Here is a 43,890-nt window from a genome sequence, read left to right as displayed (position 1 = left end):
AAGGTGTCCCTTCAAGGCATCAAGAACTGGGGACGTTCATCCGTACGCGGGTGGGGACGTTCACGTGTACGCCGACAATCTGCTTAAGGAAAGCCGGCTGGCCGCTATCGTCCTGGACTTCTCCAAGACCGACGTGCGTCTCATCGAATCCGACTTCCGGTCGCGCTACTTGGAGCACCGATTGCCGGAGGAGCTCAAGACCGTTCCCGCTGAGACCACCGAACGCACGATTCCGGGCATCAACCGAGTGGTGAAGACCGAAGTTCCGCAGGTCGCAGCTGCCCGAGCTTTTACGGACACTCTTCTGCGGGCCAAGGCGGTTGCTCGGGCAGTGGACACTGTTCCAGCCGCCCAGGTCCAGCAGGCTGGAGCCGTCTATGAGCAGGCGAAGCGGGCCATCGAAGACGCGTTGGAGCCGGCGGGCAAGGACGCCCGGGTACGCAAGCGGAAGCAGGCTGCCCCTGACCGCCTCAATGACGCCTGTCAGGACATCGAGCAGTGCATCACGGATATGGCACTGGCCAGGGCATCGCGCAGCCTTGATGAGGAGACGTTCGATGAGGCGGTCCTCAAGCTGAAAGCGACCATGGACAAGCTCGCCCGCGAGGCCGCGCGCAGCATCAGCGTGCCCGGTGACGGTGTTGCTTGGCTGCTTGACGCCGTACGTCAGGAGGAAGCGTGACCGAGACCGCAGAACCGTCCCTGCGGATCGCCTTCGATGTGTCGCGGACCAAGGCCGTGCTGCGTGTGGCCGAGCCGTACCGGAGTGATCTGACCCGACTGGCTGCCCGCTTTCCCGCGGGTGGCCAGCGTGGTCCGCTCACTATGGAACTGACTCTTGACGATTTCCTCGTCGGCATTGATGTACTCGCAGACTGGCCTCATGCGGACTCCGTGGAGTGGGAAGAGGAACTAGCGACGCTGGTCGGAGGAGTCCTCGATGATGCCGACCAGGCCGAGCAGCAGATTCAGCAGGGCTCCGGTACCTCGCCCGCGGTAAACGAAGACTCGGTCGAAGTGGCGCTGGGCAGCGGATGGGCCGCAGATCTCACCAGCTTTCAGCGGAGGGACATTGCGCAGTTGCTGTCGATGCAGCACGGCGCCAACTTCAGTGTTCCTGGTGCGGGGAAGACGCGTGTCGGCCTTGCGGTGTACGCGGCGATGCGCGAGCGCGGCGTGGTCCGCCGACTGCTTGTCGTCAGCCCGAAGTCGGCCTATGAGTCCTGGTTGTTCGAGAGTGAGCTGTGCTTCAAGAATCCGCCAGTCACCACAGTCATGGAGAAGAGCCCTGATCCCAGGGCCGAGATTCTGATCGTCAACTACGAGCGGCTGGACAAGTCGCTTGGGGCGCTTGCTTCCTGGCTGCGCGCTGCCCCATCCATGGTCATCCTTGACGAGGCTCACCGGATGAAGCTCGGGGCGCAGGGGATCTACGGAGGCGCTTGTATGGCCCTCGGGCCGCTCAGCCGCCGTCGGCTCATCCTCACGGGGACGCCGGCGCCGAACGGCGCGCGGGATCTGGAGAACCTGCTGTCGTTCGTATGGCCGGGCCACGGCCGTCGGGTGGTGACGCAAGCTGTTGCGGGCGGAGATCTCGCGTATGCCAGCTCGGTACTCCGCCCGCTCTTCACCCGCACGACCAAGAGTGAGCTGGGTCTGCCACCGTTCCAGACGCGTATCAGGTACCTCGCGATGCCGGATCTGCACCGCGAGGTTTACGACGCCTTGGTGGGGCGTTTCACGGCTCGTGCGGAGGCCTCGCGCGCAGACTTCGATGCCCTGGGCAAGGCGATGCTCCGCCTGTTGATGGCGGCCACGAGTCCTGCACTGCTTGCCGAGGGCGGCAGTCGCTATGAACCCCTGACGTACCGGGTACCACCTCTGGAAGTTCCCGAGAACGAATCGCTGTACTCGTTGATGAGGAGTCTTCCGCAGCATGAGCTCTCCCCGAAGTACAAGGAAGCACTGAACATCGTCGCGGAGAATGCTGCGGTCGGCCGCAAGACGCTGGTCTGGACGACCTTCGTCCGTAGCCTCACCACCATGGAGAGCATGTTTGCGGGCTACCAGCCCGCTGTTGTCCACGGTGGTACGCCTGATCGTGATGAGCAGATCCGGCGCTTCCGTACGGACCCCGACTGCCACGTTCTGCTGTCCAACCCGGCCACCCTCGGTGAGGGAATCAGCCTCCACCAGGTCTGCCATGACGCGGTATATGTGGACCGCGATTTCATGGCCGGCCGCTTTCTCCAGAGTCTGGACCGTATTCACCGGCTGGGTCTCGCTCCCGGAACGGAGACCAGGGTCACGGTGCTCGCTGTGGAGGGCACCATCGACGAGGTGGTGGCAATGCGTCTCGAAGAGAAGTTGGAGTTCATGGGGCGGATTCTGGACGACCCTTCGGTTCAGCAGCTGGCTGACCTTGAGGAAGAGCCGTCCGCTGCGGCGGGCATGGATATGGCGGATGTCCGTGCACTGCTGAGGCACGTCGATGCCGTCGCTCACCGGTGAAGGCACCCGCCAGGCGGCGCTGCGTTGGCTGACGCAGCTCCGCGTGGCGGATGTTCCCCGTACGCGAGCGCTCTTTACTCACCATCACAGGTACGCAGATCTGACGCCGGCCCAGTACGCCGAGGGCCTTGCCTGGTTGAGACGGTCGGGCATGCTTACGGTGGCTGGCTGTCCGGTTGTTGAGATCAACGAAAGTGAACTGCGCGACGCGGACGCGGCTTCCACCGTCCCCCAGGTGCTCTGGAGCCGTGCTGGAGAGGAGATGCGCCGACAAGTCGGAGCTGCGGGTGAGCATGCACTCCTTGAGCTGTTGCGGTGCGGCGGGGTCACGGCGGTGAGGCATGTAGCCGCGATCTCGGATGCATACGGATACGACATCGAAGCATCAGCGTCGGCCAGTGAGTGCGCGCACCTTGAGGTCAAGTCGACGACCGACCCGACTCGGCTGCAGGTTCACCTCACGCGTCACGAGTACGAGACCATGCGGGCAGATCCGCAATGGACAATGGCGGCCATCCTGGTCGGTGCGGATGGCAGTGCATTGAACGTGGCGACGGTCAGTCGGCCGTGGCTGCATTCGGCTGTGCCCAAAGACCAGATCGAGAATGGCCGATGGGAGTCTGTACGCCTTACGGTCCCGGCTCACGTCATCACGCCGGGGCTGGAGGTGGGTTGCGGCCGACGGCCCTTGTCGGGCGTTTCCCTTCCGACTAGATCTGTCTGGGGACTGCAGCCCTGGATGACGCTTTCTGCCTGACACAGCGCGGCGCGGATGCTCTGGCCGACAGCCTCGGCTACCGGTGGTGGAAATGCGTTGCCTACCTGCCGATAAGCCGAAGTCTTCCGGCCGACGAATACCCATTCCGCGGGGAAACCCTGGAGCAGTGCCATCTGGGCCACGGTGAGCTTCACGGGGAGTGTGCAGCCGGGCAGAGGAGGCGCGTCGGCGACGCTGGAGCCGTTCACGCCGAGTTCAGCCCACGCCCGGCGGGCGCGGGAGGGGCCCAGATCAGGACCTCCATGCTTGCGTGAGCCGCCGCACAGAGTAGGCGCGATGCGCAGGGCGCCATCCGCCCATTCGCGGGCGAGTTCCCAGCCCCGTGAGGCCATCGACTCGTATAGGACCCGGCCGACGAAGGGAGCTGTCGCCGGGCAGGCCGTTGGCTCCGGCCAGCTGAAGTGAGTGAACGCGACGCGGCGTAGGGCGATGAGAACTGCCCGAGGCCGCAGCTGCGGAACGCCATAGTCACAGGCCCGCAAGAGACGCCACGAGGTGGAGTAGCCGAGCCTTTCCAGCTCTTGGACCACGGCCGCGCGGTACGCAACGAACTTGGTCTGCATGATGCCCTTGACGTTCTCAATCATGACAGCGCTCGGCTGGAGGGCTGCGGCGATGTTCAGCACGGCTGGGAAGAGGTCCCGCTCATCGCCCCCGCCGAGCTGTTTCCCGGCGAGCGAGAACGGCGGACATGGAACGCCTGCGGCGAGCAGCGCGGTTTCAGCAGCCGGGGCGAGGGCTCGTGGTGAGACTCTCAAGACGTCCTCTTGCAGGACGTTCCAGCCCGGGCGGTTCGCGCGCAGCGTGTGTGCAGCGTCCGGATCTACTTCAACGAGCGCGGTGTGAGTGAATCCGGCGCGCTCCAGTCCGAGGGCCTGGCCTCCGCCACCTGCGCAGATTTCGATGCATGTAGGCGCTGATTGATGAGGGGATGCTGACGGACCCTGTTGCATGAGTTCCTCCTAGGTGCTGACCTCTCGCTCTGCACAGCTTGCCGTCACTTGCCGCGGCAGGTGACGGCAAGCTACTGTTACTGCCCGAAAGACTTAGGTGTGGCTCGTTTGTTCGAATGGGGAATCGATGGCCGACTCTGACCTGGACTGGCGCAACGCCAGCCTCGGTACGCGCGTGCGCGTGGCGCTATGGCTGCGGGATGAGGTTGGCGTCGGCGGAACCTTTTCCAAGGCGCGGCTTCGGGCGGCGATCAGCGGGGCGGAGCAGGTCGACCGGCGGATGCGTGATCTGCGTCCTGCGGGATGGATCATCAAGACGAATCGGGACAAGCCGAGCTTGCAGCCAGATCAGCTCTATCTGGAGGAAATCGGCCTTCCCGTTTGGGAGACCGGGCACCGAGCTGCTGGCTTGCGGCAGATCAGTGCGAAGACCCGCCGCTTTGTGTACGAGCGAGACGGTCACATGTGCAGACGTTGCGGTATCGCCGCGGCCGAGGCCTACCCGGATGAGCCGGGCTCACATGCGCGGCTAACCCTGGGGCATGTCAACCCTCACAAGTCAGGCAGTGGGGCCAGCTCCGAAGACCTGATCACTGAGTGCGCTCGCTGTAACGAGACGGTAAGACACCTCACCGGCAGGCAGATGAGCCGTGAGCAGGTCTGGGACCGAGTGAAGGAGCTGCCCACCCGGCACAAAAGGGAGCTGCTGGCCTGGATGACCGGTGACGTCAGGCCTTTGAGTCCTGCCGAGCAGGCTTGGGGCATGTACCGGCAGCTTCCGGCCGCAGTGCGGGACGAGATGAAGGGTGAGCTGCGCAAGCTGCTGGAGAGCTGACTGTCCTCTGTTGGGATGGGGCAAGCATCGTGAGTTCTGTCGGTGGTAGATGCGACACTTGCGTGTCTGCATCAGCCACACCAGGAGGAGTCGATGAGCGCCAGCGATGACACGCTGACCTCGATTGAGATTTGCGCGGGAGCCGGCGGGCAGGCTATCGGCCTCCACGCCGCCGGGTTCCGGCACCTCGCCCTCGTCGAGATCGACGCACATGCGGCGGCCACCCTTGAACGCAACATCGAGGAGCGGCCTGGGTGGCAATGGGAGAATGAGCACTGCGATGTCCACCTGATGGATGTCAAGCAGTTCAATCCAGTAATTCACCTAAAAAAATACGAAACGGCTGCGGGCCGCAAGGTGAAAGTAGATGGAGAAGGGGAGGTGGAGCTGGATCTCCTTGCTGGAGGAGTTCCGTGCCCGCCCTTTTCTCATGCCGGCAAGCAACTCGGTCGTGATGATGAGAGGGATCTTTTCCCTGCGATGCTCGATCTTGTCGAACGCCTGAGCCCCAAGGCGGTCATGATTGAGAATGTTCGCGGAATTCTCGAACCTGACCACAAGTTCCTCTACTACCGCAATCACATCAAAAATCGCCTACGGAAGGCTGGTTATGTGATTTGTGGGTGGAATGTGCTGCAGGCGCAAGACTATGGTGTGCCGCAGCTTCGCCCGCGAGCCATCCTGGTGGCGATCCGTGAGGATCAATACCGCGGTTTCACCTGGCCGGAGCCCCAGAATTCCGTGACTACTGTTGCGAGGGCTCTTGGTCCGTCCATGGAGGCCCGCTTCGGCGCTGACGTAGACGGCTTCAAACGATGGGAAGAGAAGGCGAGCCGGGGGGTGGCCCCTACCCTTGTCGGCGGCTCTAAGAAACACGGTGGAGCTGACCTCGGACCGACGCGCGCGAAGAAAGCGTGGCAGCTGCTCGGCGTTGACGGGATGGGCGTCGCTAACGATCCCGACAGGATGGTCGACAAAGACCGGGATCTAGGGAATCTCACACGAGGTCCCAAGCTCACGGTCGGGCAGGCGGCGATTATTCAGGGATTCCCGGAGGACTGGGAGTTTGTGGGCGGCAAGACGGCTCGCTATCGGCAGGTCGGGAACGCGTTCCCGCCACCCGTGGCTGCGGCGGTCGGGGAGAAAATCAAGGAAGCGCTGCTGCGGACTGGGCCGCTGGCGAAAAACCCTAGCCCCGAATTCGAGGACGAAGACGACCGGTCACTGTTCGCCCCCGAGCTCCCTGGGCTGGATAGCTCCCTTCCTGCTTCGGACAATGCGGAGGATGGAGTCGGCGCACTCGTCAGCTGACTCGTGTTCCCAGAAGCGGAGGACGGTCCAGTCAGCTTCGATGAGGCGGCGGTCGGTGTCGCGGTCGCGGGCCATGTTCCGGGCGACCTTGTCTGACCAGTAGCCAGGGTTCGTCCTCGGCGGGACGTAGTGCTCCGGACAGCCGTGCCAGTAGCAGCCGTCGATGAAGACAGCAACCTTCGCCTGACGGAAGACCATGTCGGCCGTCCGGCGAAGGCCCGGCAACGGCTGTGCCGCTACGCGGTATCGCAGCCCCTGGGCGTGAACCAGCCTGCGAATGATCCATTCCGGCTTTGTGTCCCGGCTTCGGATGGCCTGCATGTTCCTGCGCCTGGCGGCCGAAGAGGCCCAGGACCCTTCAGGGCGCTCCCATTCGTCACTCATTTTGCCTCGTCTCGTCCTCAGTGAGCGAGTCATGCTGAGCTGATGACAAATGCCCCTTATTTTCTTTCTTGCGGATCTTGATCTCTGCTGCGATATCCCCTTCAGGCCATGGCTGCCATGTGCTGGCGCGGTAGTAGGTGAGGGACCGGCCGGTGAGCGGGTTGGTGCGGCGTCTGGTGGAGATCGTCCAGTCAAGCACTCGAAGCTCCCGCAAGCGTCTTTGCCAGTCCTCTTGATACTGCTTCATTGACGCGACAGCGCCGAGAAGGTCGGAAGCAACCCAGTCGCCGTGGAACGCCTTGAGCAGTTCGCCGATGCGCCGATGAGGTTCATCGTAATTCGCGGCAGCGCGGATTTCATGGGCGTACTGGTCGTACGTTGCGTAGTAGTCCTTCTTGCCGGAGTTGCACTCCTCGCAGAGCGGCTGCAGATTGCTGAGATCATCGGTGCCGCCCCACTCCACGGGGATTTTATGATCAACAACCAGCACCACATGGTGGTCGAGGGGTGTTCTGCCGCACTGCGCGCACCGCTTGGGCGCCAGGACTTGTGCCTTCAGGCGGCTGCCGAGCGACTTACGGAGGCCGGCAGGTCCGGATGTCCTCCATCCGGAGAGCAGGTAGCGGTGATCGCGCCCATCCCGAACTGTGGGGATGTTGAACAGGCCACGAAGATCTCGTACCCGCCGGTCAGTCTGGGCCGGCGCTTCTCCCTGCGCGCCAGCTACGTGGGCGCGGATCTCGCGCATGGTGGGAGGGCGTGAGCGCCGCTCATAAAGATAGGTGTAGAGCCGCTCGTAATGAGCCGCCAGTTGCAACGACTTGAGCTCTGTAGAACCAGGGGCCGGCAGAGGCCGGTCGTCCTGGCTTCTGAGCCCGTGCGTGTCTCGGCCGCTTGTCACAGATCCTCCCTCTCTTCCTGGAAGCCCACGATAGGAGACTCTGCTCTTGCGGAGTCGATCGTGCGGAAGCGGACGAACGGTACCGGCTGGAGCGTCGGGTCGGTGGCAGGGATGAAGGCGGCAGCCAGGACCAGCTTTGCGGCATCCACATGGCCGCCGGCAGCGAGTCCGGCGAGCGTCCCGAGGCCTGGGTCTGCCACTGGGTAGAGGAGGAGCGCGCCACGTCGGGGCCGGTGGAACTGAGTGGCGAACGGGTCGTCCTCGCTCAGAGGGATGAGGCCAGCGATACGTTCCGCAGACTGGCGGTGCGCCATGCCGGAGATGCGGTTGAAGACGCCCCGGGAATTGCGCCTTCGCTGGACGAGCGTAAGTGGTTCCGATCCGAGGATGCTGGCCGCGACGCTAGTCGGGCCTGAAGTCTGGGGAGCGATCACCACCCAGTCATCGGTGGCGCAGCCGGCGTCACTCGCGTCCTTCAGGTACTCCAGGTGGGGGGCGAAAAGGTCAGGCCGTGCCCAGGTGAGGCTACTCATCGTGGCAAGCAGCTGGGCGTGGCTGATGACAGCCGTCTTTGCTGGATAGCGTGTGTAGTTGCCGCGGTCGTCGTCCGCGAGAGAGACGAAGACAGCCGGGTCGGGGCTCAGCGACTCCAGTACCGGCCGCCAGGTTTCCGTGTTGTGGCGGAGGTCCGATGGTTCGGTCGGATAGGCCGTCGGCTCCACCCACTGGCCCGGGGAGCGGATTTCCACCAGCTCCGCGTTGAACATCTTGTTGCGGCCGCTCGGCTTGATCCACGGCAGGTGCTGGGAGACCAGGGGCGGGATCTGGGCCGGTGTCACCTGGGGCTTGCCGTCGACCAGTTCGGCATAGCGGGAGAGCTGGGCGCGGAAGGTTTCCTCGTCGCGGCAGATGGCCTCGAAGGCTTCGTACAGGTCGACCGTCTTGGTCTTGGTGAGCTGTTCCTCACGGCCTATGTAGAGGCGCACCAGATCGCGGTAGCCCGGCCGGAAGCCGAACCAGCGGCCCATCTGCATGAGGGTGTCGGCCTGCTGGGTGGTGCGGCGGTAGTACGTGATCGTGAGACCTTCGACCGTGAAGCCGCGGGACAGCTTGGTGCCGCCGACCAGGATCTTCCAGACGTTCGGCGTGCGGTCGAAGTCCAGGTCGATCTGCGAGAAGTAGGTATCGGTGTCACCGTTCACGACGACGACCGGGTTGCCGCCCTGGTTGATGAGCTGGCGGGCACGGGAGACGTACGGCTTGAGGTCGGCGTACGAGACGGGGACCGGGAGGTCCGCCGCGTACCGCTGGAAGTCCGTGGTGAGCAGGGCCTCCAGGCGGCCGTGGCCATCCGGGCCGGTGTGGCGGGAGTTGTGCCACAGGGTGTTGATGCGCAGCGCCAGCTCCGCGTGGTCGTTCACCTTCACCGACTCGTGGGCGAGCATGGTGTGGTGCCGGAAAGGGCCGTCGGGAACTCCGTGGTCGGCGCGGTAGAGCTTGAGGGCGCCGGTGAGGAGGAAGGCGTCCAGTGCCTCCTGGAGGCGGTCGCCGGTCTCCTCGTAGATCCCGCGCACATGGGTCTCCTCGGCGGACGTGCCCTCGGAGTCCAGGTCGTGGAAGTCCTGTACGCCCATGTAACCGGTCGGGCGTGGCAGGGAGATCAGGAAGTCCCGCGGGAAGATGTCCTCGCCGTCGCTGGGGTCGATGAAGACGTTCGCGAACGGGGTGGCGGTGTAACCGACGTACTGGGCGCGGGGGAGAAGCGTCAGGAGCTGGGAGATGAGGCCGTTGATCGCGGTACGGGAGGGTCGCCCGGACTCCCACTTCTTGGGGTCCGAGGTGTTCACCGAGGCCTGGTCCGACTCGTCGTCGATGATCAGGGTCGGGATCTCGCGAAGGATCGGCCCGATCTTCTTCAGGTCCTTGACCAGGTTCTCCAGTACGGACTTGTTCTTCTTCACGACCATGACGCGCGCCGCGGCCCGGTGCAGGTTCTCCGGGTCGTAGAGAGGGAGATGCGGCTCGCGCTTCTCGATCTCCAGGGCGCGGATGCCCTGGAGGAGGCTCCGGTAGTCGTTGTCCCGAGTGGTGAGGCGTTCGATGTTGAACGGACGGGGGCCGTGGGAGACGAACTTGCCCGGCCAGTCCTCGTCGTCCTGGTAGTCGATGCCGACGAGGGCATCCACATCGTCGGGGTCGGCACCGCGCAGGATGTTCTCCTGCCCGATGAGTTCCATGTCGAGCCGGCGCTGCGTCTGCCCGCGCAGCAGATTGAGGGTTCCGCCGAGGACGATGACCAGGCGGTAGCCGGCATCGATGGCCTTGGCCGCGACTCCGGTGAAGTTGGCTGTCTTGCCCGACTGTACGTAGCCGACGACCAGGCCGCGGGCACCGTACGCCTCCGCACGTGTCGGGTCGGAGAGACGCTCCACGACGCTGTGGCTCGCCTCGTCCAGGGAGGAGACGGCTGCGTCGCTCCAGCCCTTGTGGCGCAGCAGCCGCTCGTACGAGTCCCAGTAGAAGGCGCGGTTGGCCGCACTTCCACGCGTGTACCAGGACTGGAATTCCTTGCTGATGACCACCGCGCCCGGCTCCTTGAAGACCGGCACGGCGTTGTCGAGAGCCTTGCGCAGATCGGCGCCGAAGCCGAGCCGGTCGTACGTATCGGTCCTTCGTTCGTCGGTACGTGCCGGGGCGGCGGACCAGTCGGCCTGCTCCGCGAGGTCCCACGCCGTGAGCTTGCTGTGCCACAGGGCGGTGAGTTCGTCGCCGGGGCTGGCCGCGACAAGGCGGTCCCGGAAGTGACCGAGGGTGGTGTCGGCCGGCTCGTCCGACTCGGAGAGAACGAAGGCGAGTTTGGCGAAATGCTTCGGCCCGCGGCGCATCGCCGCCAGGACGTCACCGTGCAGGTCGATGAGGTGGTCCGTCGTCATGGTGTCTTCCTTCAGCGGGCGAGTTCGCAGCGGGCAGCGGAGAGCAGAACGCTGTTCCACAGCGCCATCTCGTCGTCGCGCTGGGCGCTGGAGCGGCCCAGTCGGAAGTTCTTCTCCAGCATGAGATAGAGCAGGCTTTTGAGGGCGGGAGCGTCGTTGAGGCCGCTCTTGCCGCCGTTGAACACGGTCCGGTAGTCCTGGTTGAGGCGGACCGTGCGCTCGTCGCGGTCGATCTCGAAGAAGACCCCGTCCGGGAGAGCGGACCAGCGGAAATCGATCGGGTCCTCGTGAGGCTCCTGGGGAAGCTCCTCACGGAGTGTCCGGCGCAGGCCGGGCTCGAAGCCCTTGCCCGGCGGCACGACGGACGGGCGCTTGGGTTCGCTGCGCCTGGCCGCGTCGCGGTACGTGTTCTCCGCGTCCCGCAGGTAATCCGCGAACGTACGGCCCTGGTCGTCGGCCGCCTTCTCCAGACCGCGCTTGAAGGCCGGGCCCGCTTCCACCCCGTCCTTCTTGACGGTCAGCTTGAAGACGTCGTCATCGGCGGGCAGGTCGACGGCTATGCGGGCGAGGTTGTGGTGGCTTTCCGGCAGCCGGTACCCGTTCCACCCACCGGGCTGTACGAGACGGTTGTTGCGGTAGAAGTAGAAGCCCTGCCGGTCGGCGAGAGCGCCGATGCCGCGGTATCCAACCAGCGGAGACTTGGCGGGCCAGATGTGCGTGGTGATCCGCAGGTCGCCGGTGCCCTCGATCGGTGCGGTGAAGACGCGGGGAAATCCGGCCTTGCCCGGAACGCGATAGCCGAAGGGATCGATGGGCAGCACACCGCGGTGGTCCAGCTCCTCCCGGGTGCGGACGTCCTCGACCACGATGTCGATGTGGAAGTCGTCCCGCGCGAGGAAGCGGTGCAGGTAAAGGCCCAGTTGCGTCTCCAGCTTCTCGATCGCCTCGTTGAGGAAGCGATCGGTCTGCCGGCTCTCGATCGTTTCGAAGGCGCGGACCTTGTCCCAGCGGACGATGGTCCCGTGCCAGCCGATCACGCCGTCGTAGCGGTCGACGAGATCCTGGCAGTACGACGCCTCGACGATGTCGCAGCGGTGATCATCACGGGCGTGGGCGGTGAGCCACCGGCGTCCGGCGGAGGGGCTCCGCTTGGTCCGGCTGATTACGGTCAGCGCGTCCGCGTGGGACATGGATGCGGCCTTGAGGCCCGTACCGAACTTCCCGAGCGCGTCAGCGGCGTAATGCTGCTGGCCGCCGACCGTCATGGCTGTGTCGAGTCCGGACTCGTCCATACCGCGTCCGTCGTCGACGATCAGCAGGCTGACGAGACGGTCCTCGTCCCGCAGCAAGCTGATGACGACCTTGGTCGCACCGGCGTCGATGGAATTGTCGACGAGGTCCGCAACTGCCGCTTCGAAGCTGTAGCCCTGATGAGTGAGGGCTTCGACGTAGCGGGAGTGGGGTGGCAGCCGCTTGCTGCCACTGGTCGGGACGTCGAACTGCCAGTCAGCACCGGGCTCGTAGGGCATCGGCTTCCTCACACGCACACGACTGGAACCTGTGTGGGGGAGCGCGGCAACCAGTCAAACCATCAAGTATTAATTGTGAAGATACTGTAGGCATCCTGGCGACGGCAGAGGGGGTGCGGGGTCAGGACGAAGCTGTCCCCGGGGCCGCGCCGTGGCAGTCCTTGTAGGGGGTTTGCGAGCCGCACCAGCATGTTGTGTTCCGGGCCGGGGGCCAGGGGGTGGCCTTGCCTCGGGCTGCCAGGGTGGTCGCGTACTCCGCCAGGAGCGTGGTCGATTCCGGGGACGTCTTCTCCGAGGCCGCGAAGGCTTCGTACGACGGGACCGAACCCGTCACGATGCCCAGGTTCGGGGTGCCCGAGGCCGCCAGTTCGCGGAGGGCCGTTTCGATCCGGGTCAGGTGGGTCTCGTGGGAGGGGTACTCCGTGGTCAGGGCCGGGTATGCCGTCACCAGTTCGGTGAGTTCCTGGGCCGGCCAGTGCAGGACCGCCACGGGGAACGGGCGGGACAGGGCCGCGCGGCGGTCGCCCAACTCCGCCCGCAGGCGGGCGATTTCCGCGCGGAGTTCGGCCGGGTTGTCCGAGCCCAGGGCCCAGACGCGCTTGGGGTCGTGGAGCTCGTCCAGCGGGATCGGGCCCGAGTGGTGGGTGTCCGCGACCATGTCCCACTCGTCGTGCGGGGTTCCGGCGAGGCGGCGGACGCGGTGGCGGCCGGTGAGGAGCGCGTGGGCCGCGTACGAGATCGGCTCGTCGGGCTGGATCAGGAGGCGCGCGCCCTCGGTGAAGCAGTCGGCGGCGGCCTGGAGCTCGTCGTGGGCCTCAAGGGTTTCCGCGATGATCTCCCAGGGCGCGGCGTCGCGCGGGGCCGCGGCGCGGATGCCGTCGATCAGGGCGCGGGCCTCCGCCTCGTGTCCGTACTCCCAGAGGTTCGCGGCCTGGCGTGCCTTGACGCGGTAGGGGTCCGCGGGGCCGGCGGCGAGCAGGCGGTCGTAGATGGCCGACGCCCGTGCGCGCTCGTCCGCAAGCTCGAGGTGGGCGGCGGCTTGGAGGAGCAGCTGCTCGTTGTCCGCGGGATACCGCTCGGCGGTCCGCAGCAGGCGCTCGGCTTCGGCGATGTGATCGGCAGGAGTGTCGGGGCGCATGATGCACACCGTACTGCTGTGCGGGGGTGTGGGGAGGGGTTCCCCGGGCGCCCCGCGCTGTCGGTGGCCTGGAGAGTTGCCGGGTCAGGCCTTATCGTGCGGGCCGGCGGAGGGAGGGCCGGTGCGCGAGCGGATACCGGTGGTCGTACGGGGTGCGGGGCGCAGGCGGGCGGTCCTGGCGCGCGGGCTGTGGGCCGGGGGCGAGATGGCGGTGACCCTGGGGGTGGTGCTGCTGCTTCTGGTCGTCCACCAGCTGTGGTGGACCAACCGGGAGGCGCGGCAGGGGGCCGAGCAGCAGGTCCGGGCGCTGGAGCGGGCCTGGGACCGGCCCGCGGCCGAGGGGGAGGAGGCGGCGGCGGATGTGCCCCGGGAGGAGCCCGGGGAGGACGCGCCTGCTGAGGACGTGCCCCGGGAGCTGGTGCCCGTGCCCGATGCCGGGGAGAGCGAGCGGCCCGTCGCGCGGCAGAAGCCGCGGGCGCCGCGGTGGGATCAGGCGTATGCCGTGCTCAGGATTCCGCGGCTCGGCGTGGCCGCGCCGGTCGCGCAGGGGGTCGGGAAGCGGGGTGTCCTCGACAAGGGGTACGTCGGGCACTATCCGCAGACCGCCCAGCCCGGGCAGGCCGGGAACTTTGCGGTGGCCGGGCATCGTAATACTCACGGGGAGCCGTTCCGCTACATCAACCGGCTGAGGGCGGGGGACGAGGTGCGGGTGGAAACGCGGGTGGGGAGGTTCACGTATGTCGTCGACCGGACGCTGGCGCAGACGACCGCGCGGGACACGGGCGTGATCGCGCCGGTTCCGCGGAGCGTGGTGCAGCCGGAGTACGGCTACGGGCGGCTGGGGTACTACATCACGCTCACCACGTGCACGCCCGAGTTCTCCTCCGCGTACCGGCTGGTGGTGTGGGGGAAGCTCAAGTCCGTCGAGCGCCGCTAGAGCAGGACAGGCCCCGGGCCCTGGGCCCGTTTTCACCGTACGAAGGAGCAGAGCATGTCCTACCCGGAGGCCCGCTACCTGGGCGACAAAGGCGAGATCAGCGCCGTGTTCAGATCGGCCGACCGCGAGCCGGAACTGAGCTCGCCCCACGGTAACCGCACCCACTACCTGGCCACCCACGCTTCCACCGGGGGCGAGTTCGGCCTGTACAAGGTGGACCTGGGGCCGAATTCCCCGGGGCCGAGCACGCACTTCCACAAGTCGATCTCGGAGTCCTTCTTCATCCTGTCCGGGAAGGTGGAGCTGTTCGACGGGGACCACTGGACCACCGCAGGTGCGGGGGACTTCCTGTACGTGCCGGTGGGCGGTCTGCACGCCTTCAGGAACAGCTCCGACGAACCGTCGTCCATGCTGATGCTGTTCTCGCCGGGTGCGCCCCGTGAGGAGTACTTCGAGCGGGTCGCGGAGATGGCACAGCGCGGCGGCGAGGAGTTCGCCGAGTTCCTGGTGCGCCACGACAGCTTCTTCGTTCCACCGCCGGGTGGTGAGCCGGCGTGACCGCGCTGCGGACGCAACTGAGCCTGCTGCTCTTCCTTGTCGTCGCGCTGCTCGTCAGCCAGAGCGGCCTGGCGGGCGCGGTCGCGCTCGCCGCCACCGCCGCCGCCGGAGCCGCGCTGCTCGCCTGCGCGGTGATCGCCGCCCGCTGTGCGGCGCCCGTCCCGCCGACGCGCGTACGGACCGCGATACGCGACCGGGAGCGGCGTACCGCCTTCCTGCCGCAGCGCGATCCCGACGCCTCGGGCCGCCCGCGCCCCAGGGCGCCCGGCCGTCTCGTCCCGACGGCCGCGTAGGGGCGCGCACTTCACGTACGGCGACGTCTACGACCGCTGGTGTGCGGTTCGTTCCCTTCGTGGCTCGTCATTCCGGAATGCACCTTTCTTGGCACTTCGGTTCGATGAGACCCCTCGGAGGGCTTTCCATGTCCATTTTCGCCACTCTCGTCGCCCAGTTGGCGGCGCTGCTCAATCCGGTCTTCGCGGCGTCCGCCACCGCCGCTGCGATCGTGCTCTTCACGATGCTCGTACGGGTCGCCATGCACCCGCTCACCAGGGCGGCCGTCCGCGGCGAGAAGGCGCGGGCGGCGCTCGCGCCGCAGCTGGCCGCGCTGCGGGCCAAGTACGGCCGGCCCAAGGACGCGGACCGGCTGCAGAAGGCCGTGCTCGACCTGCACGCGGAGGCGAAGGTGCCGCCGCTGGCCGGCTGCCTGCCGATGCTCGTGCAGCTGCCCGTGTTCTTCGTGATGTACCAGGTCTTCTCGTCCTCGCGGATCGGCGGTGAGGTCAACGAGCTCCTCGGGCACAGGCTGGGCGCCGCGCCGCTCGGCGCCCGCTGGTTCGACGCACTCGGCGAGGGCGGGGCGCTCGGGGCGCAGGGGCTGGTATTCCTGGGGCTGTTCGCGGCGATAGCGGCGATGGCGACCTGGACCTTCCTGCGGGCCCGGCGCCTGAGTGCCGACACCGTGGCGGCGATACCGGCCGCCCCCGGCATGCAGGGGCTGACCCGCGTCCTTCCGCTGCTCACCTTCGGGACCCTCGTCACCGCGGCCGTCGTACCGCTCGCCGCCGGCCTCTATCTGCTGACGACCACCGCCTGGACCGCGGCCGAGCGGGCCTGGCTGTACCGCGACCGGGCCGCGGCTACCGCCGAGTAAAGGTCCAGTACGTGAACAGGGTATTGCGGTCTGGAATGATTCCTTGGAGGATCAGCCAAATCCTCCGATGGCCGCAACCCATCGGCCGGTCTCCGGGGGCATCCCCGGGCCGACCCTCGACCACGGGAGAATGCCCATGAAGCTGCTGCGTGTCGGCACGGTGGGGGCCGAGCGCCCCGCACTGCTCGACCAGGACGGAACCCTTCGCGACCTCTCGGGACTTGTCCCGGACATCGACGGCGCGCTGCTCGCCGACGCGTCCGCGCTCGCCCGGGTACGGGACGCGGCGGCGTCCGGCGAGCTGCCGGTGCTCGACGCCGAGGCCCTGCGGACCGGGCCTCCGCTGGGCCGGATCGGCAAGATCGTGTGCATCGGGCTGAACTACCACGACCACGCAGCCGAGACGGGTGCGCAGATACCCGTCGAGCCCATCGTCTTCTTCAAGGCGCCGGACACCGTCGTCGGCCCGGACGACACCGTGCTGGTGCCGCGCGGCAGCGTGAAGACGGACTGGGAGGTGGAGCTCGCGGTCGTGATCGGACGTACCGCCCGCTACCTCGGCTCGGCCGAGGAAGGCCTCGCCCACGTCGGTGGCTACGCGGTCGCGCACGACGTCTCGGAGCGTGAGTTCCAGATCGAGCGCGGCGGCACCTGGGACAAGGGCAAGAACTGCGAGACGTTCAACCCGCTCGGCCCCTGGCTGGTCACCGCCGACGAGGTGCCGGACCCGCAGGCCCTGGGCCTGAAGCTCTGGGTCAACGGCGAGCTGAAGCAGAGCGGCACGACCGCCGACCAGATCTTCCCGGTCGGTGAAGTGGTCCGTTACGTCAGCCAGTTCATGACGCTCTACCCGGGCGACATCATCAACACCGGCACTCCGGCGGGTGTGGCGATGGGTCAGCCCGAGCCCAAGCCGTACCTGCGCTCGGGCGATGTCGTGGAGCTGGAGGTCGAGGGACTCGGCCGCCAGCGGCAGGAGCTGAAGGACGCGTAGTCCGCCGTCCGGGCGCGGGGCGCTTTGAGCGCTCCGCGCCCGCTAGGGGGTGTCCGGTCGATCAGGCCGGATCAGCGAGCGGCGTCTGGTGCACTGCACTCGCTTCGCTCGCTCCGTCTCGGCTCTTTGATTCATCCTCCGGATGCCGAGCGCAGCTGCAAGGCGGCCGGATTCGCCCATAGCGGAGCTATGGGTGGATGTGGCCAACGCGGCAGATGTGCGTGCCTGGGGGCACCTCCCAGCGGTAGCTGGGGGAGACGGGAGCCCGGCATGATCGACCGGACACCCCCTGGGTTCTCCGAGCGCTTCTGGGCGCCTGAGCACCCCGGACGTCCGGGTTCTCGTGACCGGCCGGCAGGCGCGCCGCCGTACCGCGCGGCGCCGGCCGGTCGCGGTGGAACGTCAGCGGGCCATGAAGCGCTCCAGCGCCTCCACCACCATGGCGTGGTCCTCGGACTGCGGGAGGCCGGAGACCGTGACCGTGCCGATGACGCCCGTGCCGGCCACCGTGATCGGGAACGAACCGCCGTGCGCGGCGAAGCGGTCCGGGTCGAGCCGCGAGGAGTCCTCGAACGTCGTGCCCTTGGCGCGGAAGCGCGTACCGACGAGGTAGGAGCTCTCGGAGTACCGCTCGACGACCCGGCGCTTGCGGTCGGCCCAGGCATCGTTGTCAGCGGTGCTGCCCGGCAGCGCCGCGTGGAACAGCTGCTGCCGGCCCCGCCGGATGTCGATCGCGACCGGCGCCGAGCGGTCGAGCGCCAGCTCCACCAGCATGCGGCCCAGCCGCCAGGCGTCCTCATATGTGAACCGGGGCAGGACCAGGAGGCGTTCCTGCTCCTCAAGGGTCTCGATGTCCGCGCTGGTGCTCGCGGTCAGTTCTGTGCTGATCTCCACGCTCGTGTCCACACTCACTGCGTGCTCCTTTCCGCGCTCACGTGCCTGCTCGTTCAGGCGCTCAGGCGTTCAGGCGCCCATGCCGCCGGGTTCTGCCTTCGGGTCCTGCCTTCGGGTCCAGCTCGACCGCGATGCCCTCGTGCGCCGAGCGCCGCGCGGCCTTCAGTACGTCCAGCGCCGCCGCCGCCTCATGCGCGGTGACGGGCGGTGTTCCGCCGTCACGTACCGCCGCCGCGACCGCCGCGTAGTACGCCGGGTAGTCGCCCGGCAGCGTCGGTACGGGGCTCCCGCCACCGGTCAGCGGCGACTCACCGGAGCCGACATGCCCGTACGCCGCCTCCGGCTCCTCACCCCACGGGCTGCCGTCGGACGGCCGCCGGCCCTCGCGCAGCGCCGCCTCCTGGGGGTCCAGGCCGTACTTCACGAACCCGGCCTCCGAGCCCAGGACCCGGAAGCGCGGACCGAGCTGGGCGGTCGTGGCGCTGACGTAGAGGTGGGAGCGGACCCCGCCGGCGTGGGTGAGCGCGATGAACGTGTCGTCGTCGGCCTCGGCGCCGGGACGGCGCACATCGGCCTCGGCGTACACGCGTACCGCGGGCCCGAAGAGCACCAGCGCCTGGTCCACGACGTGGCTGCCGAGATCGAACAGCAGGCCGCCGATCTCCGCCGGGTCGCCCGACTCGCGCCAGCCGCCCTTCGGCTGCGGCCGCCAGCGCTCGAAGCGGGACTCGAAGCGCAGCACCTCGCCCAGCTCGCCGTCGGCGATCAGCTTCCGGAGGGTGAGGAAATCGTTGTCCCAGCGGCGGTTCTGGAAGACGGACAGCAGCAGCCCGCGCTCCTCCGCGAAGGCGGCGAGCTCGCGCGCCTCGGCGGCGGTGCTGGCGATCGGCTTGTCCACGACGACCGGCAGACCGGCCTTCAGCGCGGCTTTGGCGATCGCGACATGCGTCTTGTTGGGGGAGGCGATGACGATCAGGTCGAGCTCGTCCGCGCGTGCCCACAGCTCGTCCGGCGACGCCGCGAGACGGACACCGGGGATCGCGGTGCGGGCCTGCTCCTGCCGCTCCGGGTTCGAGGTGACGACCGTGTCCAGGACGAGGTCCTCGGTGGACGCGATCAGCGGGGCGTGGAAGACGGAGCCCGCCAGGCCGTAACCCACGAGTCCCACGCGCAGCGGCGCCACGCGCGGGGAGGTGCTGGTGCCAGTCATGTTTTCCACTTAAGCAACGCTGTTGCCAAAGTGCAAGCGGAGGGGAGAATGGCTCACGTGAACAGGGGAAACAGCGGGACCAGCGCAAACAGCGGGAACAGCGGGAACAGCGGGAACAGCGGGAACGGCGGGAACTCAGGGGGCAGGGCGGCCGGGACGGCCGGAGTCAATCTGCCGTTGCTGCGCAGCCACAACGCCGCGCTGGTGCTCGACCTGCTGCGTACGGCGGGTACGGACGGCATCAGCCGGCTCGAACTCGCCGAGCGGACGGGGCTGACCCCGCAGGCCGTCAGCAAGATCACCACGCGGCTGCGGGCGGGCGGGCTGGTGGCCGAGGCGGGCCGCCGCGCATCCACCGGTGGCAAGCCGCGCACGCTCCTGCGCCTGGTTCCGGGGGCGGGCCACGCGGTCGGGCTCCATCTGGACCGCGACGAGGTGACCACCATCCTCGCCGACCTGTCCGGCAGGCCCCTCGCCGCGCGCACGGCCCCGCTGGACTTCGGCGCGGGTGCGGAGCGGGTGGTCGAGGCGGCGGCCCGCGAGGTGGAGGCGCTGCTCGCGCAGGCGGCGGAGCGGGGCGCCGGGGAGCCGGGCGCGGCGGAGCCGGGTGAGGTGCGTACGGCGGATCCGGGTGAGGTGCGGGGTGTGCTGGGGGTGGGGGTTGCCGTGCCCGGGCCTCTCGATCATGCGGCCGGCGTGCTGCACCGGGTCACCGGCTTCCCGCAGTGGGACGGGTTTCCGCTGCGCGACGCACTCGCGCGCCGGCTCGGACTGCCCGTCGTCCTCGACAAGGACACCAACGCCGCCGCTCTCGGGCCGGCCCTCGGCGGGGCGGCCGGGGACTCCTTCGCGTATCTCCATCTCGGTACGGGTGTCGGTGCCGGCCTGGTCCTCGGCGGGGCCCTCTATCGCGGGGCCCGCACCGAGGCGGGGGAGTTCGGCCACCAGGTGATCCAGCTGGACGGCCCGCCGTGCAGCTGCGGAAACCGCGGGTGCATCGAGGCGCTGTGCCTCGATGCGGTCGGCCGCGGCGACATCGCCGGGGCCGCGCACGTGCTCGGCATCGGAGCGGCGAATCTCGTCGCCCTGCTGGACATCGACCACGTCCTGCTCGGCGGCCGGACGATCGACGCCGACGCGGCGCCCTTCGTACGGGGAGTGGCAGAGGTACTGGCCGAACGCGCCCGGCGCGAGGGCAGCCAGGACGCACCGGTGCCGGTGTCCGTGGCACCGGGCGGCGCGCGCGGGGTGGTGGACGGGGCGGCGCAGCTGGTCCTGGCGTCGGTGTTCGGCCGGTCGGAAGCGGCGTTCCCAGCTCGCTGAGGGCGCTGAGGCCGCTGGAGGGCACGCGCCCCGCCGCCGTAGTCACAGCTGGACCGTTCGGGGGGAAACGGCGAGGGGTTCGGGGGTACGGGCTCGTGGCTTCCCGGTACGGGGCCGGGCGCGTGGCAGGGTCTCGGGCCGGGCCAGGTCGTTCAATCATCTGGTCATACGAGTGTGGGGCGGGTGTCGGACGAGTGCCGAAAGCGCGTCCGGCGCTCACCCGACGCACGCCCGGCGAGCAGCGAAGGCCCCTCATGCGATTGCGCACTGCCCTTGCCCTCGGAGTTGCCGCAGCGGCCATCCCGCCGGCCGTGATCGCGCCCGTAGCTGCCGCGCCCGCGGTGGCGGCATCGGCCGGCGTCGCATCAGGTGACGTCGCCTCGGCAGCCGTTGCCTCGGCAGCGGTCGTCCCGGCCGCACTCGCTCCCGCTCCCGGCCCCGCTCCCGCCCCCAGCCGGCCGCCCGCCTGTGGGGATCCCCGGAGCCGCGAGTTTCCCCTCCGCACGGCGATCCGCGGCGGGCCGGACACGTACGCGCCCGGCGGCGGCTTCCAGACCTGGGAGCTGGAGCTGAGCAACGCCACCCGGGAGGAATGCCGCGGTATCCACCCCGTCGTCGTCCTCACCGACCGCGACCGGGTGCTGAGGGCCGCTCACGTCCAGATGGAGTTCTTCGACGCGGAGGCCGGCCGTCGGCGGTCCGCGACCGTGGAGGAGACCGACCACGACGAGACCATCGGCGTGTTCGAGGGCGAGGCGGACTTCCCCGGCTTCACCGTCGCGCCCGGCACGACCCTCACCGTCGAGGTCCGGCTCGCCTTCACCGCCGAGGCGCAGCCCAACGAGGTCGTGGCCGAAGCAGCCGCCGTCCAGCGCCAGGGGGACGACGGCGAGTGGGTCGGCGACTCCCGCGACTACCGCTTCACCATCGCCGCGGACAGCGGCGGCAAGGAGTCCGCCGGCCCGCCGGTCGACGAGTCCGAGGACGAGTCCACCGACGAGTCCGCCGACGCGTACGCGGGCAGCTCCGGGGACGACTTCGGTGACGGCTTCGGTGACGACGTCGGCGATGAGCTCGCGCGTACGGGGACGGATGCCGGTACGGCCCCGGGTGCAAACCTGGACCGGCTGCGCGGACTTGGCCTGGCCGCCGGCGGGCTGGTGCTCGGCGGCGTGGCCCTCGTGGTGGGGTCCCGGCGGCTGCGCAGGCGCTGACCGGCCGTACAGTCCATGCGTGGACTACCCGAACGGCCAGATCCCTGGCGCCCCCGTCCGGTCCGGTATTCCGGAGCACGGCCGCATCCCCAAGTACTACGCGGTGAAGGCCCGGATCGCCGTCCTGCTCGACGAGCTGGGCGAGGGCGGGCTGCTGCCGACCGAGCGCGATCTCGCGGAGCGGTACGAGGTCGCGCGCGAGACCGTCCGCCAGGCCCTGCGCGAACTCCTGCTGGAGGGGCGGCTGCGCCGCCACGGGCGCGGCACGGTCGTCGCGGGACCCAAGCTGGAGCAGCCGCTGTCGCTGGCCAGCTACACCGAGGGCGTACGCCGGCAGGGCCGCCGCCCCGGCCGTAACCTGATCAGCCTCGAACGCTTCCCGTGCCCGGCCGCGCTCGCGCCCGACATCGGGGCCGCGCCGGGCGAGCCGGTCTGGCACATGGAGCGGGTGCTGCTCGCGGACGACGAGCGGGTCGGGCTGGAGAGTACGTACGTCTCGGTGGCCCGCGTGCCGCGCCTGGACAGCGAGTTCGAGCCGGACTCCTCCTTCTACGCCTACCTCCACGACCGGCTCGGCATCGGTTTCGGCGACGCGGACGAGCGGCTGGAGACGGTGCTCGCGACGCCGCGCGAGGCGCTGCTGATCGGTACCCCGCCGGCCCTCCCGATGCTGCTGATCCACCGGCTGTCGCGGGACACGGCGGGCCGGCCGCTGGAGCGGGTGCGCTCGCTGTACCGGGGCGACCGCTTCAGCTTCACGACGCACCTGGGAAACCCAGGCAAACAGGGCTAAAGTGCCGCTTTCGTGCGGCTCGGCATGAGGCTTTTGGTTACGAACGCATAACGGGTCTAGGCCATCCTTGGGTGCCTGTTCACCGTGCCGTTGCCGGGCGGATCCGTCCGGGTCACTCGTCCCCACGAGCGTTGCCGCCGTGAGAGTCATAGTTGTGGGAGCCGGCGTCGTGGGAACCATGCACGCCTGGCATGCAGTGGAACGCGGCCACGAGGTCGTCCAGATCGAGCGCGAGAGCGAGGCGCGCGGCGCCTCGCTCCGCAACTTCGGCCAGGTGTGGATCAGCGGCCGCGCGGGCGGTGAGGAGCTGGAGACCGCACTGCGCGCCCGCGAGCTGTGGGAGGCGATCGGGTCCGAGGTCCCGGAGCTCGGCTTCCGGGCCAACGGCTCGCTGACCGTCGTACGCAACGCCCGCGAGCTGGCCGTCGCCGAGGCCGCGGTGAACCGCCCCGACGCCGCCGCCCGCGGCTACAAGCTGGTCACCGCGGACGAGGCACGCCAGATCAACCCCGCCCTGCGGGGGGAGTTCGACGGCGCCCTGTGGTGCGAGCGCGACGCCGCCGTCGAGCCGCGCACCGCGCAGCTCGCCCTCAGGGCGAAGCTCCTCGCCTCCGGCCGCTACACCTTCCTCGGCGGGCGCGAGGTCCGCGAGGTGATCGGCGAGCGCGCGGTCCGGGACGACCACGGCGCCGTACACAGCGGTGACGCCGTCGTCCTCTGTACGGGCGCGTGGCTCGGCGGTCTCGTCCGCGAGCTCGTCCCCGGCCTGCCGGTGCGTCGCGTGCGGCTGCAGATGATGCAGACCGAGCCGCTCGGGGAGCCGCTGACGACATCCGTCGCCGACGCCGACAGCTTCCGCTACTACCCGGCGTACGCGAGCGAGGCCCTCGACGCGCTCAGCGCCGGCCAGCCGCAGGCGCCGACCGCCGCCGAACACAAGATGCAGCTCCTCATGGTGCAGCGGAAGGACGGCGGGCTGACCATCGGCGACACCCACGAGTACGACCACCCCTTCGCCTTCGACGTCCTGGAGGAGCCGTACGAGCACCTGGCCGGGGTCGTCGAGTCCTTCCTGGGCCGGCCGCTGCCGAAGATCCGCCGCCGCTGGGCGGGGGTGTACGCGCAGTGCACCGACAGGAGCCGTGTCGTGCACCGGCAGCAGGTGCGCGAGGGCGTGTGGCTCGTCACCGGGCCCGGCGGGCGCGGCATGACGTGCTCGCCCGCGATTGCCGAGAAGACCGCCGACGAACTGGGCTGGTGAGTGACATGACGACCGATACCACGACGACCGATATGACGACCGATATGACGACGACCGATATGACGACCGATTCGAGCACGATCAAGCTGGTCGTGCTGGACATGGCCGGGACCACCGTCGCCGACGGCGGCCTCGTCGAACAGGCCTTCTCCCGCGCTGCCGAGGGGCTGGGCGTCGAGCCCGGCTCTCCGGACCACGCGGAGAAGCTCGCGTACGTCCGCGCCACCATGGGCGAGTCGAAGATCACCGTCTTCCGGGCGCTCTTCGGCGAGGAAGAGACGGCGCAGACCGCCAACAAGGCCTTCGAGCAGGCGTACGCCGAGCTGGTCGACGGCGGGCAGTGCGCGCCCCTCCCCGGAGCGGCCGAGGCGATCGCGTCCCTGCGCGCCGCGGGCCGTACCGTCGTCCTGACCACCGGCTTCGCCCGGACCACCCAGGACGCCATCCTGGACGCCCTCGGCTGGCAGGACCTGGCGGACCTCACGCTCTGCCCGGCCGACGCGGGCCGCGGCCGGCCCTACCCCGACATGGTGCTGGCGGCGCTGCTGCGTACCGGGGCCGCCGATTCCGTACGACAGATCGCCGTCGCCGGTGACACCGCGTACGACATGCTGAGCGGTGCCCGCTCCGGAGCGCGCGTCGTGGCCGGAGTCCTCACGGGAGCGCACGACGAGCCCGCCCTGCGGGGGAACGGCGCCACCCATGTCCTGGGCTCGGTCGCCGAACTGCCCGCCCTGCTCGACCAGGTACACCGATGAGCAGCGGGATCCGTTTCGAGCGGGTGACCGTGGCGTACGGGCGGGGCGCCGGGCAGAACGTCGTCCTGGACTCCCTCGACCTCACCGTCGAGCCGGGCGAGGTGATGGCACTCCTCGGACCCTCGGGTTCCGGCAAGACCACCGCGCTGCGCGCCGTCGCCGGTTTCGTCCAGCCGCTGTCCGGACGGGTCCTGATCGGTGGCCGGGACGTGACCGGCCTGCCGCCGCACCGGCGGGGGATCGGGATGGTCGTCCAGCAGTATGCGCTGTTCCCGCACATGCGGGTCGAGGAGAACGTGGCCTTCGGCCTCCGGGCGCAGAAGGTACCCAAGGGCGAGATCCCGGGGCGGGTCGCCGAGGCGCTGGAGATGACCGGCATGGCCGCGTATGCCAAGCGCCATCCGCGCGAGCTGTCCGGCGGTCAGCAGCAGCGTGTCGCCATCGCGCGGGCGCTGGCGATCCGTCCCGGCGTACTGCTCCTCGACGAGCCGCTGTCGGCGCTCGACGCGCAGCTGCGGTCGGGCATGCTGGCCGAACTCGCCCGGCTGCACCGGGAACTGCCCGACGTCTCGATCCTTTACGTCACGCACGACCAGGTCGAGGCGCTGACCCTCGCCGACCGCATCGCGGTCATGGACAGGGCGCGGCTGCGGGACTGCGGGACGCCGCAGGAGCTCTACCGGCGGCCGCGCAGCGAGTTCACCGCGGCCTTCGTCGGCAACGCGAATCTGTTGCCGGTTCAGGTCGCCGCCGCCGGCAGCGGTGTCCGCTTCGCCGGCCAGGACCTGAAGGTGGCCACCGACCAGGCGACGGCCGGGGCGACGGCCACGCTGTGCGTACGTCCCCACCTCGTCGGGCTCGGCGAGGGGCCCAACCCGCTGCGCGGCACGGTCGCCGAGGTGCAGTGGCGGGGGTCCACGCACCGGTTGTACGTCGATGTGGCCGGCCACCGCGTGAAGGCGGACCTCCGCGAGCTGCGGCGGACCCCGGCGCTCGGCGAGGAGGTCACGCTGCACTTCGCAGCGGAGGACGCGGTGCTGCTGCCTGCGGGGGCGGGGGCGGGGGTGTCCGATGGCTAGCGCGATGTCGCCCGCCGCGGGCGGTGGTGGGCTGCGCCCGGCCTCCGGCCGGGCTGGGGTTCCCACCCGCACCACCCGTGCGGCCCGTGGTTCGGGTGCGGGTCCCCTGGTGGGGGGCACTTCGCCGTCGGCGCCCACCCCGGCCGGTGGGGGCCGGCCGGCGCCTGCGGGCGGGGGTGGGTCGGGTGCGGGTCCCCTGGTGGGGGGCACTTCGCCGTCGGCGCCCACCCCGGCCGGTGGAAGCCGGGCCGCGGCCGCGGGTGGTGGTGGGGTGCGCCCGGCCTCCGGCCGGGCCCTGGGGGAGGGGCACTCGCCTCCGGCGCCCGCCCCGGCCGGCTGCGACCGACCGGCGGCTGCGCCGCCGATGCCCGGCCCGGCGTCCGAGTCCCGCCCCGCGGCCTCGCCTCCGGCGGCCGGCCAGGCAGGTGGAGACCGCTCTGCGGTTGCGCCTCCGACGGCTGGCCAGGGCGACGGAGACCGCTCCGCGGTCTCGCCTCCGGCGTCATGCCCGGGTGACCCCGGGCGGACCGGGCGCAAGGGGGCCGGGGCCGGCACCGGGCCGCGGGCCGTGCCTGGTTGGGTGTGGGCTCTGCCTCCCGTCGGCTTTCTCGCGCTGGTGTTTCTCTATCCCCTCGGCCTCGTCGTCCGGCAGTCCGTCTCGCCCGACGAGGGCGGGCTCTCCTTCGCGCCCTACGCCGAGGTCTTCGCGTCCGAGGCGTTCCGGGACGCGCTCAGTACCACCGTGTGGCTGGCCGTCGGATCGACCGTCGGGTGTCTCGTCCTCGGGTTCGCGCTGGCCCTCGTCATCGCCTTCGTACCGTTTCCCGGCGGCAGGGCCGTCTCGAAGTTCATCGACGTCTTCCTCTCCTTCCCCTCCTTCCTCATCACGCTCGCGCTGCTGTTCATCTACGGCACGGTCGGGATGGCGAACGGTGTGTGGACCGGTCTCACCGGCGCCGCCGACGGCCCGTTCCACTTCCTGACCACACCGTGGGGCGTACTCCTCGCCGAGATCACCTACTTCACGCCGTTCGTGATGCGGCCGCTGCTCGCCGCGTTCTCCCAGATCGAGACCGCGCAGCTCGAAGTCGCCTCCTCGCTCGGCGCGAAGCCGGCCCGCATCGTCCGGCGCGTGATCCTCCCCGAGGCGCTGCCCGCCCTCGCGGCCGGCGGCAGTCTCGTCCTCGTGATGTGCCTGAACGAGTTCGGGATCGTCCTCTTCACCGGCGCCAAGGGCGTCACAACCCTGCCGATGCTCGTGTACAGCAAGGCGATCCTCGAATCCGACTATCCCGCCGCCTGCGTCGTCGCCGTCGTCAACATCGCGATCTCCGTGGGCCTCTACAGCCTCTACCGGGTGGTGAGCCGTCGTGCTGGTGCATAGCCGCAAGGGCAGGTGGGCCACCTGGGCCCTCTTCTTCGTCCTCTTCCTGCCGCTGTTCGCGCTGCCCCTCCTCGTCGTCGTCGCCGCGTCCTTCGCGACGCACTGGTCCGGCGCCTTCCCGTCCGGCCCGACCACCGCGCACTACGGATCGGCCGTACGCGGGGAGTCCCTGCAGGCCCTGACGACCAGTCTGGTCACCGCCGTGACCGCGAGCCTGCTCGCGCTGACCGTCGGCACCTGGGCCGCCCTCGCCGGGGCAGCGCTCAAGCAGCGCGGGAAGCGCGTCCTGGACGCGCTGTTCATGCTCCCGGTCGCCGTCCCCTCCGTCGTCGTCGGCCTCGCGGTCCTCGTCGCCTTCAGCCAACCGCCGGTGCTGCTCAACGGCACCCGCTGGATCGTGATCCTGGCCCACACCGTGCTGGTCACCGCCTTCGCCCACCAGTCGGTCGCGGCCGCGATCGTCCGCCTCGACCCGGCGTACGAGCAGGCGGCGGCCAGTCTGGGCGCCCGGCCCGCGTACGTCCTGTGGCGCGTGAAACTCCCGCTCCTGCTGCCGTCCCTCAACGCGGCCGCCGGGCTCTGCTTCGCCCTCTCCATGGGCGAACTGAGCGCCACGATGATGCTCTATCCGCCGGACTGGACGCCTCTGCCGGTCCAGATCTTCACGGCCACCGACCGCGGCTCGCTCTTCACCGGTTCCGCCGTCGCCGTCGTGCTGATGGGCACGACGCTGCTGGTCCTGCTCGCCGTCTCCCGAATCCGCACCAAAGCCTCTTTCCGCTGATCACACCGCCCAGGAGAGCTCGACGTCATGTCTTCCCTCATCAAGCCGATCACTGCCGTCACCGGCAGCCTCGCCCTCGCCGCCACGCTCACCGCCTGCGGCGGCACCTCCACCGCCTCCGACGAGAAGGTCGTCACCGTCTACAGCGCCGACGGCCTCAAGGGCGAGAACGGCGACGGCTGGTACGACCAGATCTTCAAGGACTTCGAGAAGAAGACCGGCATCAAGGTCAAGTACGTGGAGGGCGGCTCCGGCGAAATGGTGCAGCGCGCCGTCCGCGAGAGGGCCAACACCCAGGCCGACGTCCTCGTCACGCTGCCGCCGTTCATCCAGCAGGCCGACAGCAGGGGACTGCTCCAGGCGTACCGGCCCCAGGGCGCCGACCAGGTCAACGGCGGCGACAAGGCCGCGGACGGCAAGTGGACCTCGGTCGTGAACAACTACTTCGGCTTCATCCACAACAAGAAGGAGCTGAAGCAGGCCCCCCGGACATGGGAGGAGCTCCTCGACGGCCGGTACAAGGACAAGCTCCAGTACTCCACGCCCGGCGTCGCCGGCGACGGCACCGCGGTCGTCATCAAGGCGATGCACGACTTCGGCGGCAAGGAGCCGGCGATGGAGTACCTGAAGAAGCTCCAGGCCAACAACGTCGGCCCGTCCTCCTCCACCAGCAAGCTCGCGCCCAAGGTCGACAAGGGCGAGATCCTGGTCGCCAACGGCGATGTCCAGATGAACTACGCCCAGTCCAAGTCCATGCCGAACCTGGGCATCTGGTTCCCGGCCAAGGAAGGCGGCAAGCCCACCACCTTCGCGCTGCCGTACGCGGCCGGCCTCGTCAACAAGGCTCCGCACAGCGAGAACGGCAAGAAGCTCCTCGACTTCATGCTCAGCGAGGCGGCCCAGAAGCAGGTCAGCGAGATCGGCGGCGGATTCCCGGCCCGTACGGACGTCAGGCCCACCGACGCCAACGCCATCGAACTCACCAAGCTGATCAGCGGTGTTGAGATCTTCGAGCCCGACTGGGCCGACATCGAGAAGAACCTCCCCGCCTACGTCGACGCTTGGAAGACGGCCACCGGCAGCTGACCGTCCATCCCGCGGTAACCGGAGCCGTCCAGGCTCTGGACAGAGTTGGACAGTGACGCGAAGGTAACGGGTCTGGTCCAGAGTCGAGTTCGGCTCGGGACCGGACCCTCCGTTCTGCCCCCACGATGCATGGAGGAATACGTGCAGTCAGTCATGCCCGGACGCGCCCGTCGTACGCTCGCGGTGGCGGCCACCGCCGCCGCGCTGCTCGGCGCCACGGTCCACGCCCAGGCCGCGCCTGCCGCGCCGGCGCCTGCCGAGCCGGCGCCTGCCGCCCCCGCCGCTACCGCCGCGAGCACCGACAAGGTCCTGGTCATCGGCCTCGACGGGGCCAACCTGGACCGGATCAAGGCCGCCGACGCCCCGAACCTCAAGGGCCTGATGGCGCAGGGCCTCACCGCCCAGAGCACCCTCTACGCACAGCCGATGGCCGCCACCTCGTCCGGGCCCGGCTGGTCGACCATCGCCACAGGCGTCTGGCCCGACAAGCACGGGGTGAAGGACAACTCCTTCACCGGCAAGCAGTTCGGCACCCACCCGGACTTCCTGACCCGGATCGAGAACGCCAACCCGGCGCTCAACACCTACGCGGCCGCCGACTGGGAGCCCATCACCTCCTCGGACAAGGGCGGCCCGATCTTCTCCGCCGCGATCGACAAGCGGCTGAGCCTCAAGGGCGACGCCAACGGCTACGACGTCGAAGACCCGAAGATCGCCGCCGCGGCCGCCGACGAGCTGCGGAACCGGAACCCCGACGCGGCCTTCGTCTACTTCGGTGAGATCGACATCGCCGGGCACAGCCACGGCGCCGCCAGCCGGCAGTACCTCGACGCGATCGCCCGCAGCGACAAGCACGTGGGCACCGTGCTGAACGCGGTCACCTCCCGGCCGACGTACGCCCAGGAGAACTGGAAGATCCTGGTCACCACCGACCACGGGCACACCGACGCGGGCGGCCACGGCGGCTCCTCCATCAAGGAACGCGGCACCTTCGTCATCGCCAAGGGCGCCGGCGTCCCGGCCGGCTCGGTCCGTCACGACGTACGGCTCGTCGACGTCGCCGCCACCGCCCTCAAGCAGGTCGGCGTGTCCACCGGCGGCATCGACGGCACTCCGCTCGATGCCCCGGACAACGACGCCTTCGACACCGTCCGGCCGAGCCTCCAGGCACGCGTCGACGAGACCGGCATCGCGTCCGGCGTCAAGGGCTTCACGCACACCGCGCCCGCCGGCTGGTCCGTCGACAACTCGAAGATGGGCACCGGCGGCGTCACCGAGTGGCGCGGCTGGGCCTTCGCGACCGACGAGTTCTGGAGCCAGTCGCAGCGCGACCAGTGGCGCGAACTGAACGTCCGCTCCCGTGACGTCTTCGCCGTCGCCGACTCCGACGAGTGGGCCGACAAGAGCTTCACCGGTACGTACGACTCCACCCTCGTCAGCCCGAAGTGGGCGGTCACCGGCGGTACGCCGAGGACGCTGCGCTTCCAGACGCACTACCGGCAGGAGGCCGGCCAGAAGGCCGAGGTGCTCGTCTCGTACAACGGGGGAACCCCGGCCGTGGTGAAGAGCTACACGGCCGACGCCGTCGCCAAGTGGGAGTCGGTCCCGCTCCAGATCCCGGCCGGCGCCACCGACGTCCAGGTCCGCTTCCGCTACAGCGGCAGCAACAACTGGTACTGGACGCTCGACAACGTCTGGCTCGCCTGATCACAGCCGAGGCGGTGTCCGGGCCGTGGACGGCAGAGCCGCCCACGGCCCGCCCCGGCTACCCTGTTCACACCAGGTCGACGAGGTCTGCGATCGAGTCCACGACCTCAGTCGGACGGTACGGATACCGCTCGATGTCACTCGTCGTTGTCAGGCCGGTCAGCACGAGGAACGTCTGCATGCCGGCCTCCAGACCCGCGAGCACGTCCGTGTCCATACGGTCGCCGATCATGGCGGAGTTCTCGGAGTGTGCCCCGATGACATTCAGCCCGGTCCGCATCATCAGAGGGTTCGGCTTGCCGACGAAGTATGGCTCCTTCCCCGTCGCCTTCGTGATCAGCGCAGCGACAGAGCCGGTCGCCGGAAGAGCGCCCTGAGGGGACGGGCCAGTATTGTCCGGGTTGGTAGCAATGAACCGGGCACCGTTATCGATCAGCCGGATTGCCTTCGTCAGCGCCTCGAAGGAGTAAGTCCGCGTCTCACCCAAGATCACGAATTCGGGCTCGTGATCCGTCATCACGTAGCCCACATCGTGCAGCGCCGTAGTCAGGCCGGCCTCACCGATTACGTAGGCGGTGCCCCCAGGGTGCTGACTGTCCAGAAACTTGGCCGTCGCCAGAGCCGAGGTCCAGAGGTTCTCCACCGGAACTTCGAGACCGATCCGGTTCAGGCGGGCGTGAAGATCACGCGCGGTGTAGATCGAGTTGTTCGTCAGGACGAGGAACGGCTTGCCTGACTCACGGAGCTTCTTGATGAACGCGTCCGCGCCGGGGATGGGCACACCCTCGTGCATCAGTACCCCGTCCATGTCGGTGAGCCACGAATCGATGGGCTTGCGAGCTGTCATGGGTGCGGGCTCCTGCCGTGCGCGGACATCGGATGACCATGCTATTCACTCATCGCTATCAGGGCCCATACGTCTCGGACCCCGGACGCAGAAACAGGACCGCCGGGTCTGCCCTGAAGGCGCGCCTGTTGGGTCAAGCCCGTCGTCCACGACGTGCGAGCTGGCAGGACTGCCAGGGCTCGACGCTCCACATAACGCCTGCGCCCTGCGAGGGCTGCACGAAGTTGACCTGCCTTCTGGCCGGGGCGGTCTTGTTGTGCACGGACTACTTCCACACGATCTCGATCAGTTCCGGGCGGAACACCCCTTGCTGTGCACGGCCCTTGCCCGCACCGCTGATGACTACGGACTCGATGCTCTTCTGGATCTCCTGCCGCTTCATGTCCACGGTGTAGCCCTTCCACTCGCGGACGATGCGGGCGGCGGCGGAGCCTGCCCGGACAGGGGAGGCGGTCAGCGTGGAGACCTTCTCCTTGGTCTCCTTCTCCTTGTCCTCCAGGCGGCGGATCTCGCGGGCGAACTCTGCGAGCGACAGCAGGTCGTCCGCCCGGAGCTGGCGGGCCTCGGCCTTGTCCGCCTCGATCTGCTTCAGCGTCTCCTTCGCCTTCGTCAGCCCGGGTTCCTCTTCCTCAGCAGGCTGCACGTTCCGTGCCTGCTTCTTCAGGTTGTCGAGAAGGATCTTCTCGACGTACTCCTCGACCGGGGGGCCGCTGCGGGAGAGCTTGCCGCACCCGCCATCAGCCACGCGGCAGTAGTAGTAATACCCGTGCTTCTCGTAGCTGGTGGTGCCTCGCTGGTAGACGCCGGAAGACAGGCCGCTGCCGCATTTGGCGCAGCGAGCAATACCGGTGAGGAGACGCCTTGTGACCGTGCTCCCCTTCTGACGGCCTGTACCGCTCTTCGACCGTGAGTCGAGCACGTCAACCAGCTCTCGCCACTCCTCGGGCGTGAAGATCCTGTCCCATTTCCCGACGATGGGCGTCCCATCCGTCCGCTCGACGAGGTATTCGACAGGGTCCACGCGGCCGGACCGTTCGCGTACTTCCTGCGGAATGTAGGCGCGGTACCCGCAGAGCCGCGGGTTCCTGAGCACGTACCGGACGCTGCTGTAGCCGATGGTCTTGCCCTCGGGAGTTTGCGGGCTGCGGACCCTCATCTCCGCCCACTCCTTGTGGACGGTGGAAATCTTCTTGCCGTTGAGGATTTCCTTGCGGGCCTTCCTGAGAAGCTCTGCTTCCTCCTCATTGACATGTTCTGCGTCTATCCACCCGAAGGCCCGCTGCCCCTTGTGCGGCTTTCCGTCGGTGGCCTCGGCGTACTTCTGTCGAGCGACTCGGCGGGCGGCGTCTGCCGAGAACTTGTTCGCGATGGTCACGTAAATACGGGCCTGGAAGCGACCGTCCCCGGTGGTCAGGTCGTAATCACCTGTGGTGGTGGCGAAGACCATAGGCCGGCGGGCCTCCTCGTAAATGTCGATGAGGCGTTCGAGGTCTCGTGGCTGGCGGGCGATCCTGTCGATGTTGTAGGCGAGGATGCCGCTGATCACGCCGTGCTGGAGGTCGAGGATCATCTCCTCGAAGTCCTTGCGCTTCACGCGGCGCTTGTAGGCCGAGGTGTCGTTGTCCTCGTAGATGCGGTGCACATTGCAGCGCTTGTGCTTGGCGAGGTCGTAGACGTCCTCGCGTTGGCGGAGGACCCCCTCTCGGCCATCGCGTCCGTCGCCCATCTGCCCGATGTCCGAGATTCGGGCGTAACCACCGACCGTGTGCATATCTGTCCCCCCGCCAGTGCTGCTGCCTTCAAGATCGTCCATAGTATACGTTTTATGTGTGCTGGGTGGGGCCGTACCTACAGCTTTGACCCGTACCTGCAGCTTCGACTACCTACAGCTTCGAGGCCCCCACCAAGGCCATCCGGTTGCCGCCGACGTCGACAAGTACCCCTTCCGGCCGTCGCAGACGGTGGACTCGATCGCGGACCTGCTCGACCGCGTCTGAGACCGCGTCCCGGGACCGCGTCCCGAGACCGCGTCCCCGAGACCGTCTGTCCCAGACCCGCCCGTGGGCCGTCCCGGCCCGATCCGCAGCCCGTACGGATCAGTGACCGGCCCGTCCGGGTGCGAAAACGCGCGTGACACGTGAGTCTTCTGTTATCAGGAGGTTTCACCATGCGCTCAACTCTGCTCACATTCCGTGCTGCGAGTGCGGCCGTCGTACTGCTGTGCCTGCCGGCCACCGACGCGTACGCCGATGAGGAGAAGCGCGCCACGCTCACCGTCGTCCCGTCCACCGTCGAGCCGGGCGGGGAGATCGAGCTCCGGGTCAACGGCTGCGAGCGCAGGACCGGCACCGCCACGGCCGCGGTGTTCGTCGACGACGCCGATCTGGCGGCCGTGGGCGGCCAGGGGAGTCCGCTGTTCGGTGAGGCGATGATCAGACCGAAGGCGCAGGCCGGGTGGCACACGATCCAGGTCCACTGCGACGGCAGGGAAGACGTCGCGACGGGCCGGGTGCGGGTGGTCGAGGACGGCGGCCCGAGCCATGACACGACCGATGACCCCACCCGAGAGCCGACGCTCGAACCGACCCACAAGCAGCCCTACCGGCCGACGGTGAAGCCGACCCACACTCAGGAGCCGACGCAGCACGAGTCCCCGGTCTCCCCGGTACGGGCCGGTGGTGGCGGCACCTCACCCCAGGCCGCCCACGCGTCCCACACCGCCGCGGATGACGGGCCCGGAACCCGGCAGACCGTCGTCGGAGTCCTCCTCGCGGCAGCGGCGACCGTCGCGGTCGCGGGCCGGGCCGTGCGGCGCCGGCGCCGCAGCGACTGACATGTCCGCCGACAGCCGCCGGGCCGGCACCGGAAGGCTGATCACCGGCGTGACCTGGGCCGTGCTGCTGACCGGCCTGTGGATATGGGGCCGCGAGATCACCGACGTCCCGCCGGGCGGTACCGCCTCGGCCGCTGGCGACGGATCCGCCCTCGGCCGCCCGCTCGTCCCGCTGCCGCCGGCCCACGCGCCGCTGCCCGCGGCACGGCCCCAGCGGGTGGACATCCCGTCCCTGGGCGTCCGGGCTCCGGTCGTCCCGCGCGGCCTCGACCGGTACGGTGCGGTCGATCCGCCGCCGTACGACCAGCCCGGTACGGTCGGCTGGTACGGCGGCGGCGCGCAGCCGGGTGCCGCGGGCCCCGCGCTGTTCGTCGGCCATGTCGACACCGACTCCCGGCCGGCCGTCTTCTACCGCCTGAGCTCGGCGCGCCCCGGCGAGCGGATCCGGGTCTTCCGGGCCGACCACACGGTGGCGGAGTTCACCATCGAGGACGTCCACGTGGTCGGCCGCGAACGCTTCGACGCCCACCGGGCGTACGGGCCGCGCGAACGCGACCGCGCCGAACTGCGCCTGATCACCTGCGGCGGGACGTACGACCGGGCGACGAAGGCGTACTCCGCGAACGTCGTGGTCTCCGCGTACCTGACCGGCTCCCGCTCCTGAGGGAGCTGGCTTCCACTCCTGACGGACGGTCGGCGGCCGGGCTGTGCCAGGATGGATTCGACCGGTCTTGTCCGGGCAGGGGAGCCGGGGCGAGCCTGTGGTGGTGCACCCGAGGGGGAGTGGATGTACGGCGGTATGAAGACGGGCATGGCCGCGGTCGGGGCGGTGTTGCTGCTGGCGGGGTGTTCCTCCGGCGAGGGCGACGGCGACGGCGGCAACGACGCGAAGAAGCCGGTCGTCTCCCAGCAGCCCAAGGGCACAGACCCGTTCTGGGTCAACCCGGAGGGCAAGGCGGCCCGGCAGGTCGCCTCGTATCTCGATGACGGGGACGACAAGAACGCCGAGCTCATCCGGAAGATCGCCGAACAGCCGGTGGGCGAGTGGATCGGCGCGGACGATCCGGAGGGCGATGCGAAGGGGTACGTGGACGCGGCCGTCAAGGCCGACCGCGACGCGCTCCTGGTGCTGTACAACATTCCGCACCGGGACTGCGGCCAGTTCTCCAAGGGCGGCGCCGAGGACGGGAACGCGTACCGCGAGTGGATCGAGAAGGTGGCCAGGGGCATCGGCGACCGGGCGGCCACGGTGATCCTGGAGCCCGACGCGGTGCTGCACCTGGTCGACGGCTGTACGCCGGGCGAGTTCCACGAGGAGCGCTACGAGCTGCTCAAGGGCGCCGTCGAGAAGCTGAAGACGCTGCCGAACACCCAGGTGTACGTGGACGCGGGCAACGCCGGCTGGCAGTCCCCGGACGCGCTCTTCGAGCCGCTGAAGCGGGCGGGCATCGACAGGGCCGACGGCTTCTCGGTGAACGTCTCCAACTTCCAGACCACCCAGGCCAGTACGGACTTCGGCAAGAAGCTCTCGGCGAAGGTCGGCGACAAGCCCTTCGTCATCGATACCAGCCGCAACGGCAACGGCCCCTACACCGGCGGCGATCCCAAGGAGAACTGGTGCAACCCGCCCGGCCGGGCGCTCGGCGAGACCCCGACGACGAAGACCGGCGACCCGCTGGTGAAGGCGTACCTGTGGATCAAGCGCCCGGGTGAGTCGGACGGCGACTGCAAGGGCGGCCCGAAGGCGGGCGACTGGTGGCCGGAGTACGCGCTGGAGCTCGCCCGTAACACCAAATAGCGCATACGTGAAGGAGGGGGCGCCCCGAGCCCGGGGCGCCCCCTCCTTCACGTCATACGGCGCCGGCTACGGCACCTCCACCCAGACCGCTTCCGACGGCGTGCCCTCGGCGTCCGCGACGAAGAGCATGTACCAGCCGGACGGGACCAGGGCGCGGTTCTCCGGGACGGTCACCGAGATGCCGTCCGCGGTCTTCTCCAGCTCCAGCGCGATGGAGCGCTGGTCGACGTCCGTGACATGGGTGACGGCGCTCGGCCGCATCAGCCGCGCGGACGTGATGGCCGCGGCGTCCTTGGTCTTGAACTCGGCGGTGTCACCGCGCTCGATCTTCTTCGGGCCGTCGCCGAGCGCCGGCCGCCCGTCGCGGAACAGGTACGGCGGGGTGTAGATCTCGATGCGCTGCTCGAAGACGCCCGGCTTGGTGTTGTCCGCGTCGGCGAACAGCGAGTCGGAGCCGAAGATCATCACGCGGCCGTCCGGCAGCAGCACCGAGCCGGAGTGGTAGTTGCGGCCCACCGCAGGATCGGCGACCCTGCGGTACTCGCCCGACTTGGCGTCGTACATCCGCGCCTCCAGGATGTTCGACCCGCCGCGGCCGCGGTAGTCGCTGGAGCCGCCGGTGACGAAGACGGTGTCGTCGGGCAGCAGGGAGCCGCTCGGGTAGCGGGTGCCCTCGGTGAGCGAAGCGCCGTCCCTGAAGCGGGGGTTGTCCTCCTTGAGGTCCACCAGGCGGGTCTTCTCACTGGCCTTCTCGGACTCGCCGACCCCGCCGCCGCCGACGACCATGAACTTCTGGTCCTGGGCGGGCGGCAGCATGACGGTGAGCGAGGTCTCCATCTGGTCCGGGTCGCTCAGTCCGGGGATCTTGGTGAACTTGTTGGTCTCCACGTCCCAGATGCCCGGCTCGCGGCCCACGTCGGCGGGTCCGTAGCCCGCGTTGGAGCCGGAGTAGAAGAGCTTGCCGTTGTCCATCAGGAACAGCGCCGGGTAGGTCGGCAGCTTCAGTTCCTTCGGCAGGTACTCCCACTCCTTGGTCTCCGGGTCGTAGACCTCGTTCTTGCCGGGGACGATCTGACCGATCTCGTCGAGCCCGGAGGTGGACAGGACCTTGCCGTCCTCCAGGGTGGTCAGCGTCGGGTACCAGCGGGCTTCCTTCATCGGGTCGACGGTGATGTACTTCTCCGCCACCGGGTCGAACTCGAAGGCATCCTTGATGCCCTGGAAGTCCTTCTTGTCCAGGGCGAGCTTCTGCGCGATGCCGTAGATGTTCCGCGCGTCGTCGCCCTCGAGGCCGTGCACCCGGTAGTTGTCCTCGGTGCCGGTCTCGTACTCCTTGCCGCTTTCCTGCGCCTCGACGTAGATCCGGCCGAGGCCCGCCTCGGTCCGCAGGAACTCGCCGGTCTGCGGGTCGAAGATCTTCTTTGCGCGCTCGACGACCACCGGGTCCTTGGAGACGAACGTCTTGCCGTTCTTCTTGCCGGTGAAGACCGTGCCCGCGGGCAGCGTCTTGGGCTCGTCCGGATTCTCGTTGTGGACGATCATCAGGCCGCCGGCCTTGGTGACGTCGCCCTTGAGCTTCTCGTACCGCTTGGTGCCGCCGGCGACCAGCAGCTTGCCGTCGGGCAGTTGCGTGTGCCCGGCGCAGAACAGGTCCTTGGGTGTCGGGATGTCCTTGTAGGTGTCGGTCTCCGGGTCCCAGAGCACCGTACGGAAGCTCTTGGCGTCGAAGTTCTTCTGGTTGTTGCCCGATCCCGCGACCAGCAGCACCTTCCCGGTGTGCAGCAGCGCCGCGTGAATCGTGTTGATCTTGTACTCGGCCGGTACGTCGAGCATGTCCCAGTAGCCGTTGCTGGCCTTGTACTCGGGACGGTTGATCTTGTACTCGTGGTACTGCTCCGAGCCGAAGCGGTAGAGCGCAGGCCCGTTGAACCCCGCCAGCGCAACCACCACTGCCGCACCTATCGCTATGCGGCGGGTGCGGCGGCTTGGACGGTATTTCATTTCTTACGTCCCCCAAGGGCTATCTGCATGGTCTGGTCTGCGGCGGCGAAGGTCGGCTTCTCGGGCGAGATGTGCGGCTCGGGCTGAACGGGCGGGCGCCCCCTGCGCTTGCGCTGCTTCTTCTCCTGCCGGACGGTGTACTTCCAGGCGAAGATCGGCGCCGCCGTGATCAGCAGGGCCAGCGAGGCCCAGGTGATCATCGCGGGGTGGTCGTGCCCGAACCAGAACGAGGAGGCGAGCGATCCGCCGAAGACCATGATGAAGAAGAGGTGGATGCGGAAGGTGCCGAAGAGGGTGTCCGGGCTGGACGAGTCGCCCTTGGGCGTGACCACGAACGAGCTCTTGCGGCGCAGTACCGCGTCCATCAGGGAGCGCGCGTAGATCGGTGCGGAGAGCGCGGACATCACCATGCCGGCGAGGCCTCCGGAGCCCTCGGGCTCGTGCGGCGAGACGTTGTGGCGGCGGTTCCAGATGTAGAGGCCGATCTGGAGCGCGGAGGCGTTGCCGTACAGCATCATCCACATGGCCGGGTCGATCTGCACACCCGAGGCGCCCATGCCCAGGAACAGCGCGCAACTCAGTGCCGCGAGGATCCAGTTCAGGGCCGACATCGGGTAGAAGATGATCATCATCGTGTAGTTGAAGAGCTTCCCCGCCGGCATCGAGCCGTAGCCCCGCCAGTACTGCTTGAGGATGGTCTCGTACGTGCCCCGCGACCAGCGCAGCTGCTGCGTGAAGAAGTCCGTCCAGGCGGTCGGGCCCTCGCCGACGGCCAGCACGTCCGGGGTGTAGACCGAGCGCCACTTCCGGCCGGTCGCCGGGTTCTTGGCGCGGTGGATCTCGAAGCCCGTCGCCATGTCCTCGGTGATCGAGTCGTACAGGCCGCCGATCTGCTTGATCGCCTTGATGCGCACGGCGTTGGAGGTGCCGACGAACATGGGGGCGCCGTAGGCGTTGCCGGCCCGCTGGATCAGCGCGTGGAAGAGGAACTGCTGCGACTCGGCGGCCTTGGTGACGAACGTGTCGTAGTTGCCGTAGACCTGCGGGCCGATGACGAAGCCGATGTCCGGGTCGCGGAAGTAGCCGAGCATCCGCTCCAGGTAGTTGGGCAGCGGGATGTGGTCGGTGTCGACGGAGGCGAAGTAGTCGTAGTCGTCGCCGTGCGCGTCCAGCCAGGCGTTGTAGTTGCCGTGCTTGGTCTTCGCGCGGTGCGGGCCCTTGGCCTGGTTCCACTTCGCTATGCCCTTGCGGGAGAAGTGGTGGACGCCGAGCCGTGCGCAGACTTCCTTGACGGCGGGGTCGTCGCCCTCGTCCAGCAGCCAGACGTGCATCAGCCCGCGGTGCCGGATCTTCACGGCGGCCTCGAGCGTCTTCGTCACCATCTCCAGCGGTTCCTTGCCGGGGACGAAGGAGGTGAGGAACGCGACGCGGGTACCGGTCTCGGGCACGACGGGGATGGGGTCGCGCGCCACCAGCGTCGCGTGCGCGTTGGAGGTGACGTTCATGGTGCGGAAGAGCTCGATCAGGCCGATCGACACCAGCATGACCACGTCGAGGATCAGCAGGAGATCGTTCTGCAGGTTCGGATCGCGCTCGGTCCAGTGGGCGGGCTGGAGCAGCCAGATGAGCAGCCCGAGGGAGACCAGCGGCGCCGCGCCCAGCAGCAGCGCGGCCCGTATCCGGTGCGGCTCCTGCGAGAGCAGCGAGCGGTACTGGACCTTGTACGGCTTGGTCGGGTCGGGCTGGGTCAGGGGACCGGCCAGCCGGCTGTAGTGCTCGTAGTCGTAACGCGGCAACGCCTTCTTCTGGCGCCGCCGCGACCCACCCGCCCGGTGCGGGGGTACCCGCAACTGGGTCGTCTGGGACGGGTCGAAATTCTGCCGGGCGCCGGTCGGCGTCGACGTCATGTGTCATCCCCCCGCACGCATGCTGGTGCGTGTTCGTCGGTCCTCTGCCAGAGGTGCCGGTCCCCCTCGACCGCCTCGGGCACACTGGTGGCAAGCCACCGTCCTTACAGACATGGACGGAAGCTGTCCGGTTGCATGATGCCCGTACCGACATCTGTTCGTTTACGGGGCCCCACCCCGTACTGCGCCGCAACCGCCGAGACTCCAAGTGCTGGGATCGCCTGCCCCTTTGGAGTCATTGGAGCCATTGGCTCCAGGATAGGGTCTATGACCGCTCGGCTTGATCGCAAGGGTGGTCCGAAACCAGATCGGAACGTCTCAAACGTCGAAACCCCCCATGGTTGATGGGGGGTTTCGCCTGTCTGTGCGCCGCCAGGGACTCGAACCCCGGACCCGCTGATTAAGAGTCAGCTGCTCTAACCAACTGAGCTAGCGGCGCCTGCTGACCTGGAGAACTCTACCTGACGCAGAAGGGTGATCCGGACGGGCCACGCCGCCGATTGCCCCATTAATAATCTTTTGGTACGTCAACATGCAATATGTCCATGTTCAGAGATGGCGATTCAGACGATTCAAGGGGAGCGGACGGATATCGCATGACGAGGGCAATGGGGATGCCGATGCCGGGGCCGATGGCGATGGCGGGGCCGGTGTTCGAGGAATTCGAGCCCGCGCGTGACTGTGCTTGCGGGGGGTGCGTGCGGCAGCGAAGGGCCAGGACGCACCGGCTGCCGCTGAGGGAGGGCGGCCACCCGGCCGCGCGCGGGGCCCGCCGGGTGCTCGTGCTCGCCACGGCGGCCGGAGTCGTGCTCTGGGGCGGCGGGGTGGCGGCGGCGGTGCCTCCGGCGGGCCACGCGCCGGTCCGTGCGGACGACCCCGACCCGGACCCGGACGCCGCCCCGGCCCCGGCCCCGGACGCCGGTCAGGGCACCCCGCAGGGAGGCAAGGGCCCGCTGCACGGGCCGGCGGGCAAGCCGGCCGTCGGGAAGCCGGGCGCGCCGCCGGCGCCGAAGGTCATCGACCGGGCGACGATCATCAACCGGGCGAAGCGGTGGGTGCGCGAGAAGGTTCCGTACAGCATGACGCTGTACTGGAAGGACGGGTACCGGCAGGACTGCTCGGGTTACGTCTCGATGGTCTGGAACCTCGGCAGCAACGAGTGGACGGGCAGCCTCGACCGGTTCGCCACCAAGATCACCAAGGAGCAGCTGCGGCCGGGGGACATGCTGCTCTTCCACAACCCGGAGAACCCGACACACGGTTCGCACGTCACGGTCTTCGGCGGCTGGGCGGACGAGGCGCACACGTCCTACATCGCGTACGAGCAGAAGCGCCCGCACACGCGCAGGCTGGCCACGCCGTACGCGTACTGGGACAACGCCGACCGCTATGTGCCGTACCGGTACGACGGGGTGACCCCGGAAGCGGGGGCGCCGGAGGCCGAGCAGATCCCGGACACGCCGGGGGCGCCGGAGGCGCCGGGCAACCCGGACGCCCCGTCGGCGCCGGGGGCGTCGGACGCCCCCGATGTGCCGGGCGGGCAGGACGCCGGGAAGACCCCGGACAGGCCGGGGGCGCCGGGCGAGCCGGACGGCCCCCAGGTCCCGGAGGCCGGGGAGGACCCGGAGGTGCTGGAGCTGCCGGACGCGCCGTCCTCGGGGGGCGGGGCGAGCGGCGGTTCCCGGTACCCGGGGGCCGGGGCGTTCGGACCCGGTGCGCACAACGCGCACATCAGCCGGCTCGGCGAGATGCTCCTCGGCCGCGGCGCCGCCCGCTTCTACGGACAAGGGCCCGGACCGCGCTGGGACGAGGCGGACCGGCGCGCCACCCGGGCCTTCCAGCGGGCCCAGGGCTGGAAGGGCGCGGCCGCCGACGGGCTGCCGGACGGCCGGACTTGGCGGCTGCTGGCCCAGCAGAAGGGAAAGGACATCCCGCGCCCGGCGCGGGCCCGCGCGAGCGCTGTGCCGGCGCCGGCCTATCCGGGCAAGGGGATCTTCCGGCCGGGCAAGTCCGGCCCGGCGATCGAGCGGCTCGGCGGGCAGTTGGTGAAGAAGGGCTTCGGCAAGCACTACGCGTCGGGGCCGGGACCGCGCTGGGGCGAGGCGGACAGACGCAATGTCGAGGCGTTCCAGCGGGCCCAGGGCTGGCGCGGCGCTGCCGCGGACGGTTACCCGGGGCCTGAGACCTGGCGGCGGCTCTTCGCATGACGGAGGCAATGATGAGTACGACGTATTCGCACCCGGAGGGCACGCCGGTGGACCCGGCCGGCCCCGAGCCGGGGTCCGTTCCCGCGGAGCCGCGCACCGAGGTCGCGCGGTCGGCGGTGCTGGTGGAACCGGGCGCGCACGTGTTCCTGGTGACGCCGGTGGACCACGCACCTCCGCCGGTGCCCAGCGTTTCGCCCCCGCCGGACCGCGGCTGGCCGGTCCCCCTGACGGCTCCGCCACCGGCGCCCGAGCCGGCGGCGGAACCGGTGGAGGCGCCGGTACGGGTGACCCCGGCAGACCACCCGGACAGCCAACCGGCGGGCCCCGAGGGCCCGGAGGCCCACGGCCACGCGGTGGGCTCCGTCGGCTGGGCGGAGACCGGCAGCCCCCCGGCGGCTGCGGTACTTCCTGCGGCAGTGCCGCATGCCCCGGACCACGCGGACCCCGCGGAGCCGGTAGAGCGGCCGGGCGGGCCGGGCGTGGCGGGCGTCGACGGCCCCGTCGACGAGGCGACGCACCGCGGGTGGCCCGTGGCCCAGGCCCGCCCGGCGGAGGCGGGTGCGGACGCGGACGCGGACGCCACAGATGCCGCAGCGGAGCCGGTAGACCCCGCGCACCCCGACGGTCCCGAGCCGGGCGGACCGGGCGGGTCCGGCGGCACGGTGGACCTGGTAAAGGCCGCGGAGCCGACGAGCCCTGACGGTGCCGCGGGTTCACCGGAGGCGGCGGATTCCGCGGACGCCGGGGACGTGGACGACGCCCGCGAGGGCGAGTGCGCCGCGCCCGGGCCGGTCATCCGGAACGGGGCCACCACCGAGATCCCGGTGCATCTGCTGTTCCACGAGGGCTCGCAGGCTGTCCAGCCCACCGCCCAGCCCGCCGCCCCACCCGCGCACCGGCCCGCCACCCGTCCCGCGCCGCCCGGCGACCCCGACCTCGTCGAGCACCCCGGCCCCGCCCTGCCCGGCTGGGCCGCGCTGCTCGCCGGAACGGGCGCGCTCGCCGGGTGCGCGGCGGTGCTGTGGCGGGTGGGCGCGATGCCCGACCTGATCATGCGCGCCGCCGGACTGACGCCGTTCCCGTACCGCGGTCTCGGGCCCGCCCACTGGGCGGGGCTCGGGCTCTGCGGCGTCCTCGCTCTCCTCGCCCTCGGCGGGCTCGGCCGGGGCCGGGTCGGCCACGCCTGGGTACTCACGCTGTTCGGGCAGTACCGCGGCAGCGTCCGGCGCACCGGGCTGGTGTGGATGAGCCCGCTGTTGCAGCACCGCCGGGTCGACGTACGGCTCCGGCACTGGCGCAGCGAACCGATGCCCGCCGTCGACGCGAACGGGGTCGCGCTGCGGGTGGTCGTCCTCGTGGTGTGGCAGATCAAGGACACCGTGCGGGCGGCGCTCGCCGTCGCGGACCACGAGGCGTATCTGCGGGACCAGGTCGAAGCGGCGATGGCGCGGGTGCTCTCGCAGCTGCCGGCCGACGCCTTCCACGAGGAGGCGCCGTCGCTGCGCAACGCGGAGGCGGTGGGTGACGCGCTCACCCAACTGCTGTCGGTGGAGGCGGAGCCCATCGGTATCGAGGTGTTCTCGGCCCAGCCGACCCGTATCGAGTACGCCCCCGAGGTCGCGGCCGCGATGCAGCGGCGGCGGGTGGAGCTGCTCGACGCCAAGCACCGGGACAGCGTGCTCACTTCGGTGGTGGACGCGGTGGACGACACGGTGAACCGGCTGACCGCACGCGGCCTGGTCGATCTCGACGACTACGAACGCAAGGCGCTGGTCCGCGACCTGACCGTGGCCTTCTACACGGGGAAGGTCGGCTAGGTGTTCTGTCCTGGGAGGTTGTGGACGGGTGAGCCAGGTCTCGGCTGAGGGATCTTGAACAGGTGAGGGCCT

Annotated in this window: 37 protein-coding genes and 1 tRNA gene; 25 read left to right on the top strand and 13 right to left on the bottom strand. The window is 69.2% G+C overall.

Annotation, left to right across the window (positions count from 1 at the left end):
* Positions 1–64: 64 nt before the first annotated feature.
* From ACWV17_RS30680 to ACWV17_RS30670, 3 genes are read left to right on the top strand one after another with little or no spacing between them, the layout of a single operon-like run.
* Entirely contained in the window at positions 65–682 is a 618-nt protein-coding gene (locus ACWV17_RS30680; protein ID WP_455362242.1) for a hypothetical protein, read from the top strand.
* On the top strand, positions 679–2,511 hold the full coding sequence (locus tag ACWV17_RS30675; protein ID WP_455362241.1) for a DEAD/DEAH box helicase: 1,833 nt from the start codon (positions 679–681) through the stop codon (positions 2,509–2,511). The genes ACWV17_RS30680 and ACWV17_RS30675 overlap by 4 nt, the downstream gene beginning before the upstream one ends.
* The gene (locus ACWV17_RS30670; RefSeq protein ID WP_455362240.1) at positions 2,492–3,268 is read left to right on the top strand and encodes a protein NO VEIN domain-containing protein; all 777 of its coding nucleotides are present in this window, start codon (positions 2,492–2,494) and stop codon (positions 3,266–3,268) included. Before ACWV17_RS30675 ends, ACWV17_RS30670 begins: the two co-directional genes overlap by 20 nt.
* Here the strand turns inward: ACWV17_RS30670 and ACWV17_RS30665 are convergent.
* Positions 3,154–4,242: a DNA cytosine methyltransferase gene (locus ACWV17_RS30665; protein WP_455362239.1), complete on the bottom strand. Its 1,089-nt coding sequence runs from the start codon at positions 4,240–4,242 to the stop codon at positions 3,154–3,156. The two genes, ACWV17_RS30670 and ACWV17_RS30665, sit on opposite strands and share 115 nt — an antisense overlap.
* Positions 4,243–4,369: 127 nt before the next feature.
* Here ACWV17_RS30665 and ACWV17_RS30660 point away from each other — a divergent pair, with 127 nt between their 5' ends.
* Both ACWV17_RS30660 and ACWV17_RS30655 read left to right on the top strand, forming a co-directional pair.
* Complete coding sequence (locus ACWV17_RS30660; RefSeq protein WP_455362238.1) at positions 4,370–5,077, top strand: HNH endonuclease; 708 nt, start codon at positions 4,370–4,372, stop codon at positions 5,075–5,077.
* A 93-nt stretch (positions 5,078–5,170) separates the two neighbouring features.
* Entirely contained in the window at positions 5,171–6,388 is a 1,218-nt protein-coding gene (locus tag ACWV17_RS30655; protein ID WP_455362237.1) for a DNA cytosine methyltransferase, read from the top strand.
* Here ACWV17_RS30655 and ACWV17_RS30650 read toward each other — a convergent pair.
* From ACWV17_RS30650 to ACWV17_RS30630, 5 genes are all read right to left on the bottom strand, one after another.
* Positions 6,299–6,772 (bottom strand): very short patch repair endonuclease, encoded by a 474-nt coding sequence (locus ACWV17_RS30650; RefSeq protein ID WP_455362236.1) that lies wholly within the window; start codon positions 6,770–6,772, stop codon positions 6,299–6,301. The genes ACWV17_RS30655 and ACWV17_RS30650 overlap by 90 nt on opposite strands.
* Positions 6,765–7,520, bottom strand: coding sequence for an HNH endonuclease (locus ACWV17_RS30645; RefSeq protein ID WP_455362235.1), 756 nt, complete (start codon positions 7,518–7,520; stop codon positions 6,765–6,767). The genes ACWV17_RS30650 and ACWV17_RS30645 overlap by 8 nt, the downstream gene beginning before the upstream one ends.
* A gap of 149 nt (positions 7,521–7,669) precedes the next feature.
* The gene (locus ACWV17_RS30640; protein ID WP_455362234.1) at positions 7,670–10,606 is read right to left on the bottom strand and encodes a Z1 domain-containing protein; all 2,937 of its coding nucleotides are present in this window, start codon (positions 10,604–10,606) and stop codon (positions 7,670–7,672) included.
* A gap of 11 nt (positions 10,607–10,617) precedes the next feature.
* Entirely contained in the window at positions 10,618–12,135 is a 1,518-nt protein-coding gene (locus ACWV17_RS30635; protein WP_455362233.1) for an ATP-binding protein, read from the bottom strand.
* A 121-nt stretch (positions 12,136–12,256) separates the two neighbouring features.
* Complete coding sequence (locus ACWV17_RS30630; protein ID WP_455353551.1) at positions 12,257–13,273, bottom strand: SEC-C domain-containing protein; 1,017 nt, start codon at positions 13,271–13,273, stop codon at positions 12,257–12,259.
* A gap of 121 nt (positions 13,274–13,394) precedes the next feature.
* Here ACWV17_RS30630 and ACWV17_RS30625 point away from each other — a divergent pair, with 121 nt between their 5' ends.
* The 5 genes from ACWV17_RS30625 (at position 13,395) to ACWV17_RS30605 (ending at position 16,915) form a co-directional block, all read left to right on the top strand.
* Complete coding sequence (locus tag ACWV17_RS30625) at positions 13,395–14,210, top strand: class E sortase (RefSeq protein ID WP_455362232.1); 816 nt, start codon at positions 13,395–13,397, stop codon at positions 14,208–14,210.
* 54 nt (positions 14,211–14,264) lie between these two features.
* A complete protein-coding gene (locus ACWV17_RS30620; protein ID WP_455362231.1) occupies positions 14,265–14,768 on the top strand; it encodes a cupin domain-containing protein in 504 nt (167 codons plus the stop codon).
* A complete protein-coding gene (locus ACWV17_RS30615) occupies positions 14,765–15,061 on the top strand; it encodes a DUF6412 domain-containing protein (RefSeq protein ID WP_455353554.1) in 297 nt (98 codons plus the stop codon). The genes ACWV17_RS30620 and ACWV17_RS30615 overlap by 4 nt, the downstream gene beginning before the upstream one ends.
* A 128-nt stretch (positions 15,062–15,189) precedes the next feature.
* Positions 15,190–15,921: a YidC/Oxa1 family membrane protein insertase gene (locus ACWV17_RS30610; protein ID WP_455362230.1), complete on the top strand. Its 732-nt coding sequence runs from the start codon at positions 15,190–15,192 to the stop codon at positions 15,919–15,921.
* Between the two features lie 136 nt (positions 15,922–16,057).
* Positions 16,058–16,915: a fumarylacetoacetate hydrolase family protein gene (locus ACWV17_RS30605; protein ID WP_455362229.1), complete on the top strand. Its 858-nt coding sequence runs from the start codon at positions 16,058–16,060 to the stop codon at positions 16,913–16,915.
* 402 nt (positions 16,916–17,317) lie between these two features.
* Here ACWV17_RS30605 and ACWV17_RS30600 read toward each other — a convergent pair whose 3' ends face one another.
* Both ACWV17_RS30600 and ACWV17_RS30595 read right to left on the bottom strand, forming a co-directional pair.
* Positions 17,318–17,803 carry a heme-degrading domain-containing protein gene (locus tag ACWV17_RS30600; RefSeq protein ID WP_455353619.1) on the bottom strand — a complete coding sequence of 162 codons (486 nt, stop codon included), beginning with the start codon at positions 17,801–17,803 and terminating at the stop codon, positions 17,318–17,320.
* 67 nt (positions 17,804–17,870) lie between these two features.
* Positions 17,871–19,019 (bottom strand): Gfo/Idh/MocA family protein, encoded by a 1,149-nt coding sequence (locus ACWV17_RS30595; RefSeq protein WP_455362228.1) that lies wholly within the window; start codon positions 19,017–19,019, stop codon positions 17,871–17,873.
* Positions 19,020–19,067: 48 nt separating this feature from the next.
* On the opposite strand from ACWV17_RS30595, the gene ACWV17_RS30590 reads away from it, so the two are divergent.
* From ACWV17_RS30590 to ACWV17_RS30545, 10 genes are all read left to right on the top strand, one after another.
* On the top strand, positions 19,068–20,342 hold the full coding sequence (locus tag ACWV17_RS30590) for an ROK family transcriptional regulator (RefSeq protein WP_455362227.1): 1,275 nt from the start codon (positions 19,068–19,070) through the stop codon (positions 20,340–20,342).
* Between the two features lie 311 nt (positions 20,343–20,653).
* Positions 20,654–21,556 (top strand): hypothetical protein, encoded by a 903-nt coding sequence (locus ACWV17_RS30585; protein ID WP_455362226.1) that lies wholly within the window; start codon positions 20,654–20,656, stop codon positions 21,554–21,556.
* 19 nt (positions 21,557–21,575) lie between these two features.
* On the top strand, positions 21,576–22,349 hold the full coding sequence (locus ACWV17_RS30580; protein WP_455362225.1) for a GntR family transcriptional regulator: 774 nt from the start codon (positions 21,576–21,578) through the stop codon (positions 22,347–22,349).
* Positions 22,350–22,488: 139 nt separating this feature from the next.
* On the top strand, positions 22,489–23,610 hold the full coding sequence (locus tag ACWV17_RS30575; protein ID WP_455362224.1) for a TIGR03364 family FAD-dependent oxidoreductase: 1,122 nt from the start codon (positions 22,489–22,491) through the stop codon (positions 23,608–23,610).
* A 44-nt stretch (positions 23,611–23,654) separates the two neighbouring features.
* Entirely contained in the window at positions 23,655–24,368 is a 714-nt protein-coding gene (locus tag ACWV17_RS30570) for a phosphonatase-like hydrolase (protein ID WP_455362245.1), read from the top strand.
* Complete coding sequence (locus tag ACWV17_RS30565) at positions 24,365–25,447, top strand: ABC transporter ATP-binding protein (protein WP_455362223.1); 1,083 nt, start codon at positions 24,365–24,367, stop codon at positions 25,445–25,447. The genes ACWV17_RS30570 and ACWV17_RS30565 overlap by 4 nt, the downstream gene beginning before the upstream one ends.
* A gap of 568 nt (positions 25,448–26,015) precedes the next feature.
* Positions 26,016–26,831 carry a 2-aminoethylphosphonate ABC transporter permease subunit gene (locus tag ACWV17_RS30560; protein ID WP_455362222.1) on the top strand — a complete coding sequence of 272 codons (816 nt, stop codon included), beginning with the start codon at positions 26,016–26,018 and terminating at the stop codon, positions 26,829–26,831.
* Complete coding sequence (locus ACWV17_RS30555) at positions 26,818–27,615, top strand: ABC transporter permease (RefSeq protein ID WP_455362221.1); 798 nt, start codon at positions 26,818–26,820, stop codon at positions 27,613–27,615. Before ACWV17_RS30560 ends, ACWV17_RS30555 begins: the two co-directional genes overlap by 14 nt.
* A 27-nt stretch (positions 27,616–27,642) precedes the next feature.
* Positions 27,643–28,701 carry a 2-aminoethylphosphonate ABC transporter substrate-binding protein gene (locus tag ACWV17_RS30550; protein ID WP_455362220.1) on the top strand — a complete coding sequence of 353 codons (1,059 nt, stop codon included), beginning with the start codon at positions 27,643–27,645 and terminating at the stop codon, positions 28,699–28,701.
* A 153-nt stretch (positions 28,702–28,854) separates the two neighbouring features.
* On the top strand, positions 28,855–30,408 hold the full coding sequence (locus ACWV17_RS30545; RefSeq protein ID WP_455362244.1) for an alkaline phosphatase family protein: 1,554 nt from the start codon (positions 28,855–28,857) through the stop codon (positions 30,406–30,408).
* A 67-nt stretch (positions 30,409–30,475) separates the two neighbouring features.
* Here the strand turns inward: ACWV17_RS30545 and ACWV17_RS30540 are convergent, their stop codons facing one another.
* Positions 30,476–31,255 carry an HAD-IIA family hydrolase gene (locus ACWV17_RS30540; protein ID WP_455362219.1) on the bottom strand — a complete coding sequence of 260 codons (780 nt, stop codon included), beginning with the start codon at positions 31,253–31,255 and terminating at the stop codon, positions 30,476–30,478.
* Between the two features lie 265 nt (positions 31,256–31,520).
* Entirely contained in the window at positions 31,521–33,068 is a 1,548-nt protein-coding gene (locus ACWV17_RS30535) for a recombinase family protein (RefSeq protein WP_455362218.1), read from the bottom strand.
* A 354-nt stretch (positions 33,069–33,422) separates the two neighbouring features.
* Between ACWV17_RS30535 and ACWV17_RS30530 the strand changes: the two genes are divergently transcribed.
* The 3 genes from ACWV17_RS30530 to ACWV17_RS30520 all read left to right on the top strand — a co-directional run bounded on the left by ACWV17_RS30530 (position 33,423) and on the right by ACWV17_RS30520 (position 35,886).
* Positions 33,423–34,088 (top strand): hypothetical protein, encoded by a 666-nt coding sequence (locus ACWV17_RS30530; protein WP_455362217.1) that lies wholly within the window; start codon positions 33,423–33,425, stop codon positions 34,086–34,088.
* Position 34,089: 1 nt separating this feature from the next.
* Entirely contained in the window at positions 34,090–34,752 is a 663-nt protein-coding gene (locus tag ACWV17_RS30525) for a class F sortase (RefSeq protein WP_455353576.1), read from the top strand.
* A gap of 123 nt (positions 34,753–34,875) precedes the next feature.
* A complete protein-coding gene (locus tag ACWV17_RS30520; RefSeq protein ID WP_455362216.1) occupies positions 34,876–35,886 on the top strand; it encodes a glycoside hydrolase family 6 protein in 1,011 nt (336 codons plus the stop codon).
* A gap of 66 nt (positions 35,887–35,952) precedes the next feature.
* Here ACWV17_RS30520 and ACWV17_RS30515 read toward each other — a convergent pair whose 3' ends face one another.
* The 3 genes from ACWV17_RS30515 to ACWV17_RS30505 all read right to left on the bottom strand — a co-directional run bounded on the left by ACWV17_RS30515 (position 35,953) and on the right by ACWV17_RS30505 (position 40,233).
* Positions 35,953–37,887, bottom strand: coding sequence for a galactose oxidase-like domain-containing protein (locus ACWV17_RS30515; RefSeq protein WP_455353578.1), 1,935 nt, complete (start codon positions 37,885–37,887; stop codon positions 35,953–35,955).
* On the bottom strand, positions 37,884–39,794 hold the full coding sequence (locus tag ACWV17_RS30510; RefSeq protein ID WP_455353579.1) for a glycosyltransferase family 2 protein: 1,911 nt from the start codon (positions 39,792–39,794) through the stop codon (positions 37,884–37,886). Before ACWV17_RS30510 ends, ACWV17_RS30515 begins: the two co-directional genes overlap by 4 nt.
* A gap of 365 nt (positions 39,795–40,159) precedes the next feature.
* A tRNA-Lys gene (locus ACWV17_RS30505) sits at positions 40,160–40,233 on the bottom strand.
* A 199-nt stretch (positions 40,234–40,432) separates the two neighbouring features.
* Between ACWV17_RS30505 and ACWV17_RS30500 the strand changes: the two genes are divergently transcribed.
* Complete coding sequence (locus ACWV17_RS30500; protein ID WP_455362243.1) at positions 40,433–42,001, top strand: peptidoglycan-binding protein; 1,569 nt, start codon at positions 40,433–40,435, stop codon at positions 41,999–42,001.
* Positions 42,002–42,012: 11 nt separating this feature from the next.
* Positions 42,013–43,818, top strand: a complete 1,806-nt coding sequence (locus ACWV17_RS30495; RefSeq protein ID WP_455362215.1) for an SPFH domain-containing protein — start codon at positions 42,013–42,015, stop codon at positions 43,816–43,818.
* The last annotated feature ends 72 nt before the right edge of the window (positions 43,819–43,890 follow it).

This window comes from Streptomyces mabaensis (genome assembly GCF_053763515.1).
This window is presented reverse-complemented; position numbering and strand designations above follow the sequence as displayed.

What these genes read in the sequence shown, in the direction of transcription:
- ACWV17_RS30670 (WP_455362240.1), top strand. Translation starts at nt 2,492, where the DNA reads ATGCCGTCGCTCACCGGTGAAGGCACCCGCCAGGCGGCGCTGCGTTGG.
- ACWV17_RS30665 (WP_455362239.1), bottom strand. Translation starts at nt 4,242, where the DNA reads ATGCAACAGGGTCCGTCAGCATCCCCTCATCAATCAGCGCCTACATGC.
- ACWV17_RS30660 (WP_455362238.1), top strand. Translation starts at nt 4,370, where the DNA reads ATGGCCGACTCTGACCTGGACTGGCGCAACGCCAGCCTCGGTACGCGC.
- ACWV17_RS30655 (WP_455362237.1), top strand. Translation starts at nt 5,171, where the DNA reads ATGAGCGCCAGCGATGACACGCTGACCTCGATTGAGATTTGCGCGGGA.
- ACWV17_RS30650 (WP_455362236.1), bottom strand. Translation starts at nt 6,772, where the DNA reads ATGAGTGACGAATGGGAGCGCCCTGAAGGGTCCTGGGCCTCTTCGGCC.
- ACWV17_RS30645 (WP_455362235.1), bottom strand. Translation starts at nt 7,520, where the DNA reads ATGCGCGAGATCCGCGCCCACGTAGCTGGCGCGCAGGGAGAAGCGCCG.
- ACWV17_RS30640 (WP_455362234.1), bottom strand. Translation starts at nt 10,606, where the DNA reads ATGACGACGGACCACCTCATCGACCTGCACGGTGACGTCCTGGCGGCG.
- ACWV17_RS30635 (WP_455362233.1), bottom strand. Translation starts at nt 12,135, where the DNA reads ATGCCCTACGAGCCCGGTGCTGACTGGCAGTTCGACGTCCCGACCAGT.
- ACWV17_RS30630 (WP_455353551.1), bottom strand. Translation starts at nt 13,273, where the DNA reads ATGCGCCCCGACACTCCTGCCGATCACATCGCCGAAGCCGAGCGCCTG.
- ACWV17_RS30620 (WP_455362231.1), top strand. Translation starts at nt 14,265, where the DNA reads ATGTCCTACCCGGAGGCCCGCTACCTGGGCGACAAAGGCGAGATCAGC.
- ACWV17_RS30610 (WP_455362230.1), top strand. Translation starts at nt 15,190, where the DNA reads ATGTCCATTTTCGCCACTCTCGTCGCCCAGTTGGCGGCGCTGCTCAAT.
- ACWV17_RS30605 (WP_455362229.1), top strand. Translation starts at nt 16,058, where the DNA reads ATGAAGCTGCTGCGTGTCGGCACGGTGGGGGCCGAGCGCCCCGCACTG.
- ACWV17_RS30595 (WP_455362228.1), bottom strand. Translation starts at nt 19,019, where the DNA reads ATGACTGGCACCAGCACCTCCCCGCGCGTGGCGCCGCTGCGCGTGGGA.
- ACWV17_RS30590 (WP_455362227.1), top strand. Translation starts at nt 19,068, where the DNA reads ATGGCTCACGTGAACAGGGGAAACAGCGGGACCAGCGCAAACAGCGGG.
- ACWV17_RS30570 (WP_455362245.1), top strand. Translation starts at nt 23,655, where the DNA reads ATGACGACGACCGATATGACGACCGATTCGAGCACGATCAAGCTGGTC.
- ACWV17_RS30565 (WP_455362223.1), top strand. Translation starts at nt 24,365, where the DNA reads ATGAGCAGCGGGATCCGTTTCGAGCGGGTGACCGTGGCGTACGGGCGG.
- ACWV17_RS30550 (WP_455362220.1), top strand. Translation starts at nt 27,643, where the DNA reads ATGTCTTCCCTCATCAAGCCGATCACTGCCGTCACCGGCAGCCTCGCC.
- ACWV17_RS30545 (WP_455362244.1), top strand. Translation starts at nt 28,855, where the DNA reads ATGCCCGGACGCGCCCGTCGTACGCTCGCGGTGGCGGCCACCGCCGCC.
- ACWV17_RS30540 (WP_455362219.1), bottom strand. Translation starts at nt 31,255, where the DNA reads ATGACAGCTCGCAAGCCCATCGATTCGTGGCTCACCGACATGGACGGG.
- ACWV17_RS30535 (WP_455362218.1), bottom strand. Translation starts at nt 33,068, where the DNA reads ATGGACGATCTTGAAGGCAGCAGCACTGGCGGGGGGACAGATATGCAC.
- ACWV17_RS30530 (WP_455362217.1), top strand. Translation starts at nt 33,423, where the DNA reads ATGCGCTCAACTCTGCTCACATTCCGTGCTGCGAGTGCGGCCGTCGTA.
- ACWV17_RS30525 (WP_455353576.1), top strand. Translation starts at nt 34,090, where the DNA reads ATGTCCGCCGACAGCCGCCGGGCCGGCACCGGAAGGCTGATCACCGGC.
- ACWV17_RS30520 (WP_455362216.1), top strand. Translation starts at nt 34,876, where the DNA reads ATGTACGGCGGTATGAAGACGGGCATGGCCGCGGTCGGGGCGGTGTTG.
- ACWV17_RS30515 (WP_455353578.1), bottom strand. Translation starts at nt 37,887, where the DNA reads ATGAAATACCGTCCAAGCCGCCGCACCCGCCGCATAGCGATAGGTGCG.
- ACWV17_RS30510 (WP_455353579.1), bottom strand. Translation starts at nt 39,794, where the DNA reads ATGACGTCGACGCCGACCGGCGCCCGGCAGAATTTCGACCCGTCCCAG.
- ACWV17_RS30500 (WP_455362243.1), top strand. Translation starts at nt 40,433, where the DNA reads ATGGCGGGGCCGGTGTTCGAGGAATTCGAGCCCGCGCGTGACTGTGCT.
- ACWV17_RS30495 (WP_455362215.1), top strand. Translation starts at nt 42,013, where the DNA reads ATGAGTACGACGTATTCGCACCCGGAGGGCACGCCGGTGGACCCGGCC.